At 58.8% G+C, this 57,671-nt stretch carries 54 protein-coding genes (1 of these 54 cut by a window edge); 41 read left to right on the top strand and 13 right to left on the bottom strand.

Annotated features, from left to right (window positions below; all coding sequences use genetic code 11):
- On the top strand, positions 1-656 hold the final stretch of the coding sequence (locus HMPREF3096_RS15080) for a ShlB/FhaC/HecB family hemolysin secretion/activation protein (protein ID WP_032729649.1). The gene continues 1,015 nt to the left of window position 1, outside the view; 656 of the gene's 1,671 nt are visible here — the last part of the coding sequence; the start codon falls outside the window, past its left edge; the stop codon is at positions 654-656.
- A gap of 64 nt (positions 657-720) precedes the next feature.
- On the top strand, positions 721-2,514 hold the full coding sequence (locus tag HMPREF3096_RS15075; protein WP_023297222.1) for a filamentous hemagglutinin N-terminal domain-containing protein: 1,794 nt from the start codon (positions 721-723) through the stop codon (positions 2,512-2,514).
- A gap of 46 nt (positions 2,515-2,560) precedes the next feature.
- Here the strand turns inward: HMPREF3096_RS15075 and HMPREF3096_RS15070 are convergent, their stop codons facing one another.
- Positions 2,561-3,043 carry a zinc ribbon-containing protein gene (locus HMPREF3096_RS15070; protein WP_032691348.1) on the bottom strand — a complete coding sequence of 161 codons (483 nt, stop codon included), beginning with the start codon at positions 3,041-3,043 and terminating at the stop codon, positions 2,561-2,563.
- 226 nt (positions 3,044-3,269) lie between these two features.
- Between HMPREF3096_RS15070 and leuS the strand changes: the two genes are divergently transcribed.
- From leuS to lipA, 15 genes are all read left to right on the top strand, one after another.
- Positions 3,270-5,852, top strand: coding sequence for a leucine--tRNA ligase (leuS, locus tag HMPREF3096_RS15065; protein WP_012542455.1), 2,583 nt, complete (start codon positions 3,270-3,272; stop codon positions 5,850-5,852).
- 14 nt (positions 5,853-5,866) lie between these two features.
- The gene (gene lptE, locus HMPREF3096_RS15060; RefSeq protein WP_008805640.1) at positions 5,867-6,457 is read left to right on the top strand and encodes an LPS assembly lipoprotein LptE; all 591 of its coding nucleotides are present in this window, start codon (positions 5,867-5,869) and stop codon (positions 6,455-6,457) included.
- Positions 6,457-7,488, top strand: a complete 1,032-nt coding sequence (gene holA, locus HMPREF3096_RS15055) for a DNA polymerase III subunit delta (RefSeq protein ID WP_032691138.1) — start codon at positions 6,457-6,459, stop codon at positions 7,486-7,488. The genes lptE and holA overlap by 1 nt, the downstream gene beginning before the upstream one ends.
- On the top strand, positions 7,481-8,131 hold the full coding sequence (gene nadD / locus HMPREF3096_RS15050; RefSeq protein ID WP_008805638.1) for a nicotinate-nucleotide adenylyltransferase: 651 nt from the start codon (positions 7,481-7,483) through the stop codon (positions 8,129-8,131). The genes holA and nadD overlap by 8 nt, the downstream gene beginning before the upstream one ends.
- A 72-nt stretch (positions 8,132-8,203) precedes the next feature.
- Positions 8,204-8,833, top strand: coding sequence for an adenosylcobalamin/alpha-ribazole phosphatase (locus tag HMPREF3096_RS15045; protein WP_032729645.1), 630 nt, complete (start codon positions 8,204-8,206; stop codon positions 8,831-8,833).
- Between the two features lie 222 nt (positions 8,834-9,055).
- On the top strand, positions 9,056-9,373 hold the full coding sequence (rsfS, locus tag HMPREF3096_RS15040; RefSeq protein WP_002894623.1) for a ribosome silencing factor: 318 nt from the start codon (positions 9,056-9,058) through the stop codon (positions 9,371-9,373).
- A gap of 3 nt (positions 9,374-9,376) precedes the next feature.
- Positions 9,377-9,844: a 23S rRNA (pseudouridine(1915)-N(3))-methyltransferase RlmH gene (gene rlmH, locus HMPREF3096_RS15035; protein WP_002894620.1), complete on the top strand. Its 468-nt coding sequence runs from the start codon at positions 9,377-9,379 to the stop codon at positions 9,842-9,844.
- 27 nt (positions 9,845-9,871) lie between these two features.
- Positions 9,872-11,773: a peptidoglycan DD-transpeptidase MrdA gene (mrdA, locus tag HMPREF3096_RS15030; protein ID WP_008805636.1), complete on the top strand. Its 1,902-nt coding sequence runs from the start codon at positions 9,872-9,874 to the stop codon at positions 11,771-11,773.
- A complete protein-coding gene (gene mrdB / locus HMPREF3096_RS15025; protein WP_008805635.1) occupies positions 11,773-12,885 on the top strand; it encodes a peptidoglycan glycosyltransferase MrdB in 1,113 nt (370 codons plus the stop codon). Before mrdA ends, mrdB begins: the two co-directional genes overlap by 1 nt.
- A gap of 11 nt (positions 12,886-12,896) precedes the next feature.
- Entirely contained in the window at positions 12,897-14,054 is a 1,158-nt protein-coding gene (rlpA, locus tag HMPREF3096_RS15020; protein ID WP_022065702.1) for an endolytic peptidoglycan transglycosylase RlpA, read from the top strand.
- Between the two features lie 139 nt (positions 14,055-14,193).
- The gene (gene dacA, locus HMPREF3096_RS15015; protein ID WP_008805633.1) at positions 14,194-15,393 is read left to right on the top strand and encodes a D-alanyl-D-alanine carboxypeptidase DacA; all 1,200 of its coding nucleotides are present in this window, start codon (positions 14,194-14,196) and stop codon (positions 15,391-15,393) included.
- 112 nt (positions 15,394-15,505) lie between these two features.
- On the top strand, positions 15,506-15,769 hold the full coding sequence (ybeD, locus tag HMPREF3096_RS15010; RefSeq protein WP_002894474.1) for a DUF493 family protein YbeD: 264 nt from the start codon (positions 15,506-15,508) through the stop codon (positions 15,767-15,769).
- Between the two features lie 104 nt (positions 15,770-15,873).
- Complete coding sequence (gene lipB / locus HMPREF3096_RS15005) at positions 15,874-16,518, top strand: lipoyl(octanoyl) transferase LipB (protein ID WP_012542459.1); 645 nt, start codon at positions 15,874-15,876, stop codon at positions 16,516-16,518.
- A gap of 129 nt (positions 16,519-16,647) precedes the next feature.
- Positions 16,648-17,607, top strand: coding sequence for a YbeF family transcriptional regulator (locus HMPREF3096_RS15000; protein ID WP_012968702.1), 960 nt, complete (start codon positions 16,648-16,650; stop codon positions 17,605-17,607).
- 180 nt (positions 17,608-17,787) lie between these two features.
- Positions 17,788-18,753 (top strand): lipoyl synthase, encoded by a 966-nt coding sequence (gene lipA, locus HMPREF3096_RS14995; RefSeq protein ID WP_002894467.1) that lies wholly within the window; start codon positions 17,788-17,790, stop codon positions 18,751-18,753.
- A 191-nt stretch (positions 18,754-18,944) separates the two neighbouring features.
- Here the strand turns inward: lipA and tatE are convergent, their stop codons facing one another.
- Both tatE and HMPREF3096_RS14985 read right to left on the bottom strand, forming a co-directional pair.
- Positions 18,945-19,151, bottom strand: coding sequence for a twin-arginine translocase subunit TatE (gene tatE, locus HMPREF3096_RS14990; protein WP_008805630.1), 207 nt, complete (start codon positions 19,149-19,151; stop codon positions 18,945-18,947).
- A 244-nt stretch (positions 19,152-19,395) separates the two neighbouring features.
- The gene (locus tag HMPREF3096_RS14985) at positions 19,396-20,184 is read right to left on the bottom strand and encodes a deaminated glutathione amidase (protein WP_032729643.1); all 789 of its coding nucleotides are present in this window, start codon (positions 20,182-20,184) and stop codon (positions 19,396-19,398) included.
- An 89-nt stretch (positions 20,185-20,273) separates the two neighbouring features.
- Between HMPREF3096_RS14985 and crcB the strand changes: the two genes are divergently transcribed.
- Positions 20,274-20,657, top strand: a complete 384-nt coding sequence (crcB, locus tag HMPREF3096_RS14980; RefSeq protein ID WP_008805628.1) for a fluoride efflux transporter CrcB — start codon at positions 20,274-20,276, stop codon at positions 20,655-20,657.
- A 66-nt stretch (positions 20,658-20,723) separates the two neighbouring features.
- Here crcB and cspE read toward each other — a convergent pair whose 3' ends face one another.
- Both cspE and pagP read right to left on the bottom strand, forming a co-directional pair.
- A complete protein-coding gene (gene cspE, locus HMPREF3096_RS14975; RefSeq protein ID WP_012542460.1) occupies positions 20,724-20,933 on the bottom strand; it encodes a transcription antiterminator/RNA stability regulator CspE in 210 nt (69 codons plus the stop codon).
- A 194-nt stretch (positions 20,934-21,127) separates the two neighbouring features.
- A complete protein-coding gene (pagP, locus tag HMPREF3096_RS14970) occupies positions 21,128-21,649 on the bottom strand; it encodes a lipid IV(A) palmitoyltransferase PagP (protein ID WP_306453318.1) in 522 nt (173 codons plus the stop codon).
- 335 nt (positions 21,650-21,984) lie between these two features.
- Here pagP and dcuC point away from each other — a divergent pair, with 335 nt between their 5' ends.
- The 4 genes from dcuC (at position 21,985) to uspG (ending at position 25,453) form a co-directional block, all read left to right on the top strand.
- Positions 21,985-23,358 carry an anaerobic C4-dicarboxylate transporter DcuC gene (dcuC, locus tag HMPREF3096_RS14965; RefSeq protein ID WP_008805625.1) on the top strand — a complete coding sequence of 458 codons (1,374 nt, stop codon included), beginning with the start codon at positions 21,985-21,987 and terminating at the stop codon, positions 23,356-23,358.
- Between the two features lie 92 nt (positions 23,359-23,450).
- The gene (gene rna, locus HMPREF3096_RS14960; RefSeq protein WP_008805624.1) at positions 23,451-24,248 is read left to right on the top strand and encodes a ribonuclease I; all 798 of its coding nucleotides are present in this window, start codon (positions 23,451-23,453) and stop codon (positions 24,246-24,248) included.
- Positions 24,249-24,426: 178 nt separating this feature from the next.
- Entirely contained in the window at positions 24,427-24,837 is a 411-nt protein-coding gene (gene rnk / locus HMPREF3096_RS14955; protein ID WP_008805623.1) for a nucleoside diphosphate kinase regulator, read from the top strand.
- A 187-nt stretch (positions 24,838-25,024) separates the two neighbouring features.
- Positions 25,025-25,453, top strand: a complete 429-nt coding sequence (gene uspG / locus HMPREF3096_RS14950) for a universal stress protein UspG (RefSeq protein WP_002894401.1) — start codon at positions 25,025-25,027, stop codon at positions 25,451-25,453.
- 72 nt (positions 25,454-25,525) lie between these two features.
- On the opposite strand, the gene ahpF is transcribed toward uspG, so the two are convergent.
- Both ahpF and ahpC read right to left on the bottom strand, forming a co-directional pair.
- Positions 25,526-27,091, bottom strand: a complete 1,566-nt coding sequence (ahpF, locus tag HMPREF3096_RS14945; RefSeq protein ID WP_008805622.1) for an alkyl hydroperoxide reductase subunit F — start codon at positions 27,089-27,091, stop codon at positions 25,526-25,528.
- Positions 27,092-27,279: 188 nt separating this feature from the next.
- Positions 27,280-27,843, bottom strand: coding sequence for an alkyl hydroperoxide reductase subunit C (gene ahpC, locus HMPREF3096_RS14940; protein WP_002894394.1), 564 nt, complete (start codon positions 27,841-27,843; stop codon positions 27,280-27,282).
- Between the two features lie 411 nt (positions 27,844-28,254).
- Here ahpC and dsbG point away from each other — a divergent pair, with 411 nt between their 5' ends.
- The 4 genes from dsbG to HMPREF3096_RS14920 all read left to right on the top strand — a co-directional run bounded on the left by dsbG (position 28,255) and on the right by HMPREF3096_RS14920 (position 32,063).
- The gene (dsbG, locus tag HMPREF3096_RS14935; RefSeq protein ID WP_022065704.1) at positions 28,255-29,004 is read left to right on the top strand and encodes a thiol:disulfide interchange protein DsbG; all 750 of its coding nucleotides are present in this window, start codon (positions 28,255-28,257) and stop codon (positions 29,002-29,004) included.
- Positions 29,005-29,184: 180 nt separating this feature from the next.
- A complete protein-coding gene (gene citR / locus HMPREF3096_RS14930) occupies positions 29,185-30,117 on the top strand; it encodes a DNA-binding transcriptional repressor CitR (RefSeq protein ID WP_032729639.1) in 933 nt (310 codons plus the stop codon).
- Between the two features lie 111 nt (positions 30,118-30,228).
- Positions 30,229-31,452, top strand: coding sequence for a phosphoadenosine phosphosulfate reductase (locus HMPREF3096_RS14925; protein WP_012968704.1), 1,224 nt, complete (start codon positions 30,229-30,231; stop codon positions 31,450-31,452).
- The gene (locus tag HMPREF3096_RS14920; protein ID WP_012542464.1) at positions 31,437-32,063 is read left to right on the top strand and encodes an IbrB-like domain-containing protein; all 627 of its coding nucleotides are present in this window, start codon (positions 31,437-31,439) and stop codon (positions 32,061-32,063) included. The genes HMPREF3096_RS14925 and HMPREF3096_RS14920 overlap by 16 nt, the downstream gene beginning before the upstream one ends.
- Here the strand turns inward: HMPREF3096_RS14920 and HMPREF3096_RS14915 are convergent, their stop codons facing one another.
- Complete coding sequence (locus HMPREF3096_RS14915) at positions 32,064-33,209, bottom strand: pyridoxal phosphate-dependent aminotransferase (RefSeq protein ID WP_162494477.1); 1,146 nt, start codon at positions 33,207-33,209, stop codon at positions 32,064-32,066.
- Between the two features lie 140 nt (positions 33,210-33,349).
- On the opposite strand from HMPREF3096_RS14915, the gene mtnC reads away from it, so the two are divergent.
- Both mtnC and HMPREF3096_RS14905 read left to right on the top strand, forming a co-directional pair.
- A complete protein-coding gene (gene mtnC / locus HMPREF3096_RS14910; protein ID WP_032729636.1) occupies positions 33,350-34,039 on the top strand; it encodes an acireductone synthase in 690 nt (229 codons plus the stop codon).
- Positions 34,036-34,578 (top strand): 1,2-dihydroxy-3-keto-5-methylthiopentene dioxygenase, encoded by a 543-nt coding sequence (locus tag HMPREF3096_RS14905; RefSeq protein ID WP_008805615.1) that lies wholly within the window; start codon positions 34,036-34,038, stop codon positions 34,576-34,578. Before mtnC ends, HMPREF3096_RS14905 begins: the two co-directional genes overlap by 4 nt.
- Before the next feature lie 107 nt (positions 34,579-34,685).
- On the opposite strand, the gene HMPREF3096_RS14900 is transcribed toward HMPREF3096_RS14905, so the two are convergent.
- Entirely contained in the window at positions 34,686-36,995 is a 2,310-nt protein-coding gene (locus HMPREF3096_RS14900; RefSeq protein ID WP_032729634.1) for a molybdopterin-dependent oxidoreductase, read from the bottom strand.
- 411 nt (positions 36,996-37,406) lie between these two features.
- On the opposite strand from HMPREF3096_RS14900, the gene HMPREF3096_RS14895 reads away from it, so the two are divergent.
- From HMPREF3096_RS14895 to HMPREF3096_RS14875, 5 genes are read left to right on the top strand one after another with little or no spacing between them, the layout of a single operon-like run.
- Complete coding sequence (locus HMPREF3096_RS14895) at positions 37,407-38,387, top strand: sugar ABC transporter substrate-binding protein (protein WP_012968707.1); 981 nt, start codon at positions 37,407-37,409, stop codon at positions 38,385-38,387.
- 44 nt (positions 38,388-38,431) lie between these two features.
- On the top strand, positions 38,432-39,934 hold the full coding sequence (locus HMPREF3096_RS14890; protein WP_074193296.1) for a sugar ABC transporter ATP-binding protein: 1,503 nt from the start codon (positions 38,432-38,434) through the stop codon (positions 39,932-39,934).
- Positions 39,931-40,920, top strand: a complete 990-nt coding sequence (locus HMPREF3096_RS14885; protein ID WP_012542471.1) for an ABC transporter permease — start codon at positions 39,931-39,933, stop codon at positions 40,918-40,920. Before HMPREF3096_RS14890 ends, HMPREF3096_RS14885 begins: the two co-directional genes overlap by 4 nt.
- A complete protein-coding gene (locus HMPREF3096_RS14880; RefSeq protein ID WP_022065711.1) occupies positions 40,917-41,921 on the top strand; it encodes an ABC transporter permease in 1,005 nt (334 codons plus the stop codon). Before HMPREF3096_RS14885 ends, HMPREF3096_RS14880 begins: the two co-directional genes overlap by 4 nt.
- Before the next feature lie 11 nt (positions 41,922-41,932).
- The gene (locus HMPREF3096_RS14875; RefSeq protein ID WP_008805609.1) at positions 41,933-42,874 is read left to right on the top strand and encodes a carbohydrate kinase family protein; all 942 of its coding nucleotides are present in this window, start codon (positions 41,933-41,935) and stop codon (positions 42,872-42,874) included.
- Positions 42,875-42,909: 35 nt separating this feature from the next.
- Here the strand turns inward: HMPREF3096_RS14875 and HMPREF3096_RS14870 are convergent, their stop codons facing one another.
- From HMPREF3096_RS14870 to HMPREF3096_RS14860, 3 genes are read right to left on the bottom strand one after another with little or no spacing between them, the layout of a single operon-like run.
- Positions 42,910-43,938: a 2-hydroxyacid dehydrogenase gene (locus HMPREF3096_RS14870; protein ID WP_012542472.1), complete on the bottom strand. Its 1,029-nt coding sequence runs from the start codon at positions 43,936-43,938 to the stop codon at positions 42,910-42,912.
- Complete coding sequence (locus HMPREF3096_RS14865) at positions 43,935-45,431, bottom strand: FGGY-family carbohydrate kinase (RefSeq protein ID WP_032729628.1); 1,497 nt, start codon at positions 45,429-45,431, stop codon at positions 43,935-43,937. Before HMPREF3096_RS14865 ends, HMPREF3096_RS14870 begins: the two co-directional genes overlap by 4 nt.
- A 12-nt stretch (positions 45,432-45,443) precedes the next feature.
- Positions 45,444-46,052, bottom strand: coding sequence for a methylthioribulose 1-phosphate dehydratase (locus HMPREF3096_RS14860; protein ID WP_008805607.1), 609 nt, complete (start codon positions 46,050-46,052; stop codon positions 45,444-45,446).
- A 451-nt stretch (positions 46,053-46,503) separates the two neighbouring features.
- On the opposite strand from HMPREF3096_RS14860, the gene codB reads away from it, so the two are divergent.
- The 7 genes from codB (at position 46,504) to HMPREF3096_RS14825 (ending at position 55,024) form a co-directional block, all read left to right on the top strand.
- A complete protein-coding gene (gene codB, locus HMPREF3096_RS14855) occupies positions 46,504-47,766 on the top strand; it encodes a cytosine permease (RefSeq protein WP_023339778.1) in 1,263 nt (420 codons plus the stop codon).
- A complete protein-coding gene (locus HMPREF3096_RS14850) occupies positions 47,763-48,998 on the top strand; it encodes a PucR family transcriptional regulator (RefSeq protein WP_012542475.1) in 1,236 nt (411 codons plus the stop codon). The genes codB and HMPREF3096_RS14850 overlap by 4 nt, the downstream gene beginning before the upstream one ends.
- On the top strand, positions 48,995-50,233 hold the full coding sequence (gene codA, locus HMPREF3096_RS14845; RefSeq protein ID WP_008805604.1) for a cytosine deaminase: 1,239 nt from the start codon (positions 48,995-48,997) through the stop codon (positions 50,231-50,233). Before HMPREF3096_RS14850 ends, codA begins: the two co-directional genes overlap by 4 nt.
- A 145-nt stretch (positions 50,234-50,378) precedes the next feature.
- Positions 50,379-51,329: a LacI family DNA-binding transcriptional regulator gene (locus HMPREF3096_RS14840; protein ID WP_162822767.1), complete on the top strand. Its 951-nt coding sequence runs from the start codon at positions 50,379-50,381 to the stop codon at positions 51,327-51,329.
- Between the two features lie 121 nt (positions 51,330-51,450).
- The gene (locus HMPREF3096_RS14835; protein WP_012968714.1) at positions 51,451-52,260 is read left to right on the top strand and encodes an inositol monophosphatase family protein; all 810 of its coding nucleotides are present in this window, start codon (positions 51,451-51,453) and stop codon (positions 52,258-52,260) included.
- Between the two features lie 110 nt (positions 52,261-52,370).
- On the top strand, positions 52,371-53,729 hold the full coding sequence (locus tag HMPREF3096_RS14830; protein WP_023297211.1) for an MFS transporter: 1,359 nt from the start codon (positions 52,371-52,373) through the stop codon (positions 53,727-53,729).
- Positions 53,730-53,755: 26 nt separating this feature from the next.
- Positions 53,756-55,024 carry a histidine phosphatase family protein gene (locus tag HMPREF3096_RS14825; protein ID WP_032729622.1) on the top strand — a complete coding sequence of 423 codons (1,269 nt, stop codon included), beginning with the start codon at positions 53,756-53,758 and terminating at the stop codon, positions 55,022-55,024.
- A gap of 60 nt (positions 55,025-55,084) precedes the next feature.
- Here HMPREF3096_RS14825 and mtnA read toward each other — a convergent pair whose 3' ends face one another.
- On the bottom strand, positions 55,085-56,113 hold the full coding sequence (mtnA, locus tag HMPREF3096_RS14820) for an S-methyl-5-thioribose-1-phosphate isomerase (protein WP_023322216.1): 1,029 nt from the start codon (positions 56,111-56,113) through the stop codon (positions 55,085-55,087).
- A 101-nt stretch (positions 56,114-56,214) separates the two neighbouring features.
- On the opposite strand from mtnA, the gene mtnK reads away from it, so the two are divergent.
- Positions 56,215-57,414: an S-methyl-5-thioribose kinase gene (mtnK, locus tag HMPREF3096_RS14815; protein ID WP_032729618.1), complete on the top strand. Its 1,200-nt coding sequence runs from the start codon at positions 56,215-56,217 to the stop codon at positions 57,412-57,414.
- The last annotated feature ends 257 nt before the right edge of the window (positions 57,415-57,671 follow it).

Genomic DNA, 57,671 nt, shown 5'->3' with positions numbered 1-57,671 from the left:
GGATCGCCAAGAGTACCTCGCATTATTACTTTGGCGGCAGTGAGCTACTGGTGATGCGCAAGCAGAACCCCTCATGGGAATTCACCCTCAACCACCAGCACTACTTTAACAAAAAGATTGTTGATGCCAGCATCGGCATCCAGCGCAGCCTGCCGTGGCTCAGCTCAACGCCAACGCCGGAGGAAAAGGCCGGGTTATACAGCCCGCTGTCACGGATCGTGCATGGTAATCTGCAGGCGCTAATGAAATTTGACGCCACCGGCGACAAATTTACCTGGGCTCCCCGCTTGAGCGCCCAGTTCAGCCCGGACAAACTCGCTTCCGATAATAAATTCAATATTGGCAGTCGCTGGAGCGTGCGCGGTTTTGACGGTGAAAACAGCCTGTCCGGCAATCAGGGATGGTACTGGCGCAACGATTTTATCTGGGATCTGCCCACCCACGAGCGGCAATTCTATCTGGGCGCGGATGTGGGTCGCCTTATTGGCGCCGATCTGTATCAAAAAGGCAAAGTCCTTTCCGGCGCCGTCAGCGGCCTGCGCGGACAATTATGGTCAACGCAATACGATCTGTTTATTAGCACCCCGCTCAGTAAACCGGATACGTTTCATAGCGACGCCCTGAATATGGGCTTTTCATTACAGTGGAGGTATTAATTCAATCATTATCGACCCTTTCAGCTACGTTGTTTATTAATCTTAATTTAAAGGAATAAATAAAATGTTTAAGTTTAAAGCTTCTTATGTCGCGCTGGCGGCAGTATTAACCTCGTCGGTGGTTTATGCCGACCCGACCAGCTATACGCATTCGTCCGGCGCCACGGTTATTGATATTGAAAAGCCGAACGCCGCCGGCGTCTCCCATAACCTGTACCGCGACTTCAACGTCGGTACTAATGGCACCGTCCTTAATAACAGCGGCGAGGATGTCAGCCACGGTACGTTGGGCAATATTGCCCGCAACAACAACCTGACCGCCGGCAGCGCCTCGGTGATTTTGAACGAGGTGACCTCCAAAAACGCCAGTAGCCTGAAGGGCTTTATCGAAGTTAACGGTCAGAAAGCGGACGTGGTGATCGCCAACCCGAACGGCATCACCTGCTCCGGCTGTAGCTTTGTCAATACCAACAAGGCCATCCTGACCACCGGTAAAGTCAACATGACCAGCGACGGCGCCATCGGCAGCTATACCGTAACGGGCGGCACCCTCACCATCGGCGAAAATGGCATGAACGCCGCTAACGGCTACGCGGTTCTGCTCGCCGACGCGATTAAGATTAACGGTAAAGTACAGGCCAATAATGCCCTGGTCAGCGCAGGTCGCTTCACCATGGATAACAGCTCTGGCGCGATAACCTCTGCAGGTAAACAAGCGACGCTTATCGAAATGACGATCAACCCGCAGTACAGCATCGACGTCAGCAGCCTTGGCGGCATCACCGCCAACAGCATCAGCATGGTCGGCAATAACATCGGCTTTGGCGTACGTAACCAGGGCTCCATTGTCGCCAATAGCACGCTGCAGCTCACCAGCAACGGTAACCTGCTAAATAAAGGGACGATAAAAGGCAACGGTCTGCTGAGCCAGGTTTCCACCGCCACGGGTATCACCAATAACGGCAGCATCGCTGGCGCCTATTATTTAATGCTTTCCAGCGGCGACTATATCGTCAACGTCGGCTCCCTCACCGGCGGCCAGCTGATTGCCTCCGCCAACGGCAATATCACTAACGGCGACTCAGGCACAATGACCGGCACCAGCGGACTTAGCCTGACCAGCGGCGGGAAAATCCGCAATGAGGCCAAAGCGTCCCTGCTGTCGAATAACCAGATTGCCGCCACGGCAATCGGTGATTTCCTCAATGAAGGCAAAATCAGCGCCAAAAACACCAGCCTGACGTTTGTTGGCAGCAGCTTTAAGAATACCGGCAACATTAATTCTACCGGCCAAACCACCGTTCAGTCCCTTAAGCAGGATGGCAGCACCAATACGGGCGAGATCTATAACCTCGGCAATATCACCGGCGAAAATATCAATCTGCAGACCAACGGCACGCTGGCGCAAAGCACCAGCGGTCGCATGGAGGCCACCAATGCCATTACCGCTCACAGCTACTGGCTGAATCAAAATGGTTATATGAAAGCGGCCGATATCACCACCCATCATGCTGTGGTGAATAACACCGGTACTATCACAGCGGGTAATATTGCCCTGACTTCCACTGGAAACATCGTTAATGAGGGCACCTTCTCCAGCACAGGCGACATGCTGCTGGATGCCCGAAATAATAGCACTATCAGCAATTACTCGTTGATTAAAGCGGGTGGTACGCTGACGATGAACGCGAAAAAGGTCATCAACAGCGGTCGTGGCTGCGGCTGGTTAGGGTTTAACACTTGTGACGTCGGCACCTTGAGCGCGAACAAGTTGATTCTCAACTCCTCGCACAGCTATGCCAGCAACATGGGTGGCTATCAGTATTTCAAGAGTACCGAAATCAACACCGTGAAATAAGACAAACCACGATGCGCGCAGCCTCGCGCATCGTTTTTCGCACCGCTTAGGGTTCGAAGGGCCGACGCTGGAACTGATCGTGGCCACACTTCGGACAGCGCGGCAGCACGTCCGGGGTATACACTGCCAGGTGATAGTGGCACTTCTCGCAGACCAGATTGCCCAGGCCGACCACCTCACCGCTGTGGTACACGCCGTGGTGATTCAGATCCTGAAAGACTTCGCGCCACTCGAGCTGCGTTTTGTCGGTGATATCAGCCAGTTCCTGCCACAGGCTCTCTTTGATCACCCGCATAAACACGCTGTCGCTCTCGTCTTCATGACTCTCTTCGTAGCTGCGGGCAAACTCCTCGAGATCGCGTTTTACTGCCGCAATCACCGACTCGATCTCGCTCTGCGTGAGATCGCCGGCGCGGGCGATTTTTTCCCGCGCCTGTGTCACCAGCGCGTCGATATCGCGCTCTCCATGGCGGAGCCGTTCGCTGAGCGAGGAGACCAGTTCACGGTAATATTGAGCAACCTTGTTCATCATTTCGCCTCCGGTGTGGTTAACGTCTTCTGATAATAGACCTTATTCCTCTCCCGCTGTGTCTGACAAGCCACAGAGTCGCGAAATAATCAGCGCGGCTTTTGCCGATGTTAATGTGCGAAAGGCTGTTTTGACGGGGGCGTTTGGGCTATGCTATGCCGATCTGAAATAACACATCCATTGGCTACATTTTGTAGCTGTATTGAAAACAGGACCACTGGCTGCCATGCAAGAGCAATACCGCCCGGAAGAGATAGAATCGAAAGTCCAGCTTCACTGGGACGAAAATCGTACATTTGAAGTAACTGAAGACGAGAGCAAAGAGAAGTATTACTGCCTGTCGATGCTTCCTTATCCTTCTGGTCGACTACACATGGGTCACGTGCGTAACTACACCATCGGCGACGTGATTGCCCGCTACCAGCGTATGCTGGGCAAAAACGTCCTGCAGCCGATTGGCTGGGATGCGTTTGGTCTGCCGGCGGAAGGCGCGGCAGTGAAAAACAACACCGCGCCAGCACCGTGGACCTACGACAACATCGCCTACATGAAAAACCAGCTCAAAATGCTGGGTTTTGGCTATGACTGGAGCCGCGAGCTGGCGACCTGCACCCCGGAATACTACCGCTGGGAGCAGAAGTTCTTCACCGAGCTGTACAAAAAAGGGCTGGTATACAAGAAAACCTCCGCGGTGAACTGGTGCCCGAACGACCAGACCGTACTGGCCAACGAACAGGTTATCGACGGCTGCTGCTGGCGCTGCGATACCAAAGTCGAGCGTAAAGAGATCCCGCAGTGGTTTATTAAAATCACCGCCTACGCCGATGAACTGCTGAACGATCTGGATAAACTGGATCACTGGCCAGACACCGTAAAGACCATGCAGCGCAACTGGATCGGCCGTTCCGAAGGGGTGGAAATCTCCTTTGACGTCAACAACTACGCCGATAAGCTGACCGTCTACACCACCCGTCCGGACACCTTTATGGGCTGCACCTACCTGGCTGTCGCGGCGGGTCACCCGCTGGCGCAGCAGGCTGCAGCGAACAATCCGGCGCTGGCTGCCTTTATCGACGAATGCCGTAATACCAAAGTAGCCGAAGCCGACATGGCGACGATGGAGAAAAAAGGCGTCGATACCGGGTTTAAAGCCATTCACCCGCTGACCGGCGAAGAAATTCCTGTCTGGGCGGCAAACTTCGTGCTGATGGAATATGGCACCGGCGCGGTCATGGCCGTTCCGGGTCACGACCAGCGTGACTATGAGTTCGCCAGCAAGTACGGTCTGAACATCAAGCCGGTTATCCTCGCCGCTGACGGCAGCGAGCCGGATCTCTCCGCGCAGGCGCTGACCGAGAAAGGCGTCCTGTTTAACTCCGGCGAGTTCAGCGGCCTCGATTATGAAGCCGGCTTCAACGCCATTGCCGACAAACTGGCAGCCATGGGCGTAGGCGAGCGTAAAATTAACTACCGTCTGCGTGACTGGGGTGTGTCCCGTCAACGCTACTGGGGTGCGCCGATCCCGATGGTGACCCTGGAAGATGGCACCGTGCTGCCGACCCCGGAAGATCAACTGCCGGTGATCCTGCCGGAAGATGTGGTCATGGACGGCATCACCAGCCCGATCAAAGCCGATCCTGAATGGGCGAAGACCACCGTTAACGGTCAGCCGGCGCTGCGTGAAACCGACACCTTTGACACCTTTATGGAATCCTCCTGGTACTATGCGCGCTACACCTGCCCGCAGTATCAGGAAGGGATGCTGGATTCGAAAGCGGCCAACTACTGGCTGCCGGTAGATATCTACATCGGCGGTATCGAACACGCCATCATGCACCTGCTCTACTTCCGCTTCTTCCACAAGCTGATGCGCGACGCGGGCATGGTCAACTCCGATGAGCCGGCGAAGCAGCTGCTGTGCCAGGGCATGGTGCTGGCTGACGCCTTCTACTATGTAGGCGAAAACGGCGAACGTAACTGGGTTTCCCCGGTTGACGCCATCGTTGAGCGCGACGAAAAAGGCCGCATCGTGAAAGCGAAAGACGCGGCAGGCCATGAGCTGGTGTACACCGGCATGAGCAAGATGTCCAAGTCGAAAAACAACGGCATCGACCCGCAGGTGATGGTTGAGCGTTATGGCGCGGATACCGTGCGTCTGTTCATGATGTTTGCGTCCCCGGCGGATATGACCCTCGAGTGGCAGGAATCTGGCGTTGAAGGGGCTAACCGCTTCCTGAAACGCGTCTGGAAACTGGTCTACGAGCACACCACCAAAGGGGACGTTGCGGCACTGAACGTGGCGGCGCTGAGTGAAGATCAGAAAGCGCTGCGTCGCGATATTCACAAAACGATCGCCAAAGTGACCGATGACATCGGCCGTCGTCAGACCTTCAACACCGCCATCGCGGCGATCATGGAGCTGATGAACAAGCTGGCGAAAGCGCCGCAGGAAGACGAACAGGATCGTGCCCTGATGCAGGAAGCGCTGCTGGCGGTGGTGCGTATGCTGAACCCGTTCACCCCGCACGCCAGCTTCACCCTGTGGCGCGAGCTGAACGGCGAAGGCGATATCGACAACGCGCCGTGGCCGGTGGCGGATGAAAGCGCGATGGTGGAAGACAGCACCCTCGTCGTCGTCCAGGTCAATGGCAAAGTTCGTGGTAAAATTACCGTTGCGGTAGATGCAACTGAAGAGCAGGTCCGCGAGCGTGCCGGCCAGGAGCATCTGGTCGCGAAATATCTCGACGGTAAAACCGTGCGTAAAGTGATTTACGTTCCGGGTAAACTGCTCAATCTGGTCGTTGGCTAAGCGCGGGAGGAAGCGTGCGATATCTGGTAACAATGTTGTTATCCCTGGCGGTGCTTGTCACCGCCGGCTGTGGCTGGCATCTGCGTAGCACTACGAAGGTGCCCACCACCATGAAAACCATGATTCTTCAGTCGAGCGATCCGAACGGACCGTTAAGTCGCGCGGTACGTAATCAGCTGCGTCTTAATGGCGTGGACCTGATCGACGCCAGCACGCTGCGTAAAGATGTTCCTTCTCTGCGCCTCGATGGTTCGTCGATTCAGAAAGATACCGCCTCGGTGTTCCAGGATGGTCGTACCGCGGAATATCAGATGGTCATGACCGTTCATGCCAGCGTCCTGATCCCGGGTCACGATATCTATCCGATTACCACCAAGGTCTATCGTTCGTTCTTCGATAACCCGCAGGCGGCGTTAGCGAAAGACGCCGAGCAGGATATGATTATCCAGGAAATGTACGACAAAGCGGCGGAACAGCTGATTCGTAAGCTGCCGAGCGTGCAGGTTGCAGATGTTGAAGCAACCCAGCAGGAAGAGAAACCGGTCGCCGGCAGCACGGCACCGGCTTCCTCGGGTAACCGCGTCTCCACCACTCTGGGTCAATGATGATTCGGTTGTACCCGGAACAACTCCGCGCGCAGCTCACTGAAGGGCTGCGCGCGGCCTATCTGCTGCTTGGCAACGATCCCCTGCTGTTGCAGGAAAGCCAGGACGCCATTCGCGAAGCCGCTGCCGCCCAGGGCTTTACCGAGCACCACACCTTCACCATCGATAACAGTACCGACTGGCAGGCGATTTTCGCGTTAAGCCAGGCGTTGAGTCTGTTCTCCAGCCGGCAAACGCTGCTGCTAATCCTGCCGGAAAACGGCCCTAACGCGGCGATCAACGAACAGCTGGCGACCCTGATCGGCCTGCTGCACGACGACCTGCTGCTGATAGTTCGCGGGAATAAGCTGACCAAAGCCCAGGAGAATGCCGCGTGGCTTACCGCCCTGGCGCAGCGGGCCGTCCAGGTCAGTTGCCAGACGCCGGAATACGCGCAGCTGCCGCGCTGGCTGGCCGCCCGGGCCAAACAGCATCAGCTGCAGCTCGACGACGCGGCCAGTCAGCTGCTGTGCTACTGTTACGAAGGTAATCTGCTGGCGCTGGCGCAGGCGCTGGAGCGTCTGGCGCTGCTCTGGCCGGACGGTAAGCTGACCCTGCCCCGGGTTGAGCAGGCGGTAAACGATGCCGCCCACTTTACCCCTTACCATTGGGTCGATGCGCTACTGGCAGGCAAAAGCAAGCGCGTGCTACATGTTCTGCAACAGCTCCGCCTTGAAGGCTGCGAGCCGGCGATCCTGCTGCGTACGCTACAGCGGGAGCTGCTGCTGCTGGTCACGCTCAAACGCCAGTCGACGCACACGCCGCTGCGCTCGCTTTTTGATAAACATCGGGTCTGGCAAAACCGCCGTCAGCTGCTCAGCGATGCCCTCGCCCGACTGAGCGGGGAACAGTTGCGCCAGGCGGTGACCCTCCTGACCCGCGCGGAACTGACCTTTAAACAGGATTACGGGCACGACGTCTGGCCCGAACTGGAAAGTCTTTCGTTGTTGCTCTGCCACAAAGCCCTGGCGGACGTTTTTATTGATGGTTGATATGACTCAGTTACAGGCAATCTATGGCGGCACCTTCGATCCGGTGCATTATGGTCACCTCAAGCCGGTCGAGATCCTGGCGAATCAGATTGGCCTGAGCAAGGTCATCATCATGCCTAACAACGTCCCGCCGCACCGTCCCCAGCCGGAAGCCACCAGCGCCCAGCGTGTGCATATGCTTAAGCTGGCGATTGCCGATAAACCGCTGTTCACGCTCGACGAACGCGAGTTGCAGCGTGACACCCCCTCCTGGACAGCAGACACGCTGCAGGCATGGAGGCAGGAGCAGGGGTCAGAAAAACCGCTGGCGTTTATCATCGGCCAGGATTCGTTGCTCACCTTCCCCACCTGGCACCGCTATGAAACCATCCTTGATAACGTTCATCTGATCGTCTGCCGCCGCCCGGGTTACCCGCTGACCATGGCGCACGACGCGGATCAGCAGTGGCTGGACCGTCACTTAACCCACGACGTAGAGCGCCTGCATAACCGCCCCGCCGGGGCCATCTACCTGGCGGAGACGCCGTGGTTCGATATCTCGGCGACGATTATCCGCCAGCGCCTCGAGCGCGGGGAATCCTGCGCCGAGATGCTGCCGGCCACCGTGCTGGACTACATCCGCGAGCAGGGACTCTATTGCTGACCCCGGACTGGGCCCGACGCTAAAAAAGCGCTATCGTAGCGCCACGTCTCCACCGCCTGTCTGAGCATCATCATGAAATTATGGTTAGTTCGCCACGGCGAAACCGAAGCCAACGTTGCCGGGTTATACAGCGGCCACGCCCCCACTCCGCTGACGCCACGCGGCGTCGCCCAGGCGCGAGCGCTCGGCGAACGGCTGCGGGCAGTACCTTTCGACAAAGTCATCTGTAGCGAGCTGGCGCGTACCGCGAGGACGGCCGATCTGCTGCTTGGCGATCGCCATATCCCGCGTGAGTGCCATGCCGCGCTCAATGAAATGTTTTTCGGCGACTGGGAGATGCGTCATCATCGCGATCTCCAGCGGGAGGATGCACAAAACTATGCCGCGTGGTGTGCTGACTGGCAGCACGTGGCCCCCACCAACGGCGAAAGCTTTCAGAATTTTGCCCGCCGCGTCAGCGAATTCACCACAACGCTGGCCGACTGCCGCCATCTTGACCACCTGCTGATTGTCGGCCATCAGGGCGTCCTGAGCCTGCTGACGGCCCTGCTGTTGCAGATGCCCGCGGCGGCGATGTGGCATTTCCCGATTGCCCATGGCGCCTGGAGCCTCCTCGATATGCGCGACGATTTCACCACCCTGCGCGTATTAAATAGCCAGGCCGTCTGGCAGCCGCAAGAAGAATTCCCGCCAGACCATTGACAGGCCAGAGCAGGCTGCTATTCTCCGCTGCCGGGCAGCATCCGCCACAGCATGTTTGCAGAAATTGTTTTACAAAAATGGCGATGCAATCCGCGGCGAGGGATGGGATGATACCCCGCCACGAACGCCTGCCGACAGACATTTCACCCGACTTTTTCATCAGTTCAGGTATACTGTCAGGCTCTTTATCATTATCAATCTTCATGCACCCAGGGGGAACACTTGCAGGGTAAAGCACTCCAGGATTTTGTTATCGACAAAATTGATGACCTGAAAGGTCAGGACATCGTCGCCATTGATGTACATGGCAAATCCAGCATCACCGATTGCATGATTATCTGCACCGGCACCTCTACCCGTCACGTGATGTCCATCGCTGACCACGTGGTTCAGGAATCCCGCGCCGCCGGCATGCTGCCGCTGGGCGTTGAAGGGGAAGCCGCCGCCGACTGGATCGTCGTCGACCTCGGCGACGTGATGGTTCACGTCATGCAGGAAGAGAGCCGTCGTCTGTACGAGCTGGAAAAACTCTGGAGTTAATGCGTGAAGTTGCAGCTGGTGGCCGTTGGCACCAAAATGCCGGACTGGGTACAGACCGGCTTTAGCGAGTATCTGCGCCGTTTTCCCAAAGATATGCCGTTTGAACTGGTGGAGATCCCCGCCGGTAAACGCGGCAAGAACGCCGATATCAAGCGCATCCTCGAAAAAGAGGGCGAGATGATGTTGGCCGCTGCCGGTAAGAACCGTATCGTGACCCTGGATATTCCGGGAAAACCATGGGATACGCCGCAGCTGGCGCGCGAACTGGAACGCTGGAAACAGGACGGGCGCGACGTCAGTTTGCTGGTAGGCGGCCCGGAAGGCCTCTCTCCAGCCTGTAAAGCAGCGGCGGAACAGAGTTGGTCGCTCTCCACCCTCACCTTACCTCACCCGCTGGTGCGCGTACTGGTGGCCGAGAGTCTGTATCGGGCGTGGAGCATTACCACCAACCACCCGTACCACCGTGAGTAATGATGATCAGGGTAGACTAAGCAGCGAATGAAATTACAGAATTCTTTCCGCGACTATACGGCTGAATCCTCGCTGTTCGTGCGCCGGGCGCTGGTCGCTTTTTTGGGGATTTTGCTGCTTACCGGCGTTCTGGTCGCCAACCTGTACAATGTGCAAATCGTTCGCTTCAATGATTATCAGACGCGTTCGAACGAAAACCGCATCAAGCTGGTACCGATCCCGCCGAGCCGCGGCATTATTTACGATCGCAACGGCACCCCGCTGGCGCTTAACCGCACCATTTATCAGCTGGAGATGATGCCGGAGAAAGTCGATAACGTGCAGCAGACGCTGGATGCGCTGCGTGACGTCGTCGATTTAACCGACGATGATATCGCCGGCTTCAAAAAGGAGCGCGCACGCTCCCATCGCTTTACCTCGATTCCGGTAAAGGTCAACCTCAGTGAAGTGCAGGTTGCCCGCTTTGCCGTCAACCAGTACCGCTTTCCCGGCGTGGAAGTCAAAGGCTACAAGCGTCGTTATTATCCCTATAACTCGGCGCTGACGCACGTCATTGGCTACGTCTCAAAAATTAACGATAAAGACGTCGACCGCCTCGACAAAGAAGGCAAGCTGGCTAACTACGCCTCGACCCACGACATCGGTAAGCTGGGTATTGAGCGTTATTATGAGGATGTCCTGCACGGTCAGACCGGCTACGAAGAGGTTGAAGTGAACAACCGCGGCCGCGTTATTCGACAACTGAAAGAGGTGCCGCCGCAGGCCGGACGCGATATCTACCTCACTCTCGATCTCAAGCTGCAGCAGTATATCGAAACCCTGCTGGCCGGTAGCCGTGCCGCCGTGGTGGTCACCGATCCGCGTACCGGGGCCGTTCTGGCGCTGGTATCTACGCCAAGCTATGACCCGAACCTGTTCGTCGACGGCATCTCCAGTAAAGATTACTCCGGCCTGCTCAACGATCCGAACACGCCGCTGGTCAACCGCGCGACGCAGGGGGTCTACCCGCCGGCGTCAACGGTAAAACCGTACGTCGCCGTCTCGGCGCTGAGCGCCGGGGTGATCACCCGCAATACCAGCCTGTTCGACCCAGGCTGGTGGCAGCTGCCTGGCTCCGATAAACGCTATCGTGACTGGAAAAAATGGGGCCACGGCCACCTGAACGTCACCAAAGCGCTGGAGGAGTCTGCGGATACCTATTTCTATCAGGTCGCCTATGACATGGGCATCGATCGCCTCTCTGAGTGGATGAGCAAGTTTGGCTACGGCCACTACACCGGTATCGACCTTTCTGAAGAGCGCTCGGGCAACATGCCAACCCGCGAATGGAAGCTCAAGCGCTTCAAGAAACCCTGGTACCAGGGGGACACCATTCCGGTGGGCATCGGTCAGGGGTACTGGACTGCCACCCCCATCCAGATGAACAAGGCGCTGATGATCCTGATTAACGACGGGGTGGTGAAAGTGCCGCACCTGCTGCAAAGCACCGTGGAAGACGGCAAGCCCGTTCCGTGGGTTCAGCCGCATGAGCCGCCGGTGGGCGACATCCATTCCGGCTACTGGGAAATCGCCAAAGACGGCATGTTCGGCGTGGCCAACCGCGGCAACGGCACCGCGCACAAATATTTCGCCAGCGCGCCGTATAAGATCGCGGCCAAGTCCGGTACCGCCCAGGTGTTCGGCCTGAAGGCCAACGAAACCTATAACGCGCACCGCATCTCTGAACGTCTGCGCGACCATAAACTGATGACGGCGTTTGCGCCTTATAACAACCCTCAGGTTGCCGTGGCGATGATCCTGGAAAACGGCGGCGCCGGCCCGGCGGTCGGCACCATTATGCGACAAATCCTTGATCACATTATGCTGGGCGATAACAACACCACGCTGCCAAGCGAAAACCCGGCGGTCACCGCAGGGGAGGATCAATAATGACGGATAATCCGAACAAAAAATCGCTGTGGGATAAAATCCATCTTGACCCCACCATGCTGCTGATCCTGCTGGCGCTACTGACCTACAGCGCGCTGGTTATCTGGAGCGCCAGCGGTCAGGACGTCGGCATGATGGAACGTAAAATCGGCCAGATCGCCATGGGCGTGGTGATCATGATCGTCATGGCGCAGATCCCACCGCGGGTCTATGAAGGCTGGGCGCCCTATCTTTATATTTTCTGTATTATTCTGCTGGTGGCCGTTGATGCTTTCGGCGCTATCTCCAAAGGGGCGCAGCGCTGGCTGGATCTCGGTATCGTCCGCTTTCAGCCGTCGGAGATAGCGAAAATCGCCGTGCCGCTGATGGTCGCGCGCTTTATTAACCGCGACGTCTGTCCGCCGTCGCTGAAGAACACCGCGATTGCGCTGGTGCTGATCTTCCTGCCGACCCTGCTGGTGGCAGCGCAGCCCGACCTCGGCACCTCGATTCTGATCGCCCTCTCCGGGCTGTTTGTGCTGTTCCTTTCCGGTCTAAGCTGGCGTCTTATCGGGATCGCCGTGGTGCTGGTCGCCGCCTTTATACCGATCCTGTGGTTCTTCCTGATGCATGACTATCAGCGCCAGCGCGTGATGATGCTCCTCGACCCGGAAACCGACCCGCTGGGCGCCGGCTATCACATTATTCAGTCTAAAATTGCCATTGGCTCCGGCGGTCTGCGCGGCAAAGGCTGGCTGCACGGCACGCAGTCGCAGCTGGAGTTCCTGCCGGAACGCCACACCGACTTTATCTTCGCCGTGCTGGCCGAAGAGCTGGGGCTGATTGGTGTGCTGATCCTGCTGGCGCTCTATATTCTGCTGATCATGCGCGGGCTGTGGATCGCCGCCCAGGCGCAAACCACCTTTGGCCGGGTCATGGCCGGTGGTTTAATGTTGATTTTATTCGTTTATGTCTTCGTAAATATTGGTATGGTGAGTGGTATTTTACCGGTGGTGGGCGTACCGTTGCCGCTGGTGAGCTACGGGGGCTCCGCCCTGATCGTATTGATGGCCGGGTTTGGTATCGTGATGTCGATCCATACCCACAGAAAAATGTTGTCGAAAAGCGTTTAAAGGGGTTTGCAATGCGTAAGCAATGGCTGGGGATCTGCATAGCAGCGGGGCTGCTGGCGGCATGTTCGAGTGATGACGTGCAACAAAAAACGGTCAGTACTCCACAGCCGGCCGTCTGTAATGGCCCGACGGTTGAGATCAGCGGCGCCGATCCGCAGTATGAAACGCCGAACGCCACGGCGAATCAGGATTATGAGCGCGACGGTAAAAGCTATAAAATCGTTCAGGATCCGGCCAACTTTACGCAGGCTGGTTTTGCGGCGATCTATGACGCGGAACCTAACAGTAACCTGACCGCCAGCGGCGAAACCTTCGATCCGACCCAGTTGACCGCGGCGCACCCCACGCTGCCAATCCCGAGCTATGCGCGGATCACCAACCTCGCTAACGGCCGCATGATCGTCGTGCGGATTAACGATCGCGGCCCGTATGGTAACGATCGCGTTATCTCGCTCTCCCGTGCGTCTGCTGACCGTCTGAACACCTCGAACAACACCAAGGTGCGTATCGACCCCATCATCGTTGCGCCTGACGGTTCGCTTTCCGGTCCGGGAATGGCCTGCACCACCGTCGCCAAACAGACGTACGCCCTGCCCGCCCGACCGAATCTGGACGGCGGTGACGCCACAGGTATGAACCAGCCTGCGCCTGCCGACGTTCGCCCGATCAGCAACAGCACGCTGAAGCCGGAAGACGGCGTCGGCGCGCCGGTGAACAGCGGCGGTTTCCTCGGTGCCCCGACGCCGCTGAACAGCGGCGTGCTGGAGAGTAGCGAGCCGGCAGCCACGACCGCTGCCACTGCGGCCCCTGCTGCTGCCGTCGCGACGCAAACGGCTCCCGTCACCGCGCCAGGCTCCATCCAGGGTAGCGTAGCGGCGACAGCGGCCACTGCCGCGACCGCCAGCGCCGTTGCCGCCTCCTCTACCGCCACCTCCAGCGCCAGCGGTAATTTTGTCGTCCAGGTTGGCGCAGTGAGCGACCAGGCGCGGGCGCAGCAGTATCAGCAGCGCCTGAGCCAGCAGTTCTCGGTGCCAGGCCGGGTCACGCAAAACGGCGCGGTATGGCGTATTCAGCTGGGCCCGTTTGCTGATAAGGCGCAGGCCAGCGCCGTTCAGCAGCGCCTGCAAAGCGAAGCGCAGCTGCAGTCCTTTATTACTCGCGCCAACTAAACGCCGCGGGCAGCCCGTTCACCTTGCGCATGTAAAAGTCATTAACAAACTCATGCGCAATGTCGGATGCTGGCCCGCAGAGCATTTGCTATAGTAAGGCACTTTTTTTAACTCCATCACGGATGCCGTTGTTCTGACCATGAAGACCTCTTTCACCGCTCGTTTACTCATCACGGCGCTCTCCGTTGCAGCGCTCTCCTCCGCTGCCCGCGCCGATGACCTGAATATCAAAACGATGATCCCAGGCGCCCCGCAGATTGACGCCGAATCCTGGGTGCTTATTGATTACAACTCCGGCAAAGTGTTGGCGGAAAATAACGCCGACTCCCGTCGCGACCCGGCCAGTCTGACCAAAATGATGACCAGCTATGTCATCGGTCAGGCGATGAAAGCGGGTAAATTCAAAGAGTCCGATCTGGTCACTGTCGGCAACGATGCCTGGGCCACCGGCAACCCGGTTTTCAAAGGCTCTTCTCTGATGTTCCTCAAGCCGGGGATGCAGGTTCCGGTTTCGCAGCTGATCCGGGGTATCAACCTGCAGTCGGGTAACGATGCCTGCGTGGCCATGGCCGACTATGTTGCCGGTAGCCAGGACGCCTTCGTCAGCCTGATGAACAACTATGTTAACGCCCTGGGCCTGAAAAACACCCATTTCCAGACCGTTCACGGCCTCGATGCTGACGGACAGTACAGTTCCGCGCGCGACATGGCGCTGATTGGCCAGGCGCTGATCCGCGATGTGCCGAACGAGTACTCTATCTATCGTGAGAAAGAGTTCACTTTCAACGGCATCCGCCAGCTGAACCGTAACGGCCTGCTGTGGGATAACAGCCTGAACGTCGACGGCATCAAAACGGGTCATACCGACAAAGCGGGCTACAACCTCGTCGCCTCTGCCACCGAAGGCCAGATGCGTCTTATCTCGGCGGTGATGGGCGGACGTACTTTCAAAGGTCGTGAGTCGGAAAGCAAAAAACTGCTGACCTGGGGCTTCCGCTTCTTTGAAACCGTCAACCCGATCAAAGCCGGCAAAGAGTTTGCTTCCGAACCGGCCTGGTTCGGTGACAGCGATCGCGCCTCGCTGGGGGTGGATAAAGATGTCTACCTGACCATCCCGCGTGGCCGGATGAAAGATCTGAAAGCCAGCTATGTGCTGAATAACACTGAACTGCACGCCCCGCTGCAGAAAAACCAGGTGGTCGGCACCATCAACTTCCAGTTGGATGGTAAAACTATCGATCAGCGCCCGCTGGTGGTGCTGCAGGAAATCCCGGAAGGGAATTTCTTTGGCAAAATTATTGATTACATTAAGTTAATGTTCCACCACTGGTTTGGTTAAAAATTGAACACTTGAAAGTGTGATTTCCATCCCCATATACTATTTATCCAAGTAACCTGATAACTCCCGCCCTTGGTGGGAGTTATTATTTTGTCGTAACACCGGAGCTGACATGAAAACCAAACTTAACGAACTGCTGGAATTCCCTACCCCCTTTACTTACAAAGTAATGGGACAGGCGTTGCCGGAGCTGGTTGATCAGGTGGTGGAAGTGGTACAGCGCCATGCGCCTGGTGATTACTCGCCGTCAGTAAAACCGAGCAGCAAAGGTAACTACCACTCGGTCTCCATCACCATCAACGCCACCCACATTGAGCAGGTGGAAACGCTGTACGAAGAGTTAGGCAATATCGATATCGTACGGATGGTGCTGTAACCTTTTCCCCGACCCGGCCGCCGTGCCGGGTCCTTTCATCCCCTTCCGCCCTGCTGTGATATACTCCCCGCCCTGAGTCCTCTCTTCCCGGCGGAGATGTTGTTTTGCAGCACAATAAAATTCTTATCCGGCAGCTTGGCCTGCAACCATACGAACCCATCTCGCAGGCGATGCATGAATTCACCGACGCCCGCGATGAAGACACCCTCGACGAGATCTGGCTGGTGGAACATCACCCGGTCTTCACTCAGGGCCAGGCAGGCAAAGCGGAACACGTGCTGGTGCCCGGCGATATTCCGGTGATCCAGAGCGATCGCGGCGGCCAGGTGACCTATCACGGTCCAGGACAGCAGGTAATGTATGTTCTGTTGAACCTTAAACGCCGCAAGCTGGGTGTGCGCGAGCTGGTGACGCTGCTGGAGCAAACGGTCGTTAATACCCTGGCCGAGTATGGCATCGAATCGCATCCCCGCGCCGATGCCCCAGGGGTCTACGTCGGCGATCGCAAAATCTGCTCACTGGGACTGCGGATCCGCAAAGGGTGCTCTTTCCACGGTCTGGCGCTCAATATCGCGATGGATCTCGCGCCATTTCTGCGCATCAATCCCTGCGGCTATGCCGGCATGGAGATGACGCAAATGCGCCAGTGGCAGCCAGAGGTGACTCCAGAGACGGTCGCCCCGCGGCTGGTCGCCAATCTGCTGGCGCTGCTGAACCATCCCCCGCACGAATATCTCCCCCAGCAGTAAACGGTAGATCAGCGCCCCGCAGGCAGCGGGGCGCTAAACGATTAACACATTATTTTTGCAATCAATTGTCACGTACGGGAGGCGGTGGGCCGCTATACTTGCCCTATCATTCCCAACCGGACTCATCGCGTGCCAGAGAATACGTCTCCGTCAGAATCCCCTGAACGACAGGATGAACGTTATGACCGCCAGATGTTTCGCATCCTGCGCAATATTGACCTCAACCTGTTAACCATCTTCGAAGCCGTTTACGTCCATAAAGGCATCGTCAACGCCGCTAAGATACTGAATATCACGCCATCGGCTATTAGCCAGTCGATTAACAAACTGCGGGCGCTTTTTCCTGACCCGCTGTTTATCCGCAAGGGGCAAGGTGTGATGCCCACCGCGTATGCTACCCATCTTCATCAGTACATCAGCCGGGGTATGGAGGCTTTCCTCAGTGCGCTGGATATCGCTGGTAGCCCCCACCAGCAGCGGGTGATCACTATCGCCACCACGCCAGGCATGGGGGCGCTACTGATACCCATCGTGGCCAGTGCGCTAAAACCGGCCTTTCCGCAGATCCTGTTGCACAACATCGCCATCACCGACGCCGCGCGGCAGCTCGACCAGCGCCAGGTGGATCTGTTAATTGACACTCATCTGCACAGCGGCCAGGCGATAAGCCATCATGTGCTGTACCAGGATCGGGTACGGATGTACTGCCGTGCTGAGCACCCTGCGCTGCACGGCCCACAGGATGAAGCCCATCTCGCTCAGTATGAATTTGCGCTGCTGCTTCCGGAAGGCCAGCGCTACCCCACCCTTCACCGCCGCCTGCAGGAAGAGATGGGCGAACGACGCTGCGGATTCAGCACCTTTAACCTGCTGACCCAGGCAGCCATGATCGCCGAGAGCGACATGCTGGGGCTGACCACCGAGCGCCTGTTCGCCATGGTATCCCGGCTCTGGCCACTGCAAACCCTGGATTTTCACTCCCTGCAGGACGAAAAAATTAATGTTGCGCTGCACTACAATAAGCAAAGCGGGAAGGAGCCATTGCTGAAAGAAATTATCGAGACGGTAATCCAGGCGTTTAAGGCGTAGCGCACGGAAAGGAAAAGGATAAAACAACAACTATTTTACAATTTGCGAGGCAGGCAGGCTGCTTTCTGCCCCTTTTCAATGGTATACTGCCTGCTCTTGATTCAAAAATAGTTGATAATTGCAACATTTCATTGAATTAATTCGCTTTCCTTCGTGACTCGCAACTGGAACACGCACGCTATGAGTAAACCCATTGTGATGGAACGCGGTGTTAAGTACCGCGACGCCGATAAAATGGCCCTTATCCCGGTGAAAAACGTGGCAACTGAGCGTGAAGCTCTGCTCAGAAAACCGGAATGGATGAAAATCAAACTTCCGGCAGATTCGTCCCGTATCCAGGGTATCAAAGCAGCGATGCGTAAGAACGGCCTGCACTCCGTGTGTGAAGAAGCCTCCTGCCCGAACCTTGCAGAATGCTTCAACCACGGTACCGCGACCTTTATGATCCTTGGCGCGATCTGTACCCGTCGCTGCCCGTTCTGCGATGTCGCGCACGGGCGCCCGGTTGCACCAGATGCGAACGAACCACAGAAGCTGGCGCAAACCATCGCTGATATGGGTCTGCGCTACGTCGTGGTCACTTCAGTGGACCGTGACGACCTGCGTGATGGCGGCGCACAGCATTTTGCCGACTGCATCAGCGCCATTCGCGAGAAAAACCCGTCGATTAAGATCGAAACGCTGGTTCCGGATTTCCGCGGCCGCATGGATCGCGCGCTTGATATTCTGACGGTAACCCCGCCGGATGTCTTCAACCATAACCTCGAAAACGTACCTCGTCTCTATCGTCAGGTGCGTCCGGGCGCGGATTACAACTGGTCGCTGAAGCTGCTGGAGCGTTTTAAAGAAGCGCATCCGGAGATCCCGACGAAATCTGGCCTGATGGTCGGTCTGGGCGAAACCAACGACGAGATCATTGAAGTGATGCGCGACCTGCGCCGCCATGGCGTCACCATGCTGACGTTAGGCCAGTATCTGCAGCCGAGCCGTCACCACCTGCCAGTACAGCGCTACGTCAGCCCGGAAGAGTTCGAAGAGATGAAAGCGGAAGCGATGGCGATGGGCTTCACCCACGCCGCCTGCGGTCCCTTCGTTCGCTCTTCCTATCATGCCGACCTGCAGGCTAAAGGAATGGAAGTGAAGTAATTGCCGCTTCTGCCGCTGCGCGCCTTTTCGCCGCAGCGGCCCCTCTCCGCTTCCTCTGCTTCGCGTTTTCGTAACAGTTCGTTGCATCTTTTCTGCGCGGCATCGCCAAAAACGACAAAGGCCGCAACGATATTCGTCGCGGCCTCTTCGCCGTTCCGCCAGCATCCCTCCGGGGGGACGCATCGGATCAATTACTCTTTATGAGAGATCTTCTGCGCCGGCGCTTCTTCTTCCACGGTGGCTTTCTTCGCGCTATCGTCATCCTCGTTCATGGCCTTTTTAAAGCCCTTGATAGCCGAACCCAGGTCGCCGCCCAGCGTACGTAATTTCTTGGTACCAAACACTAAGATAATCAGTGCTGCGACTACCAGCAGTTTGGTAATACTAATCTCACCCATAGCTAACCTTCTTCTCTATACAAGCTGCGAATACGCCATCATACACGCATTTATCCGTCATATTGTAATCCACCTGTGCGTGGGCTGCGTGATTCGGCCCAGAGCCTTCCCCCTGAAGGAGTTAGCGCAGGGGTGTCCGTCCTGACGTGCACAGCGAATTATTAGGATAAACAATACGGGTATTTGACGCGCGGACACAATAGCAATCTGTAACAAGGTGAATCAAGCCCTGTTTAAAAAAACATCACAATAATTGCGGTGGCGCAAATCGTCGGTTCTGCAGTACCGGCAAACGCTCGCGAACCCGCGCAAGGTGCTCGGCGGAGAGATCGGCAAAGATCAGCTGCGGTTCGCTCCCGGCCCCCGCCAGCGTCGTTCCCAGCGGGTCAACAATGCGGCTCTGACCAATATTCCGCGTCCCGCATTCGCCTGCCGCCACGATATAGCAGGTCGTATCGAGCGCGCGCGCCGCCAACAGCGTCGCCCAGTGGTGCTCTTTCTGTGGCCCTCTCACCCATGCGGTGGGCAGTACCAGCAGCTCAGCTCCGTTCAGCGCCAGCGATAGGGCCAGTTCCGGGAAGCGAAGATCGTAGCAGGTCATCAGGCCAACGCGTAACCCCGCCACTTCAATTACCGGCGGGATCTGCTGGCCAGGATCCACCCGCCGCGACTCCTGCATTGCGAAGGCGTCGTATAAATGCAGTTTGTGATAATGGGCTATTACTTCGCCATCCCGCAAGACCACCAGCGTATTGGTCGCACGGCCTTCTGCCGACGGCACATGCAGCGTCAGGACCGTGGTCAAACGGTTACGCCCGCTCTCAGCCAGCAGCAACTGCAAAAACGCCCCATCCAGCGGCTGAGCCGATTTCACTGACATATCCGGGTCGTTGTCATCTCGCGCCAGTAACGCCTCTGGCAGCACCAGCAGCGCCGCCCCTTCACGCGCAGCCTGTTGCATCATCGCCACACAGGTCTGCGCATTCGTCCGCCATACTGGCGTGACGGCAAATTGTCCTGCCGCTACCCGCATGTTTTTCTCCGGTCAGGTTATGAATAGCCAATCGCGCCCGTCGCGCGCTACACTTGAGGTTCTCTTATATCAAATAGCAGGAAACAACCGTGTTTCAACTTCTTTGCGCCGTTTTTATTGGCGGTGGCACCGGCAGCGTATTGCGCTGGTGGCTCGGCATGAAGCTCAACCCTGTGCATCATGCTATCCCGATTGGGACATTGACGGCCAACCTGGTAGGCGCCTTTGTGATTGGTGCCGGGCTGGCGTGGTTTAACCGTCTGACGGATATTGACCCGATGTGGAAGCTCCTGATCACCACCGGGTTCTGCGGCGGGTTGACCACCTTCTCCACCTTCTCGGCGGAAGTGGTCTTTCTCCTGCAGCAGGGGCGGGTGAGCTGGGCACTCCTCAACGTGATGGTGAATTTGCTGGGTTCGTTTGCCATGACGGCCGTCGCCTTCTGGCTTTTCTCGCAGGCCGCCAGCCGTTAACAATCTGAAAAACAGGCAAAAAAAAACCCGCGTTAAGCGGGTTTTTATATTCTACTGACGTGTTGGTTAGATAGCCATTACGTTTGCAGCAGAAGGGCCTTTGGCACCGTTAGTGATTTCGAACTCTACACGCTGACCTTCAGCCAGAGTTTTGAAACCGTTGGACTGGATTGCAGAGAAGTGTACGAATACATCTTTGCTGCCATCTTCCGGAGTAATGAAACCGAATCCTTTGGACTCATTAAACCACTTAACGTTACCTTTAATCTTAGACATCAAAATTACCTTTATATGAAAAATCGACACTAATGCTGTGTCGAGTATCAGTACACCAATTGTGGTACCTTTTGTCCAGTGCAACTTTGCTAAAAAGTGATAAAAGTCGCTATCTTTTTTAGTGGGTAACGCTTTAGTCCTTGTTTTTCCACAAGACACACCGCTTATCTCATTTATTGCTAAGACTTAGCGAATTAAAACTGTATACGAGCCCAGGCGAAGTAAACGTTACCGTTATTGTAGGTGCCGGGAATATAGGTCATCTGGAAAGTCGCCGGACCGTAACCTATTGACGCCAATGGTAAGATCACCGGAATGGGGATGTAGTCCCAGTTATCGCGCGCCGTCACGCCAAGGGTATAGCCGAGTCCAAGGTGGAAGTTCTGGTCGGTCAGCGGGCGCCAGGTTTTCTCCCAGCCGTAGCCGCCGATAGGCTCCCATTTATTGAAAGAATCTTTAAACGCCATCAGGTACAGACCGTGCCAGTTTCCTTTCTCATCCCAGCGCGAGACGCCAAAGCCCGCGCCCCAGGGGCGTTCGTTATACTTATCCGTCTTTTCCTTATCATAGGCAAACCGCGCGTGCCAGGTAATGGCTGGAACGTACAAGTCATAGTGCTCCGGCTCATTCCAGGTCTGCGCGACGTTATTACTTAAGGTATGGTAACCTTCGCTGAGGGTCGATGAAAACGACGCGCTGGCGTTTACGGATACCAACAACCATCCAAAAAAACCAAGAGAAAACAGTGAAAAACGACGTAACATCAACACTTTTCCATTACCACTTTCATTTAAAAGCCGCCTAAAATAGCAAAGATAGTCTCAATACAGGTTGAACGAAATAAGGCAAACTCCTGATTTTTGCCCGGTGACCATCAGAACCTTTTAACTATCCATCTGGTGATTATATCCAGGCGAGACGGGTGACGCGTAGTTCTTATCGCTTTATTGATTTGCATCAGCGAGTTTTGTCCGTTTTTTCGGCACATTCGCACATTAAAATTTGGCATGACGCTTTTTATCTACATATTCTTTGGGCTTAGGGGTAATAAATGCTGACGTTTGTTGAGATCCTGATCGGGATTGTGGTCATTGTGGGCGTCGCCCGCTATATCATTAAGGGCTACTCGGCCACCGGGGTGCTGTTCGTCGGGGGCTTAATCTTATTGATCGTCAGCGCCCTGCTGGGGCATAAAGTCTTGCCGGGCAATACCGACAGCACCGGTTATTCTGCCACCGATATTATTGAATACATTAAGATTCTACTCATGAGCCGCGGTGGCGATCTGGGTATGATGATTATGATGCTGTGCGGCTTCGCCACCTACATGACCCATATTGGCGCCAATGATATGGTGGTGAAATTAGCATCAAAGCCGCTGCGCTATATTAATTCGCCCTATCTGCTGATGATTGCCGCCTACTTTGTCGCCTGCCTGATGTCGCTGGCGGTCTCCTCTGCGACCGGCCTTGGCGTGCTGCTGATGGCGACGCTGTTCCCGGTGATGGTGAACGTCGGTATCAGTCGCGGGGCGGCGGCAGCCATCTGCGCTTCACCGGCGGCCATTATCCTCTCGCCTACCTCTGGCGATGTTGTACTGGCGGCTAAAGCCGCAGAAATGCCGCTGATCGACTTTGCCTTCAAGACCACGCTGCCCATCTCCATCGCGGCCATTATCTGCATGGCAATCGCCCATTTCTTCTGGCAGCGTTACCTGGATAAAAAAGAGAACATTTCCCACGAAATGCTGGATGTCAACGACATCACCACCACCGCCCCGGCGCTGTACGCCATTCTGCCGTTTACCCCGATCATCGGCGTGCTGATCTTTGATGGTAAATGGGGACCGGAACTGCACATTATCACCATCCTCGTCGGCTGCATGCTGCTGGCGGCGATCCTTGAGTTCCTGCGCGGGTTTAACACCAAAAACGTCTTCAGCGGGCTTGAAGTCGCCTACCGCGGGATGGCTGACGCCTTCGCCGGCGTAGTGATGCTGCTGGTCGCCGCCGGCGTCTTCGCCCAGGGGCTAAGCACCATCGGCTTTATCAATGGGCTGATCTCCATCGCCACCTCCTTCGGCTCGGCCAGTATTATTCTGATGCTGGTGCTGGTGATCCTGACCATGCTGGCGGCAATGACCACCGGCTCCGGTAATGCCCCGTTCTACGCTTTTGTTGAGATGATCCCCAAGCTGGCGCACTCTTCCGGCATCAATCCGGCTTATCTGTCGATTCCGATGCTGCAGGCCTCTAACCTCGGCCGCACGATATCGCCGGTCTCCGGGGTGGTGGTCGCCGTTGCCGGGATGGCAAAAATTTCGCCGTTCGAAGTGGTCAAACGTACCTCCGTGCCGGTGATGGTTGGCCTGCTGGTGGTGATTATCGCCACTGAGATTCTGGTGCCCGGCAGCGCAGTCCACTAATGGTCTAACCACGCGAAAAGGCGCCAGCGGGCGCCTTTTTTATGCTTTAATAACTCCCCGTTATCTTTTGCCATCCACAATCAGGAATAAACATGTTCAGGAAGGATTTCGCCGCGCTTGCCCTTGTGCTCACCGCCACTCAGGCCGGCGCTGAACCGCTCACCGCGACGCGATACGCTGATTTTGACCGCTACGTTCTTGCCCTCTCCTGGCAAACCGGATTCTGTCAGAGCATGCTTGACCGCAACCGTAGCGAACCGGAAGAGTGTCGCCTGCAGCAGGACACCGCGAACAAAGCCGACTTTCTGACCGTGCACGGCCTGTGGCCCGGGCTGCCAAAGTCGATTGCCGCGCGCGGGGTGGATGAACGACGCTGGATGCGCTACGGCTGCGCCACGCGCCCGGTGCCCAACATGCCGGAAGTGAAAGCGAACCGCAAATGCCAGGCGGCGGAAACCGGGCTGTCGCTGGAGATGGCCAATAAACTCAATAACGTGATGCCGGGCTCGGGCGGCACCTCCTGCCTGGAGCGCTACGAATACGCCAAACATGGCGTCTGCTTCGGCTTTGATCCCGATAGCTATTTTGGCACCATGGTGCGCCTGAATGGGGAAATTAAGCATAGCCCGGTAGGCGATTTCCTCGCGAAGCATTATGGTCAAACCGTCAGCCGCGCCGACTTCGATGCCGCGGTGGCCCGCGCCTGGGGTCCGCAAAGCGTGAAGGCGTTTAAATTAACCTGTAACGGTAATCCAGCCTATCTGACCGAGATGCAAATCTCCCTCAACGCCGCCACCATCAACGCCCCGCTGGCCACGTCCGCCTTTCTGCCGCAACCCCATCCGGGCAACTGTGGAACCCAGTTTATCCTGGACAAGGTCGGTCAGTAGCGCAAAGCGACGTGCTGAGCAGAAAACGCCGCCCGCCGGGGGGCGTTGCACGCTGAATGTGCGTTTCATCACTTCAAACTACCGGCAACTCTCAGTATGATGGTAGGACCTTAACCCTTGCCCTTTTCGGCGAGGGTTTTCTTTTACGGACAGGTTCCTGGATAACATGGAGTATGCAATGACCAGACCCGCAATCATCATTAACGAACTGGATGCCGAACGTATCGACAGGCTGCTGGAGCAGCCGGCTTTCGCCAACTTACCGGTTGCCGATGCCCTGAATGACGAGCTCGACCGCGCGCAAATGCTGGCGCCGGAAGCGATGCCGCATGACGTCGTCACCATGAACAGTAAGGTAAAATTCCGCGATTTAACCAGCGGCGAAGAGCGCGTGCGGACGCTGGTGTTTCCGTCTCAGGTGACTGACAGCGCCAGCCAGCTCTCCGTCCTCGCGCCGGTGGGCGCCGCGCTGCTGGGTCTGAAAGTCGGCAGCACCATTCACTGGGAGCTGCCGGGCGGTGCATCGACACACCTGGAAGTGCTGGAGCTCTTGTACCAGCCGGAAGCCGCTGGCGAATTCCACCGCTAATCCCTGCTGCCTGAGGCGTTTCGCGCTTTATTCAGAGGATGTCCATACATCCTCTTTCTGCTGTTCCTTCCTCGCTAACCTTTTTTTACGCTTTGCACCTGCCTGACTGACAGTTTTGCGACCTGAATGACACTATATCCGCATATAATATGTTGATATAGACGCAAATGAACAAGGAGGATTGCATATGTATAAGACTATCATTATGCCCGTTGATGTCTTTGAGATGGCGCTGAGCGATAAAGCCGTCCGGCATGCGGAGTTTCTGGCCCAGCAGGACGGGGTGATCCATCTGCTCCACGTATTACCCGGCTCTGCGAGCTTCACCATGAGCCGCTTTACCGCCGATCTGCGGCGGTTTGAAGAACACCTGCAGCATGAGGCGGAAACTCGTCTGCAGACGATGGTCAGCCATTTCAGCATTGACCCCTCACGTATCAAGCTGCATGTCCGTTTCGGCAGCGTGCGCGATATGGTCAACGAGCTGGCCAGCGAAATTAACGCCGATGTCGTGGTGATTGGCTCGCGCAACCCGTCCATCAGTACCCACCTGCTCGGATCCAATGCCTCAAGCGTGATCCGCCATGCCCATATCCCGGTGATGGTCGTCAGGTAAATATGACGAAATAGAAAAAAAGAGGCTACCCCAGGGTAGCCTCTTTGTTATGCAGGTCTATTGTCTGACTTGTTATGCGGTTTTCGTGCGGATCAGGTAGTCGAAGGCGCTCAGCGACGCTTTTGCCCCTTCCCCTGCCGCGATAATAATCTGCTTGTACGGCACGGTGGTGCAGTCGCCAGCGGCGAATACGCCTTTGACATTGGTTTCGCACTTCGCATCGATGATGATCTCACCCATGCGGTTGCGCTCAACGGCGCCTTCCAGCCAGGTGGTGTTAGGCAGCAGGCCAATCTGGACGAAGATCCCCGCCAGCGCGACATGATGCTCATCACCGCTCACCCGGTCACGATATTGCAGGCCGGTGACTTTGCTGCCATCGCCTTTCACTTCCGTGGTCTGCGCATTAAGAATGATGTCGACATTCTTCAGGCTGCGGACTTTATCCTGCAACACCTGGTCGGCTTTCATCTCTGGAGCAAACTCCAGCAGGGTCACATGCTCTACGACGCCCGCCAGGTCGATAGCGGCTTCTACCCCGGAGTTCCCGCCGCCAATTACCGCTACGCGTTTGCCCTTAAACAGCGGACCGTCGCAGTGCGGGCAGTAGGTCACGCCTTTGGTGCGATACTGATCTTCGCCCGGTACGTTCATATTACGCCATTTCGCCCCGGTGGCAATGATGACGCTACGCGCCTTCAGCACCGCGCCAGAGGCGGTTTCAATCTGATGCAGGCCGCCCTCTGTCGCCGCTGGCGTCAGTTTGGTCGCGCTCTGGGAGTCGATCACATCGACGTTATAGTCGCTGACGTGCGCTTTCAGCGCGCCGGCCAGTTTCTGGCCTTCGGTTTTCGGCACCGAAATATAGTTTTCGATATCCACGGTATCCAGCACCTGACCGCCGAAGCGCTCGCCCATCAGGCCGGTACGAATACCTTTACGCGCAGAATATACCGCCGCGGCCGCACCGGACGGGCCGGAGCCGACAATCAGCACATCGTAAGCATCACGTTGGTTCAGCTCTTCCGCTGCGCGTTTTTCCGCACCGGTATCCACTTTGGCGACAATTTCCGTCAGCGTCATTCGCCCCTGACCAAACTCCTGACCATTCAGATACACCGCAGGAACGCCCATGACGTTGCGATCGGTAATTTCATTCTGGAAGGTCCCACCGTCAATCGCCGTGTGCTTGATGCGCGGGTTGAGCACCGACATCAGGTTCAGGGCCTGCACCACATCCGGGCAGTTATGACAGGAGAGTGAATAATAAGTCTCGAACTCGAAATCGCCATCAATATCGCGGATCTGCTCCAGCAGCGACTGGGCCTCTTTCGACGGATGACCGCCGGTCCACAGCAGCGCCAGCACCAGCGAGGTAAACTCGTGGCCCAGCGGAGAGCCTGCAAAGCGTGGGCCCTGGTCGGAACCTGGGTTAGTAATCAGGAATGATGGCTTACGTACCGCGAGCGTGTTGTCTTCTTTAAAGGTGACTTTGTCTGACAGTTCAGCGATTTCAGCCAACAGTTCCTTGATTTCTGCCGATTTAGCGCTGTCATCCAGCGTGGCAATCAGCTCAACAGGCTTGGTCAGCTTCTCAAGGTAGGCCTTGAGCTGGGTTTTCATGTTGGTGTCGAGCATTGTTATCTCCTGGGCTTAAAACATCATCATGCAAGCGGCCTCGTCCAGGCGGCCTGAATGCGCTTGCATCATGGTGTTGGAATAAAATGGGCGCGAAAGCGCCCATTGATTGCCGGGTGGCACGCCGTTTACCCGGCCTACAATCTTGTAGGCCCGTGCAAGCGTAGCGCCGCCGGGCACAAACAGACTTAAATCTTACCGACCAGGTCCAGAGACGGAGCCAGTGTCGCTTCGCCTTCTTTCCATTTAGCCGGGCAGACTTCGCCTGGGTGAGAAGCAACGTACTGCGCCGCTTTGATTTTACGCAGCAGGTCAGACGCATCACGGCCGATACCTTCAGCGGTAACTTCGATCGCCTGGATGATACCCTGCGGGTCAACCACGAAGGTGGCACGGTCAGCCAGACCTTCATCTTCACGCATGTTGTCGAAGTTACGGGTCAGGGCGCCAGTCGGGTCGCCGATCATCGCGTATTTGATTTTCGCGATGGTTTCAGAGCTGCTGTGCCACGCTTTGTGGGTGAAGTGGGTATCGGTAGACACAGAGTAAACGTCTACGCCCAGCTTCTGCAGTTCTTCGTAATGGTCAGCCACGTCGCCCAGTTCGGTCGGGCAGACGAAAGTGAAGTCAGCCGGATAGAAGAAGAAGACGCTCCAGCGGCCTTCGGTGTCTTTCTCGGTGACTTCGATGAATTCACCATTTTTGAATGCCTGGTTTTTGAACGGTTTGATTTTGGTGTTAATTAAGGACATCTATACTTCCTCCGTGTTTTCGTTGAGGTCTAAGTTAACGAATTTTTCCTGACCCGACCAATGCGTTTACATTATCGAATCAATAAGCGTTATCTAACAACCGGAACAAGACAACTCTGTGAACCTGTCGACGCGTTCAGCGCTGATCGCTGTTTTTCGCATCATTTGCCGCGACAAAAGTAAAAAGGCCACCCTTTCAGGCGGCCCCGTTACCTGAAATACCCGAAGGTAGGTTCAGCGCCAGTCAGACTGGCTATGTGTTGCGCTCTACATTACCTTAATGTAACAGCATCCAGGATTACATCACCCACGCCAGCAAAGGGCAATCCGTCATTCTGCTGATCTTGCCTATGACTGTGATAGGTTCGACAATCGTTTTGCCCTTTCCTGCTGATTTTACAAGGAATATTCATGTTAAAGCGTCTTCTCTTGCTCAGCCTTTTTCCGTTATGCAGCCAGGCGGAGGAGCTCCCCGCTCCGGTAAAAGCGATTGAAAAACAGGGCATTACTATTATAAAACCCTTTGAGGCGCCGGGGGGAATGAAAGGCTGGCTGGGCAAATACCAGGACATGGGGGTCACCATCTACCTCACGCCGGACGGCAAACATGCCATTTCCGGCTATATGTATGACGAGAACGGCAACAACCTCAGCGAGCAGTTGTTTCAAAAAGAGCTCTACACGCCGGCAGGACAGGAGATGTGGAAGAAGATGGCCAGCGCCCACTGGCTGCAGGATGGCAATAAGGACGCCCCCATCGTGTTGTATGTCTTTGCCGATCCCTTCTGCCCCTACTGTAAACAGTTCTGGCAGCAGTCCCGCCCCTGGGTGGAAGCCGGTAAAGTGCAGATCCGCACCCTGCTGGTGGGGGTGATCAAGCCCGAAAGCCCGGCCACCGCCGCCGCGATTCTGGCCACCAAGGATCCGGCGAAGACCTGGCATGATTATGAGCAATCGAATGGAAAAATGGCCCTGACGATCCCGCAGGCTATTCCGCCGGAGAAAATGAAAGTGCTCAACGTTAATCAGCAACTGATGGACGAACTGGGGGCCAACGTCACGCCAGCCATTTACTATATGAATAAGGATAATATGCTGCAGCAGGTGGTCGGCCTGCCGGATAAAGAAAAACTGCAGATCATGATGGGCGAACAAGAATAATCCCATTGCATAATGGCGCCAGATAACAACGACCGCTGGCGCCCCTGACGACGATAAGATATATTAAGCAGAACTTAACGTTATAGTCCGGTAATTAAATTCACACCGCAAATATTAAGCCAATCAACATTCTCACTAAGAATATTTCCACCCGCGCTGATAATACACAGGACTGCATTAATGGCAAATCTTTACGATCTGAAAAAGTTCGATTTGAATTTATTGGTTATTTTTGAATGTATCTATCAACATTTGAGCATTAGCAAAGCAGCCGCCATGTTATTTATCACCCCGTCAGCGGTGAGCCAGTCGTTGCAGCGTTTGCGCCAGCAGTTAAACGATCCGTTATTTGTTCGCGTTGGGAAAGGGATGACGCCCACTACCGCCTGTGTCAATCTTCATTATCATTTGCAACAAAATCTCGAACAGCTGGAAAAAACCATCAATCTCAATAATCGCTCCGAACTGCGTAAACGTATCGTGATATATGGCCCTCCGCTGTTCTGTTCAGTGAATAGCCATTTTATGATTAATGAGCTCTGTCATCAGGCCAATTTGCAGATTGAGCACCATAACCTGACCACCACGGAATCGGCTGAGGAGCTGCTGGCGTATCGCCAGGCGGACCTGGTGTTCACCCGAATGCCTATTACCAACCGCGCCACGATCTGTCAGCCCTATCAGACGGTGCAGACGCTGGCGGTTTGCCGGGCGGACCATCCGCGGCGAGATCAACTCACGTCGATTGAAGCGCTGGCACAGGAATTTTTCACCCACTATATCACCAACGATCCTGTCATTCAGCGCGTCCAGCAAAGCAGCACGCCATGGTTAAATCCGGGTAATATTGCCTTTCGCAGCGACTCTTTTATGACCATTCTTAACATGATCAATAAAACCGACTTAATTGGCTTCATCCCCTCCTATTTATATGATTTTATTTCCCCGACCATGCCACTTCACGCTCTCGATATAGAGGCACTTTTTCCAGAGATCACGATATACATTAACTACCATCAATCATCTACACAAAATCATTTTCTATCTGAATTAATCTCCATTCTAATGAATGACAGAGATATATCACGCCCACAACTTAATAATAGTGAGTAACTGCCCACCTGTTTTCACACTCTGTTTGAATGCAGATCGACCATTAATTTCGCAGCGCTCATCGTTTATACTGAACAAACGGGAAGCTCTACTATTAAAGGATTAATGGTCATGTCGTTTATTAAATATCCCTTACCGGAATCGGTGCTGCAGGCAACTGAGCAGCGCATCCAGTGGGTGCTGGATAATTTTTCACGCGTTTGCGTCTCTTTCTCGGGTGGAAAAGACTCCACCGTCATGCTGCATTTAACCGCCCAGGCGGCGCGGTTACAGGGTAAAAAAATCAGTGTGTTGTTTATTGACTGGGAAGCGCAGTTCTCCTGCACCATCGCCCACTGCGAAAAACTGCGTGCGCTGTATGCGGATGTTGTCGAAACCTTTTACTGGGTCGCCCTGCCGCTCACCACCCAAAACGCGCTGACGCAGTATAAACCGCAATGGCAATGCTGGGAGCCCGGGGCCGACTGGGTCCGTCAGCCGCCGCCCTGGGCGATTACCCACCCGGGCTATTTTTCATTTTATCAACCGGGGATGAGCTTTGAGTCCTTTGTCAGCCACTTCGCCGAGTGGTTTTCACAGCGGCGCCCCGCCGCCGTGCTGGTGGGCATTCGCGCCGACGAGTCACTGAATCGCTTTATGGCCATCTCTTCGCAGCGTAAACAGCGCTTCGCCGATGATAAACCCTGGACCACCTCGGCGCCGGGCGGCCACGCCTGGTACATCTACCCGCTCTATGACTGGAAAACGGCCGACATCTGGACCTGGTTTGCCAAAAGCCGGCAGTCTTATAACCCTCTGTACGATCTGATGTATCAGGCCGGGGTGCCGCTGCGCTATATGCGCATCTGCGAACCGTTCGGTCCGGAGCAGCGCCAGGGACTGTGGCTCTACCATGTGCTGGAGCCCGAGCGCTGGGCCGCAATGTGTCAGCGGGTGAGCGGCGCGCACAGCGGCGGGGTCTATGCCGGGCATGATAATCAATTTTACGGCCACCGAAAAATCGACAAGCCCGACCACCTGACATGGAAAAGCTATGCGCTGTTCCTGCTCGACAGCATGCCGGAAACCACTGCCGAGCACTACCGCAACAAAATCGCCGTCTACCTGCGTTGGTATCAGAAAAAAGGCATGGAAGATATTCCGGACACCCAGCCTGCGGACATTGGCACCAAAGATATCCCGTCCTGGCGGCGGGTCTGCAAAGTGCTGCTCAATAACGACTACTGGTGCCGTCAGCTTTCGTTTAGCCCGACCAAAAGCAGCCACTATCAGCGCTACCGTAAACGCATGGAAAAACATCGCCAACAATGGGGGATATTATGCAACAACAACTGACGCAGGCGCTGGACGCTTATCTGCAAACGCTGGATGACGAGGCGCGCATCGAGGCAATCAATGCGTTTCGTCAGGTGCTCCACCAGCGCAGTCCCTTCCGCTCCCAGCCCGTTGACTGCGTGCTGTGGGTAAAACAGGAGCAGGTCATCCCCAACGACTACAATCCGAATAACGTGGCGCCACCGGAAAAACGCCTGCTGCAAACGTCGCTGGAAGCCGACGGCTTTACCCAGCCGGTCGTCGTCATCCAGCAAAGCCCGCAGGCGTATACGATTGTCGACGGTTTTCACCGTCATGAGCTGGCCTGCAGCAAAGCGGTGCTGAAAAAAACGCTGAAAGGTTATCTGCCAGTGACCTGCCTGACGAGTGAAGCCGCCTCGCGTGACGGGCTGATGGCAGCGACCATACGCCATAACCGGGCGCGCGGGCGCCACCAAATCCACGCCATGTCAGAGATTGTCCGCGAACTGACCCAGCTTGGCTGGACGCCACAGAAAATCGGCAAAGAGCTGGGGATGGATGCCGATGAGGTATTGCGCCTGAAGCAAATTAGCGGCCTCACGGAGATGTTCGCTGGCCGCCAGTTCTCCCAGGCGTGGACGATTAAGTGACTACAGCTGGCACAAACGCGTCGCCGCAGCCAACAGAGTCGCCGGCTGTTTGGCAAAGCATAAGCGGATCAGCTTGTGCGGGAACGGATCGGCGCAGAAGACGGAGAGCGGGATCGCCGCCACCCCGACTTCGGTCGTCAGCCAGCGGCAGAAGCTGACGTCGTCAAGATCGGAAATGGCGCTGTAGTCCGCCAGCAGGAAATAGGTCCCTTCACAGGGCAGAAGTTCCAGTCGGCTTGGGCGCAGCGCTTCAATAAACAGATCGCGACGTTCCCGATAAAACGCCGGCAGCTCACGATAGTGCTCAGGCGCTTCGCGCAGCATGTCGGCGATCGCCAGCTGCGCCGGGGTATTCACCGAGAAGGTCAGATACTGATGCACCTTGCGCAGTTCGGCGCTGATGGCCGCCGGGGCTACGCAGTAGCCGACCTTCCAGCCGGTCATATGAAACGTTTTGCCAAACGAGGAGACCGCCACCGCCCGCTCGCGAAGCTGGGGATGCGCCAGCACGCTGGCGTGGCCGCCCTCGGCAAAGCAGATGTGCTCATAGACCTCATCGCTGAGGACATAGATCTCGCGTTCGGCAATCGCCTGCCACAGGGCAGCAAAATCTTCGCGCTGCCAGACGGTGGCTGATGGATTGTGCGGGGTATTGAGGATCACCAGACGGGTTTTATCGCTCAGCGCCGCAGCAAACTGCTGCCAGTCGACGCGAAAATGCGGCGGCTGCAGCGCAATACGGCGTAATTCGCCGCCGGCCAGCGCCACCGCGGGAGCATAGCTGTCATAGCTGGGATCGAAACAGATCACTTCGTCGCCGCGGCGCACCAGAGCGGTGATCGCCGCGTACAGGGCCTCCGTCGCGCCGGCGGTGACCGTGATATCGCTATTGACGTCGGGCAGGTAATCATACAGCTCCGCTGTCTTCCCGGCGATCGCCTCGCGCAGCGCCGGCACGCCGGTCATCGGGGCGTACTGATTCGCCCCCTGCGCCACATGGTAGGCCAGACGCTCCTGAAGATAGCGCGGGCCGTCGAAATCGGGAAAGCCCTGTGACAGGTTGATGGCCTGATGCTGCTGGGCCAGGGCACTCATCTGGGTAAAAATCGTGGTGCCGAGCGCAGGAAGTTTACTCTCTGGAATCAAAGGGTTATTGCTCATTCTTTTTATACCGATTGTAATGCTGTTGTTGAAGCCACTATAACACGATGTTAATATTTGGCAATCAAGACGCTTAGACGTCTAAATGCTAATGTTATTCCGCGCCACGCCACTCTGGAGAAACCATGATCCGCGCCATCGTGACCGACATAGAAGGCACCACCAGCGATATCCGCTTCGTGCATAACGTGCTGTTCCCCTACGCCCGCGAACGACTGGCCGGCTTTGTGACCGCTCAGCAGTACGCTGAGCCCGTCAAAACCATTCTCGACAACCTGCGCCGCGAGACAGACGCCCCGGCCGCCAGCACCACCGACCTTATCACTACCCTCTTCGCCTTTATGGACGAAGACCGTAAATCCACGGCGCTAAAGGCGCTGCAGGGGATCATCTGGCGTGACGGCTATCTCAACGGCGACTTTACCGGCCATCTCTATCCGGACGTACTGCCGGCGCTGGAGGAATGGAAAGCGCAGGGCATTGATCTGTATGTATATTCCTCAGGCTCCGTCGCCGCGCAGAAATTGTTATTTGGCTACAGCGATGAAGGTGATATTACTCATCTGTTCACGGGCTATTTCGATACCCTGGTAGGCGCCAAACGCGAGGTGCAGTCCTACCGTAACATTGCTGAACACCTGGGCCATGCCCCTGGCACCATCCTGTTCCTGTCGGATATCCATCAGGAGCTCGACGCCGCCGAGGCTGCAGGTTTGCGAACGATCCAGCTGGTACGCGGCGACCGCGACCCGGCGAGCCACCATCCTCAGGTTCAGCGTTTTGACGACATTCATCCGGAGCAGATCCCAGCATGAGCGCATTAACTCTTTTTTCCGTGACCGATCCGCAAACACCGCTCTGGCACAGCACCGACGCCAAAGCGATTCAGGATCAACTGAACGCCAAAGGCGTCCGCTTCGAGCGCTGGCAGGCCGACCGCGACCTCGGCGCAAATCCCAGCCCGGAAACGGTGATTGCCGCCTATCAGCATGCGATTGATAAACTGGTCGCCGAAAAGGGCTACCAGAGCTGGGACGTCATCAGCCTGCGCGCCGATAACCCGCAAAAAGAGGCGCTGCGGGAAAAATTCCTCAACGAGCACACCCATGGCGAAGACGAGGTGCGGTTTTTTGTCGAGGGCGCTGGCCTGTTCTGCCTGCATATTGGCGACGAGGTGTTCCAGGTACTGTGCGAAAAGAACGATCTGATTTCGGTTCCCGCCCACACCCCGCACTGGTTTGATATGGGTTCAGAACCGAACTTCACCGCCATTCGCATTTTTGATAACCCGGAAGGCTGGATCGCCCAGTTTACCGGTGACGATATCGCCAGCGCCTACCCGCGGCTGGCGTAACGTCAAACTGTCGTCAGTCTTAAACCGCCAGGCGCGGGCTTTGCCGGAGGCGGCGCATACCGCGCCTCCTCCGGACTACCCGCCCCGCCGCCGGCGAGCGCCAACGCCTAAACCTCAATAAACCTCGGCGGATCAAAGGCGGTGATCGGCGGCAGTTCCTCACGCCACGGGGCGATCTCCACCCAACAGCTCTGGGCGCTACAGCCCTGCCCCAGGCGCGAACTGCCGCGATCCTCGGTTAACACGTTGGGATTACCGTGCTTATCGAGCGTTCCTTTTTCATTGGGATCCAGCGGGTCATACCAGGCGCCGGTGGACATCTGTACCACGCCGGGCAAAATCTGCTCGCTCAGGTGCACGCCCGCCAGAATCGCCCCGCGGTCGTTATAGACCTTCACCACGCTGCCTTCGCGGATGTCTCTTGCCTGCGCATCGCTCGGATGCATCCACAGCGGCTCGCGTCCCTGAATTTTCGTCGCCCGGCTGACGCTGCCGTGGTCGTACTGACTGTGCAGGCGGGCGCGCGGCTGACTGGAGAGCAAATGAAGCGGCCACCGCGCCGCCTCCTGTCGCTGCCGGGCGGCCTCTTCCTCATCCCACCACGGATGGCCAGGGCATTCACGATAGCCAAACCCGGCGATGGTGGCGGAAAAGAGTTCAATCTTGCCGGAGGGCGTGGAGAGCGGATAGCGCTGCGGATCGGCGCGAAAATCGGCGAGAAAGATCTGCGGCCGCTCCGGCGCGCTGTACTCCAGCACCCCTTGCTGCCAGAAGTCCTCGAACGAGGGCAGCGCAATACCCTCCTCCTGCGCCCGCGGTCTTGACTCCTCATAGAGATGACGCAGCCACTGCCCGGCGTCCCGCCCCTCGCTGAACTGTTCTCCGAAGCCCAGCCGATCGGCCAGATCGTGGAAAATGGCGTAATCGTCACGCGCTTCGCCCACCGGCGGGATCTGCGCGCTCATGGCGATCATAAACCCGTCGTGACCGCCGCTGCCGATATCCTCTCGCTCCAGCGAGGTGGTGGCTGGCAGGACGATATCGGAGAATTTAGCCTGCGCGGTCCAGTACTGCTCATGCACCACCACCGTCTCCGGACGGCGCCAGGCCTCGCACAGTCGGTTGATATCCTGATGATGATGAAACGCATTGCCTCCCGCCCAGTAAACCAGACGGATGTCGGGATAGCGCAGCTGCTGACCGTCGAACTCATAGGCTTCTCCCGGGTGCAGCAGCATATCGGACAGCCGCGCCACCGGGATAACGCTATCCACCGCATTCTCCCCGGCGGGTAAGCGTGGGCCGGAAAACGCTTTTCGCACCGCGCCCGCCAGGTTAGTGCAGGCGTAGCCAAACCCGAGGCCGCCGCCCGGCGTGCCGATCTGTCCCAGCAGCGCGGTCAGGGCCACCGTTGCCCAGTAGGCTTGCTCCCCCTGACGGGCGCGCTGGATAGACCAGGAGATATTCACCATCGTCCGGTGGCGGGCCATCTCCCGCGCCAGGTCGGCGATGCGCTGGGCGTCCAGGCCGGTAATCGCCGCCGCCCACGCCGGGGTTTTCGCTACGCCGTCGTGCTCGCCCAACAGATAAGCGCGATAGGGGGCAAACCCGACGGTATGGCTGGCAACAAACGCCTGGTCGTAGAGAGACTCAGCGATCAGTACATAGCTCAGCGCCAGCAGCAGTGCGGTATCGGTGCCCGGCCGAATGGCCAGCCACTCGGCGTCGGGCACCGCGCTGAGGTCATTGCGTACCGGGCTGATATTCATAAACCGGGTACCGTTGGCCTGCATCTTATCCAGCCAGTACGGCAGCATATGGTCGTTGGCGCCGCCGCCGTTGACCTGGGCATTGCGCAGCGGCAGTCCGCCAATCGCGACAAACAGCTGACACTCCCGCGCCAGCTCGGAAAAATGGGTATGCTGACGGTGCAGCGGGCTCAGCGGTCCGAGAATATGCGGCAGAATGCGCTCGCCCGCGGCGCTGCTATAGGTATTGGTGCTGGCGGTATACCCGCCAAATCCCTTGAGAAACCGGTGCAGCTGGCTCTGCGCATGGTGAAAGCGTCCAGCGCTGGCCCAGCCGTAGGAGCCGCCGTAGATCGCCTCATTGCCGCAGCGCGCCTTGACCGAGCGCAGCTCGCGAGCCAGCAGGTCCAGCGCCACCTCCCAACTGACTTCGACAAAGGGCTCCTTGCCTCGCCCTTCTCGTGACGCTGGGCCCTGCTGAAGATAGCCGGCGCGCACCGCCGGACGGCGAATGCGCGTTTGGCTGGTCACCGCGTCGGGGAGCGACTGACCAATGCGTGACGGATTTTTATCCCAGGGCACCGGATTAACCGCCACGATATCGCCCTCGCGGCTCTCCACCTGCCACGTTCCCCAGTGCATCACCGTATAATTATGCTGTTTCTTCATAGCACTCGCGTTCTTCTCAGCCAAAAAAGTCGTTAAAATAAATCGAGGAAATGACGGAAATATCCCCGTCCCAGCCAGACATTACTCTGCTAAAAAAAGTATTAGCCCGCGCAATCACCTGCATTTCCCTGCAAGGGCCTTATTTCTCCACGCCATCACAATAAACAGAAAGCCGTCTTTATCCGTTAAATAAACACGGAATAAGTCAAAAATAAAACCACAAAATAAAAAGGTATATTTTGCATCATGAAATATTTTCAGGTTCCCGATGGCAAAATAACATTTTTCTCTGGCGTTTCTGCGATATAACATTCCCGGCATAACTTAGACTTATTTTGTATTTGAGGTGGCGAGGTGCTTCTTGTCATGCTACCGGTCCGCAACCACCTTCATCACAGGATCATAATAACAATGTCGCAGAAAAGAAAATTATTGCCTGCCGCGCTGGGACTGCTTTCCCTTGCCTCGCTGAGCGTCGCTGCCGCAGACGCCCTCTCCTTACAGGGAAAAACCATTGGCGTTGCCGTTGTCGGCACTCAGCATTTCTGGGATCGCGAGGCCTTTAAAGGAGCGACAGAGGAAGTGGAGAAACTGGGGGGCAAAGTCATTGGCGTTGATGGCGGTCGCGATAATCAGGTGCATGCCAATAATCACGATATTTTACTGTCACGCAAGGTGGACGCGGTAATTAGTATTCTCGGCGACAGCGCCGTCGAACCAAAATTTAAAGCATTGCGTGATGCTGGTATCCCGGTATTTACCGTGGATCATGTTTCTCAATATTCGGTCAACAATACCACCTCCGATAACTACACCTTAGGCTCGACCATCGGCCGCTACATGGCGGATGAATTAGGCGGCAAAGGCAACGTCGCCGTATTTAACGCGTTCTCCAGCGCGCTGCGTATTTGCGGAATTCGCTACGATCAGTGGAAATATGTCCTTAAGGATTATCCGGATATTCATATTATCCAGCCTGAGCTCGCGGAACAGTTCGCCAACTCACCGGAAGACGCGCGGAAGAAAACCCTCGAATTACTCAGCCAGTATCCGAAAGGCAAACTGGACGCCATCCATGTCGCCTGCTGGGATCAACCGGCCATCGGTATCGTCCAGGCACTGGAAGAGACCGGCCGTGATAAGGACGTGAAAGTGACGGCCATCGACGCCGGTCCGGAGACGCTGGAGATCATGGCAGAGCCCGGCAGTCCGTTTGTGGCTAACGTCGCGCAGCAGCCGCATCTGATTGGCCAGACCTCCGCCGACAACGTGGCCCGCTACTTTGCCGGTCAGAAACTGCCGGTGCAAACCTTTATCCCGGTGATACCGGTGAAAGGTCCGCAGGAGGCGAAAGCGGTGTATAAACAGTTGGGATACGGCGAACTGCAGTGATAAATCAACACCCTGGCGGGGAGCGCCCCGCCGCGGGTCTGGTCATGGACCAGATCGGCAAACGTTTTGCCAGCGTTACGGCGCTTAATGCGGTCACCCTGCGCCTCAATCCGGGGGAAATTCATGGCCTGATTGGCGAGAACGGCGCCGGTAAATCGACGCTGATTAAAATCCTCGCCGGCGTCTATCAGGCTGACAGCGGCAGCGCGACCCTCGACGGTCACCCGCTGCCCCTCGGCAATCCGGCAGCCATTGAAGCCGCCGGCATTCGCGTCATTCACCAGGAGCTTAACCTGATCCCGCACTTTACCGTCGCGGAATCGGTGTTTCTCGGCCAGGAGTATCGCACCCGCTGGGGGGCGCTGGATCGCCGACGGATGAAGGCCGCCACGGCGCAATTTTTCCAGCAAAACTGGCAGCTGGCGATCGACCCCGAACGGCTGGTGCGCGACCTGAGCCTGGCCGAGCGCAAGCTGGTGCAGATTGCCCGCGCGCTGATCGACGGCGCGGCGCGGCTGGTGGTGTTCGACGAGCCCACCGCCCCCCTGGAGGCGCAGGAGGCCAGTCTGGTCTCCTCCGCCATCCTTCGCCTGCGCGACCAGGGCATTGCCATTCTGTATATTTCCCACTACCTCAATGAGATAGCCACCCTCTGCGACCGCGGCACCGTGCTGCGTAACGGGGAAGTGGTCGGTTACCCGGACCGCGACCTGCTGCAGAATACCGAGGCGCTGATCGCCATGATGGTCGGCCGGGAAATCGACCAGCTGTATACCCCGCGCCAGCACCCGGCGGCAGACAACGGGGCGACCCCGCTGCTCTCGGTGCGCCAGCTGAGCGACGGGCGGCAGCTGCAGGATCTCTCTTTTGATATTCAGCCGGGCGAAATCGTCGGCGTCGCCGGCCTGCTGGGCGCCGGACGCGATGTGCTGGTCGACTTACTCTACGGCTTACGCCCGGCAGAACGCGGTACGATCCACCTCGACGGCCAGCCGCGGCGCATTCGTACGCCGAAGCAGGCGATCCGCGCTGGCATGGCGCTGGTGCCACGCGACCGCCGCCATCAGGGGCTGATCCTGCCCTTCACCACCGCCGACAATATTAATCTCGCCTCACTGCCGGAGACCGCTACCTTTGGCTGGGAGCGGCGGGGTATCGCCGAGCAGAAAGCGCGCGACTGGATAGAACAGCTGGCGATCCGCCCGGGACGCCCGGCGCTGCCGGTACGCTACATGAGCGGCGGCAACCAGCAAAAAGCGATCCTCGCCCGCTGGCTCGGCACCGATGCCCGGCTGTTTATTCTCGATGAACCCACCCTTGGGGTCGATATCGGCGCCCGTCGCGATATTTATCAACGGACGCGCCAACTGGCCGATAAAGGACGGGCGGTGCTGGTCTCCTCCAGCGACGCCCCCGAACTGCTCGGACTATGCGACCGGATCCTGGTCCTCTGGCGCGGCACGCTGGCGGCCAATCTGCCCACCCGCGGGCTAACGCTGGACGCCCTGCTGGTGGCGATCAACGGCGGACAGGAGCCTTCACTATGAGTACCGCTATCCAGCGTCGCGGCCGTCCGGGCCTGGCGACGCTGATTGAAAAATTTCCCCTGATCCTGTTTCTGGCGCTGCTGGTATGGCTGAGCGTACAGTCTCCCTACTTTCTCAGCTGGCAAAATATCAGCCTGATGCTGGTCCAGAGCGTTCCGCTGGCGATCCTCTGTTTCGGCCTGGTCTGCGTTATCGCCGTGGGCGGGGATGACGTGGTCTCCGGCGGCATCGACCTCTCCCTGCCGGCGACGGCGGTGCTCGGCGTCGCGCTGCTCAGTCTCGGGCTGGCCGAATGGCACACGCCGTATCTCCTGCTGCTGGCGCTGCTGGCGGCGGTTTGCCTGCTCTGCGGGGCGATCAACGGTTTCCTGGTGCTGGCGGCTGGCCTGCCGCCGCTGCTGGCCACCCTCTCGACCTCCGTGGCGTTTACCGGCCTGACAGATCTGTTGACCGGCCAGCGACGCATCGCGGTCAGCGATCCGCTGATGGTCACCTTTCGCGATAACAGCGTACTGGGCCTGCCCTGGCCGCTGATTTATTTGCTGGGGGTGTTTATCCTGTTCCAGTTCCTGCTCCACCACTCCCGCTTCGGCCAGCATGTGCAGGCGGTGGGCGGCAACCGCGATATGGCGCAGATGAGCGGCCTGAACGTGCGCCGCTTGACCCTGCTGGTCTGGCTGTTAGCGGGCATTGCCGCCGGGCTGGCTATTCTGCCGCTGCTCAGCCAGGGCTCCGGCAGCTCCAGCGGGACGGCCACGCCGCTGCTGCTGGAAACCGTGCTCGCGACCTTTATCGGCGCCGCTTTCTCGCGCCGTCGGGTGGTCACCATCTGGGGGGCGCTGCTGGGGGCAATTCTGGTCAACGCCCTCTCTAACGGGCTCGGCCTGCTGGGGGTCAATATCTTCTGGATGGGCGCCATTAAAGGCGGCCTGATCCTGGTGGTGCTGGCGGCATCGGCGGTCAGACACAAAGGAGGCGAGGCATGAGCCAAATTACCCTGAAAACGCCGGCCCCGGCAGAACCGACGGCCAGCAGCCCGCTGGCCTGGCTGTCGCGAGCCGGATTTGGCGTCATCACCCTGCTGGCCATCGCCCTGTTTGGCTGGGCGAATCCGGTATTTTTAACCGTGGATAACTGGGCCAACCTGCTGCAGGGCAGCGCGATCCTGCTGATTGTGGCGATGGCGATGACCCTGATTGTCAGCGCCGGGGCGATTGATCTGTCGGTGGGCGTTGCGCTCGATTTCGGCGCCGCCTTCGCCCTCGTCGCCCTGAAAACCTGGCATCTGCCGTGGCAGGCCGCGGTAGGCTGCGCCCTGCTTGGCGGCGTGCTGATTGGCCTGCTCAATGCCTTTCTGATCCTCATCTGCCGGATCCGGCCCTTCCTCGCCACGCTCGGCACCTGGTTTATCGCCAGCAGCGCCGAGCGCATCTATACCGACGGCGGCGGCGCGATAGCCTATCGGCGGATGGCCCCGGAATATCACGATCTGGCGGTGGGCAACCTTGGTGGGATCCCCACGCCGGTGGTGATTGTGCTGGCGCTGTGGCTGGTGGCCTGGCTGGTCACCGAGCGCACGCTGTGGGGCAAATATGTCCGCGCCATCGGCCAGAACAGCGAAGCGGCGCGTATCGCCGGGATCCGCGATCGCCTGACCATGCTCGGCGTGCTGGTGGCCGCCTCGGCGCTCTGCGCCATCGGCGGGGTGATCCTCTCCGCCAACCTGCGGCAGTTTACTCCCCTGGCCGGGCAGTCTTACCTGATGGACGCCATTGCGGCGGTATTTATCGGCACCGCCTTTAATCGTCTGGGCCGGGTCAGCATCCTCGGTACCCTCGGCGGCGTGCTGTTCCTTGCCATTATTGATAATGGCCTGAACCTGATGGGGCTCAATTATCTGGTGAAGGACGCGCTGGTCGGCGTGATTCTGGTGGTGGCCCTCGCCCTTTCCTTCTGGCAGGCGCGCCTGCGCCAAACGCATCGCTAAACGGGAGAACGATGGCAACCTTTGACGCCGTGTTTGTCGGCCTGACTATTCTGGATATCGCCGGGCGCCCGGTGGTGGCGATCCCGCCGCGCGGCGGCGTCGCCTTTATTGAGCAAATTCGCCTCAACCCCGCCGGCACCGCCGCCGGGGCTAATATTAACGCCGCGAAGCTGGGGATCCGCACCGCAGCGGTGGCCTGCCTGGGTGAAGATGAAAAGGCCGACTTTATCCTCGCCAGCTATGCCCGGCTGGGCATCGACTGCTCGCTTATCCAGCGCACCGCGCTGAAAGAGACCTCGGCGACGATCCTGCCGATTCGCCCCAACGGCGAGCGTCCGGCCCTGCACTGCCGGGGCGCGTCCGACGCCCTGTTCGTCAGTGAAACGGAATTTGACGCCGTCCTCGACTGTCGTTTCCTGCATCACGGCGGGACCGGACTGCTGGCGGCAATGGACCAGGGACAGAGCGCGCGGCTGTTGCAGGCGGCTAAAGCGCGCGGAGTCACCACCAGCTTTGACCTTATCGCCCCGAATGAAGACACCCTCGAACTACTGCGGCCCCTGTTGCCGTCGGTGGATTATTTCATGCCTTCGCTGGAGGAAGCCGCCTTTCTCTCCGGCGAGACGCAGCCGGAGGCCATCGGCCGCTTCTTCCTGGCACTCGGCGTGGGCACCTGCATTCTGAAAGACGGCGAGAACGGCTCCTGGCTTATCCGTCGAGATGGCGCGCTGGAGCATATTGCGCCGTGGCCGGTCGAGGCAGTGGATACCACCGGCTGCGGCGACAGCTACTGCGGCGGGTTTATTGCCGCGCTGGCGCGCGGACTCAGCGTGAAAGCAGCGTGTGACGTCGCCTCGGCGGTGGCCGCGCTGGTGGCGACCGGGATGGGATCGGATGCCGGGGTAGTGGACTGGGAACAGACCCAGGCTTTTATGGCGGCCCATCGCCCCTGACGATGGACCCGCGCCGCCGCAGCGGCGCAAGCGGCTTAACGCCACTGGTACAGCAGCGGCTCCCCGGCGACATAGCGCTGAAGATCGGCGGCAATCATCGCCGTGTGTTTGGCGATACTCTCCCGGGTGGCTCCGGCGATATGCGGCGTGATAATCACGTTATCGAACTCGGTGACAAAAGGATGATCGCGCCACAGCGGTTCGCGGTGATAGACATCCAGCGCCGCGCCGCCCAGCGGGCCGTGACGCAGGGCATCAATCAGCGCCGCCTCGTCGACCACCGCCGCGCGAGAGGTATTGATCAGCAGCGCGCCGGGCTTCATGCTGTTTAACAGCGCCGCATTCACCAGCCCGTCACTGTGCGGCCCGCTGCTCAGATGCAGGCTGACGATATCCGCCTCGCGGAACAGCGCCTCCAGGGTCGTTTTCTGTAGTCCTGGCTCATTGATATCCTCTGCGGCGACGAACGGATCCACCACCAACACCGCCATGCCGAACGCCCGGGCGATACGCGCCACCCGGCGGCCAATGTTGCCATACCCCACCAGCCCCAGCGTTTTATTGCGCAGTTCACTGCCTTTAAACACTTCATAGGGGCTTTCCGGGCTCACGTCCCAGACCACATCCCGCCGCAGACCCTGCTGGGTGGCGGCGGCGGCATTGTCAGCCTGCGTGAATTCCCCCCGCTTCAGCGCCGCATGGGATTGCGGAATATGGCGCGCCAGGCTGAGCATCAGGCCAAGCGTCAGCTCCGCGGCGGCATCGGCATTGCGCCCCGGGGTGTAGAGCACCCGGATGCCGCGCGCCTGCGCAGCCTGGGTATCAATATTCACCGGATTCGCGCGGGTGCAGGCGATCACCTGCAGGCGCGGACAGGCGGCCATTACCGCGTCTGTCACCTCATCGTAGCTGGTCACCAGCACCTCGGCGTCATGGGCCAGCTCAATCAGCTGACCGGCGCTAAGTTTCGGTTTTCCCAGCGCCCATCCCTCCACCAGCAGCTCGCCCAGCTGGTGGAAGGCGCTAAGGTCACCAGCATGCTCGGCGGTAAAAACGATTTTCATGGTTGTCGGTCCTGAGAAAAAGATTGAAGGGCGGCCTGTCTGGCCTGCCATACCGGCAGCATCTGCTCACGCAGCAGGCGGTAAACGGGATACAGCGCCGCGTAGCGGGCATGCGCCTGAGGGCGCGGCTGATAGCGGGTCTGCGCCAGCGGAGGCGTCTCGGCCAGCGCCGCGACGCTGCGGGCCGCCAGAATCGCCGCGCCGCGCGCGCTCAGTTCGTTAAAGGCGCTGGAGACCACCGTACGCCCGGTACAGTCGGCGATAATCTGCAGCCAGGTCGCCGAGGCTGCGCCGCCGCCGGTCAGATACAGCTCGCCGCCCTGCGGATAACCCTGTAGCGCATCGACAATGGCGAAGGCCAGGCCTTCAAACACCGCGCGCTGCAGTTCGGCGCGGGTGGTGTGCGGGCTAATGCCGAAAAAGCCGGCCCGCGCGTCCGGGCTGTAAAACGGCGCACGTTCGCCATTGAGGTACGGCTGCCAGAAGACGCCGCCGCTGCCTGGCTCCACCTCCGCGATCGCCTGCTCCAGCCGATCCAGATCGGCGTCCAGCGAAATATGCTGCTGCAGCCAGTCAATGTTTGGCGTACCGGCCTGCATCGGAAACAGCGAGATCACCTGCCCGGCTTCGGTATGGGTGACAAAGCGCGTCGCCTCGTTCACCGTCTGCGGGCCGCGGCAGACGATCCCGGTGCAGCAGGTAGTGCCGAGGATCGTGTAGATATCCCCTTCGTTGACCGCGCCGCAGCCCAGCGCGGCGCTACAGACATCCAGCGCCCCGGCGGCCACCGGCGTCGCGGCGGGCAGCCCGGTCAGCGCCGCCACCGCATCGCTCAGCGTGCCGGCCGGAGCATCCGGGGCCAGCAGCGGGGGAAACAGCGGCAGCAGTTCGTTCAGCCCCATCTCGTTCATCACCACCGAGGACCAGTTGCCGGTCTGCTGATTGAGTAACGAGCTGCTGGCGTCCGTCAGCTCCAGCGCCGCCACGCCGGTCAGGCGAAAGCGGATCCAGTCCTTGGCGAAAAACAGATAGCGCGCGGCCGCCAGCCGCGCCGGCTGATAGTGTTTCAGCCAGTACAGCTGCAGGCTGGTATTGCAGGGCTGCAGGTGGGTGCCGGTATCGGCGAAATAGCGGCGGTCGAAGCCGGGTCGGCGCAGCAGGTCGCTCATCAGCTCGTGGCTGCGGGTATCGCTCCACAGGATCCCCGGGCCCACCGGTTCGCCCTGCTCATCGCTGAGCCAGACCCCCTCCCCTTGCCCGGCGAGGCCGATGGCCCGCAGCCGCCCCGCCTGTAGCGCCGGGTGGCGGGCAATCTGGCGCAGAATAGCCAGCACCGAATGCCACAGCTGGGTCATATCCTGTTCCGCGTAGCCATTGGCCGACAGGCGGGGTGAGGTGTTTTCCGCGGCGCTGGCGCAGGCGGTGAAATGCTGATCAAACAGCACCGCTTTCACCCGCGAGGTGCCGATATCGATCCCAAGATAAAAATCCATACCTGCTCCGGCTCAGGGCTCGTAGCGGCGGCGCATCAGCTCGCACTCGAACAGGAACTCCAGCCCCTCCAGTTGACGGCGGGCCTCCTGAATATCTTTCCCCCAGCAGGTCAGGCCGTGGCCGCGCAGCAGAAAGCCGTAGCGCAGCGGGCGCGTTTGCGCATAATCGGCAATCCGCGCCGCCAGGGCGTCAATATCCTGGTCATTATCAAAGATGGCGACCGGAACGGTATCGAGATGGCTGTGCTGCCCGCTAAGGGTTTTCTGCATTTCATACCCCTGCAGCGCCAGCGTGTCGCTTTTTTCGATGCGCGACAGCACGGTGGCGTTGACGGTATGCACATGCAGCACCACGTTGGCTTCCGGGAACAGGCGATACACCAGGGTGTGCAGGCCGGTCTCGGCCGACGGCTTCCGTCCGGAAGGCGCCTGGTTGGTGGCGATCTCAACCTGCAGAAAATCCTCGGTCGTCAGGCTGCCTTTGTCGCGGCCCGACTCGCTTAGCCAGCACCAGGTGTCATCCTGACGCACCGACATATTGCCGCCGGTCGCCGGCGCCCAGCCTTTCGCCCCGATCCAATGACAGGTGGTGACCAGTTGCGCGAGTCTTTCTTGCCACATAGCAGTTCCTTAGGTTAGCGATGATTTATTTAGCCGTCTAAATGGCTATTTATCCGATACTAACACCGCTAACCGGAGGGGACAATATTTCAGGAAACACACACAAGACAAATGGTTATATCATAAATGCATATTAAATAACCCTTATTCACAGTGATTTAACCAACCGTTTTCAGTACACCGCTATTCTCCACTACTCGCTGGCCAAAAACTGGCGGATCGCCCTGGCTGAAATTCTCCTCCTGCGCCAGGGATGCGCTCGCCGCCCTCTTCTGCCCTGGACTGGTGCAAAACATGGCAGGATGCCCACTAAAATGGCATCTCCTCCTCTTTACCTCCTCATTACTGTGCACTGTGCACATCCTGTGATATTCCCCGTGCCCGGTTTTTCCTGGCACATCTCTTGCTACTTCCGGCTATCACCGCCCATCTACCAGCCAGAGGTTCCAGGATGTCAAACAGCAATGATTTTCCCCTCGTCGAAGCGCCCGCCGCCGGACGCAAAGGCGTATTTTCCATCGCCATGGTGTTGTTCAGCTTTACCTTTTTCACCGGCACGATGTTTGCCGGCGGCAAACTCGGCGTCTCCTTTTCCATCGTCAATCTGCTGTGGATAGCCGTCATCGGCAACGCCTTGCTGGCCCTCTATGCCGCGTCGCTGGGCTGGATCGCCGCGCGCAGCGGCCTGAATACGGTGCTGATGGGCCGGTTCTGCTTCGGGGAGATCGGCAGCAAGCTGGCCGATTTTATTCTTGGTTTTGCCGAGCTGGGCTGGTACGCCTGGGGGACCGCCACGGTCGCTATCTCGCTGGTGAAGATCCTCGCCCTGCCCGAGGCGCTGACCCAGCCGCTGATGGTGCTGTTTGGCATTTTGTTCTGCGTCACCGCGCTGGTGGGCTACAAGGGACTGGACGCGCTGTCGCGCCTGTCGGTGCCATTGATGTTTGTGCTGCTGATGGTCTCCATGTATCTGGCGCTGCACCACGCCGGCGGCTGGCAGGCGATGACCCATATTGCCCCGAGCGACACCATGACCTGGTCGGCGGCCATCACCATGGTCTTCGGGACCTTCGCCAGCGGCGCCACCCAGGCGACGAACTGGACCCGGCTGGCTAACTCCAGCCGGACCGCCATTCTCGCCAGCATGGGCAGCTTCCTCATCGGCAACGGGCTGATGATCGTCGCCGGCGCCTGGTGCGCCATCGTTTATCAACAGGCCGATATTGTGGAAGTTCTGATCCTGCAGGGGCTGTCGGTCGCCGCGGTGATCATGCTGTGTCTCAACCTGCTGACCATTCAGGGGCCCACCATCTATAACGTCTCCGCCGCCGCCTGCCATCTGCTGCGCAGCGAACGTCGCCGGACGCTAACCATCGCCGCCGCCGGGGTGGGCATTGTGCTCGCTATTGGCGGTATGTATGAAATGCTGATCCCCTTCCTTGTGCTGCTGGGCAGTATTATTCCGCCCATTGGCGGGGTGATCCTCGCCGACTACTGGTTCGCCCGCGGCGGGCGCTATCCCCTGCTGCAGAACGCCCGCCTGCCGCGTTTTAACTGGCTGGGACTCGGCGCCTACGCCGCCGGCGCGGTGGTGGCCTATCTGTCACCGTGGATCGCGCCGCTGGTGGGGATCACCGTCTCCGCGCTGGTCTATATCGTCCTGAGCCTGCTAAGCAAACGCCAGCCTGCCGCCGTCGCGGAGCAGGAGCCATGAGCCTGACGGTCAGCGAACTGCTGGCCCTTGAGGGACTCTCCGCCCTGCGTCTGCGGGCGGGAAAGCAAGGGCTGCAGCGGGCCGTACGCTGGTATTACGTGGCGGAAAATGAACATATCGCCGAGTGGATCATGGGCGGCGAGCTGGTCTTTATTACCGGCATCAACCATCCCCGTGATGAAGCCAACCTGATCCAGTTGCTGATGGAGGGAAAACAGCGCGGCATCGCCGGGATGGTGATCCTCACCGGCGAGGCCTATATCCACGCCATTCCCGCCACGCTGATCGCCCTTGCCGACGAGCTGGGCATTCCGCTGATTGAGCAGCCCTACCTGCTGAAGATGGTAATTGTCACCGAGCGCATCGGCACCGCGCTGGTCCGCAGTGAAAACGCCCTGCAGTCACAGCGCGACATTCTGATGCAGCTGGTCACCGGCGACTATCCGGATCTGCAGATGCTCCATCAGCGCGCCCTCCATCAGCAGCTCGATTTTACCCGTCCGCTGCGGCTGGCGGCGCTGCGTCTGGAGGGGCTGTCCCGCCTGTTTCGCCAGTTCCCGCCCGAGCAGGCCGAAGCCTGGCTGCTGCAGGCCCACCGCAGCGTGCGTCAGCAGCTGCAGCAGCAGCTCAACCAGCAGGGCAACCCCTTCCCGCTGCTGGAGCGCAGCAATATGTTTCTTTTCCTGCTGCCGGATGAGGAGGGGGAAGGCTTTCAGCAGAAAAAATGGCTGCAGCAGTGGCTGCAGGCGCTGGCGGACGGAGAGGAGGGTTTGTCGCTGCTCTGCGGCCTCTCCGCACCGGTCAGGCAGCTGCAGGGTTACCCGCGGGCGCTGTCGCAGGCGCGCCAGGCGCTGGATCTGTGCGATACCCTGCGGCCGACCCAGCGTATCAGCGACTATCAGCAGTTGGGGTTTATCAAATTGCTGTCCGCGGTCAGCGACCCGGCGCTGCTCAACGATTTTATGCACGACACCCTGGGCTGCCTGATCGAACCGGGCCGCAAAGCGCCATGGCTGCTGCTGGAGACCCTCGAGACGCTGCTGCAGGAGAACGGCAACGTGGTGCGGGCCGCCGACCGGCTGGGCCTGCATCGCAACACATTGCATCAGCGCATCCAGCGTATTGAAAAACTGACCGGCTACCCGGTCAGCCACCCCCAGTTTCATCTCAACGCCTCGGTCGCGCTGGTGATCTGGCGTTTATCGCAAAACCATTTACAGGACCCACCATGAAAATTATTAACGCTCGCCTGCGCCGCCAGGAGGCGCTGTTTACCCTTGACCTGCAGGACGGGATGATTCACCGCATCTCCGCCCAGGCCGCGATGCAGAGTGCCGACGCCGGGGATATCGACGCCCAGGGCCGGCTGGCGATCCCGCCCTTCGTCGAGCCGCATATCCATCTTGACGCCACCCTCACCGCGGGCGAGCCGGAGTGGAACCGCAGCGGCACCCTGTTTGAAGGCATCACCCGCTGGAGCCAGCGCAAAGCGAGTATTACCCCGGAGGACACCCGCCAGCGGGCGCTGAAAACCATCGGCATGCTGCGCGACTTCGGCGTCCAGCACGTCCGGACCCATGTGGATGTCACCGATCCGTCGCTGGCGGCCCTGAAGGCGCTGCTGGCGGTGAAACAAGAGGCCGCCGATCTTATCGATCTGCAGATTGTCGCCTTCCCGCAGGAGGGAATCGAATCGTACCCCGACGGCCGCGGACTCATGACCCGCGCCATCGAGATGGGCGCCGACGTGGTGGGCGGCATTCCGCACTATGAGAACACCCGCGACAAAGGGGTCAGCTCGGTGATGTTTTTGATGGACCTCGCCCAGCGTTACGGCCGCCTGGTGGATGTCCACTGCGATGAAATCGACGATCCGCAATCGCGTTTCCTTGAAGTACTGGCGGAGGAGGCGCGGGTGCGCGGCATGGGGGCGCAGGTCACCGCCAGCCACACCTGCGCGATGGGCTCTTATGATAACGCCTACTGCTCAAAGCTGTTTCGCCTGCTGAAAGCCTCGGGCATCAACTTCATCTCCTGCCCGACCGAAAGCATTCATCTGCAGGGCCGGTTTGACAGCTGGCCGAAACGGCGCGGCGTCACCCGGGTGGCGGAGCTGGATCGCGCCGGCATCAACGTCTGCTTTGCCCAGGACTCGATTCAGGATCCGTGGTACCCGCTGGGGAACGGCAATATCCTGCGCATTCTGGATGCCGGGCTGCACATCTGCCATATGCTCGGCTATGACGATCTGCAGCGCTGCCTCGACTTCGTCACCGACAACAGCGCCCGGGCGCTGTGTCTGGGCGATAACTACGGCCTCGCCGAAGGCCGCCCGGCGAACCTGCTGATCCTCGATGCGGAAAACGACTACGAGGCCGTCCGTCGTCAGGCACGGGTGCTGACCTCCATTCGCCACGGCAAGGTGATTTTGCAGCGTGAGGTGGAGCACATCCGCTACCCGGCATAAGGCGCAAGGCGCTGCGCGTCGGCGCCTTTCTGTGATACCTTTTCAGGCAGTGTGCGTGACCGACGCCCGCCCGGGCGTCGGCTTCCTGGAAAACAGACGGCGCGAAACGACGATGAGCGATAAAAAATGGATTAAGGCCGAGGACGTGGCCAGACTGGCCGGCGTCTCGCGCTCGGCGGTCTCCCGCACCTTCACCCCCGGCGCCTCGGTGTCGGAGAAGACCCGGCAGAAGGTGCTGAGCGCCGCGGAAGCCCTGGGCTATCAGGTGAATATCATCGCCCGGACGATGATCACTGGCAGCAGTAATTTTATCGGCATCGTCACCGCCGGTTTCGACAACCCGTTTCGCAGCAAACTGCTGGCGCCGCTGGTCCATCAGCTGGCGCTCAATGGCTTTATGCCGCTGCTGATGAACGCTGACGATCCGCAGCAGCTCGCCCCCTCGCTTAAACAACTGCTGAGCTATCACGTCGCCGGGGTGATCATCACCTCCGGCGCGCCGCCGCTGTCGCTGGCGGAAGAGTATCTGGCGCGCAAGATCCCCGTCACCCTGATCAACCGCCATGCGGACCTCGCCGGCTGCGACCGGGTGTGCAGCGATAACGCCCAGGGAGCAAAGCTGGTGGCGGATCTATTCAGTCGTCGAGGCTGGCAGCAGGTTGGCTTTATTGGCGAAAATCGCGAGAACTTCAGCACCCGCCAGCGCTATGACGCTTTCATCGCCCGGACGTCGGGTATGGCGGTGAGCAGCCGCTTCTGCGACGGCGGCGGCTATCAGGCCGGCTACCAGGCCGCCAGAGAATTGGTTGCTGAAAACCCCGGAGTGCAGGCGCTGTTCTGCGCCACCGATATGCTCGCGCTGGGCGCCCTGGATGGCCTGCGGGACGCCCCCGCCCCGCTGCCGGCCATCGTCGGCTTTGACGATATCCCGCAGGCGGACTGGCAGCCCTATCAGCTCACCACCGTCCAGCAGAATACCGCCCTGCTGGCGCACCACGCGGTGGAGCTGTTGATGACGCGGATCGCCCGCTTCAGCCTGCCCTCACGCCATCGCGAAGTGCCGGTGAAACTAATTATTCGTCATAGTGCGAAATGAAAAAATCATTTTATGCTGGAGCGATCACAGAATCTTCTGCGAAACCCGGCCACACTCATTCGGCCCTTCGGGGCTGTTTTTTTCACGCAAAATGCACACGTGTGCAAAATAGGGAGTCACTATGCAATCTCAGGAATCAGAAGCGCTACAGGCCCGCTACCGTCTGGCCTGCGAGCTGGCGAAAGCGGGGGCTGAGCTGGCGTTTGAATACTATCAACAGCGCGAGGCGCTGACCGTCGACTATAAAGGCGATGACCTGCAGGATGTGGTCAGCGTGGCCGACAAACGGGTGGAGGCCTTTGTCAAACAGCGCATTCAGAGCGCGTTTCCGCAAGATGGCTTTCTCGGCGAAGAGAGCGGCGCTCGCCTGCCCGACGCGCGAGTGCTGTGGGTGGTCGACCCCATCGATGGCACCAGCTGTTTCCTCAACGGCCTGCACACCTGGTGCCTGTCGCTGGCGATCGTCGCCGACGGCGAACCGGTCATCGGCGTGGTCTACGACCCCAACCATCGCGAGCTGTTTCACGCCCTGCGGGGCCATGGCGCCTGGCTCAACGACGCCCCGATCCGTCCACACCCCGCGACGACGGTCAAAGAGGGCGTGATGGGCGTCGGCACCTCGCATCGCGTCACCCCGGCGGACTTTCTGCCGTTTCTGCAGGCGCTGCTCAGCGACGGCGGCATGTTTATCCGCAACGGTTCCGGGGCGTTGATGAGCGCCTGGGCGGCGGCGGGCCGGTTGATTGGCTACTACGAGCCGCACATGAACCCGTGGGACGCTCTGCCGGGGCTGGTGCTGATGCGCGAAGCGGGCGGCGCCAGCAACGATTTTCTGGCGCAGGAGGGGATCCAGCGCGGCAACCCGCTACTGCTGGCCAGCCAGACGCTCTACCCGCAGCTGAAAAAGATGATCCCACAACCCTTACATTAACCCTTACGGGTCAGGCTATTTCTGATTATGTACTCTACACAGTAACGATAACTTCATTCACGGACGAACCACATCAATCAGTCAGGCCTCCGACCTGCGGAGAACCACCTATGTCTGGAATTATCGCTTTTTTCCGGGCGTCGCCGCCGAAAGCGGGCGCCGCGTTTGATGAACAGCGTTTTCGCCGGGTGCGCTGGCAAACCTTTATCGCCATGACCCTGGCCTACGTCACCTTTTACGTCTGCCGGTTATCCTTCACCGTCGCCAAAAGCGCGCTGGTGGATCTGGGGATCACCCCGACGGAGCTGGGCATGATCGGCTCAACCCTGTTCTTCAGCTACGCCATCGGCAAGCTGGTCAACGGCTTTATCGCCGATCACGCCAACGTGGTGCGCTATATGAGCCTCGGTTTATTGCTCAGCGCCGGGATGAACCTGATGATGGGGATGACCACCAACGCCCTGCTGCTGGCCATCTTCTGGGGGATCAACGGCTGGGCCCAGTCGATGGGCGTCGGCCCCTGCGCGGTCTCGCTGGCGCGCTGGTACGGCGTTAAGGAGCGCGGCACCTTCTATGGCATCTGGTCGACGGCGCATAATATCGGCGAGGCGGTGACCTATATGGTGATCGCCGCAGTGATCGCCGGATTTGGCTGGCAGATGGGCTACCTGTCCACCGCCGCGCTCGGCGCCGCCGGGGTGGTGCTGCTGGTGCTGTTCATGCACGATTCGCCGCAGAGCAGTGGCTTCCCGTCCATCAACGTCATCCGCGATGAACCGCAGGAGGAGGCCGAAGCCCGCGGCTCAGTGTTTAAAAACCAGCTGCTGGCGCTGCGCAACCCGGCGCTGTGGACCCTCGCCCTCGCCTCCGCCTTTATGTACATCGACCGCTACGCCGTCAACTCGTGGGGGATCTTCTTTCTCGAGCAGGATAAAGCTTATTCCACGCTGGAGGCGTCCGGGATTATCGGCGTCAACGCCATCGCCGGGATCGCCGGGACCATCATCGCCGGCATGCTCTCCGACCGCTTTTTCCCACGCAACCGCAGCGTGATGGCCGGGTTTATCAGCCTGCTGAACACCGCCGGCTTCGCCCTGATGCTCTGGTCGCCGCACAATTATTACACTGACATTCTGGCGATGGTTATCTTCGGGGCCACCATTGGCGCCCTGACCTGCTTCCTTGGCGGGCTGATCGCCGTCGATATCTCCTCGCGCAAAGCCGCCGGGGCCGCGCTCGGCACCATCGGCATCGCCAGCTACGCCGGCGCCGGCCTGGGCGAGTTTCTCACCGGGATCATTATTGATAAAACGGCTATCCTTGAGAACGGCAAAACGCTGTATGATTTCAGCACGTTGGCGCTGTTCTGGGTGGGTACCGGTCTGGGTTCCGCGCTACTCTGTTTTACCACTGCCGCCATCGTCGCCCGGCGCCATGCCGTCGAACGGCAGACCTCGTTCTCCTCATAACCGATTAACGAATTAAGGAAGAAGATATGATGCCTGCAAGACATCAGGGGCTGTTACGCCTGTTTATCGCCTGCGCGCTGCCGCTGCTGGCGCTGCAATCTGCTGCCGCCGCGGACTGGCAGCTGGAGAAAGTGGTCGAGCTCAGCCGCCACGGTATCCGCCCGCCGACGGCCGGCAACCGGGAAGCCATCGAGGCCGCCACCGGCCGACCGTGGACCGAGTGGACCACCCATGACGGCGAGCTCACCGGCCATGGCTATGCCGCCGTGGTTAACAAAGGACGTGAGGAAGGCCAGCACTATCGCCAGCTCGGCCTGCTGCAGGCGGGATGCCCGACGGCGGAGTCGATTTACGTGCGCGCCAGCCCGCTGCAGCGGACGCGGGCGACCGCCCAGGCGCTGGTGGATGGCGCCTTCCCCGGCTGCGGCGTCGCTATCCATTATGTCAGCGGGGATGCCGATCCCCTGTTTCAGACCGACAAGTTCGCCGCCACGCAAACCGACCCCGCCCGCCAGCTGGCGGCGGTGAAAGAGAAGGCCGGGGATCTGGCGCAGCGTCGGCAGGCGCTGGCGCCGGCCATCCAGCTATTGCAACAGGCGGTTTGTCAGGCCGATAAACCCTGCCCGATCTTCGACACCCCCTGGCAGGTGGAGCAGAGCAAAAGCGGGAAAACCACTATTAGCGGACTGAGCGTGATGGCCAATATGGTGGAGACGCTGCGTCTCGGCTGGAGTGAAAACCTGCCTCTCAGCCAGCTGGCGTGGGGCAAGATCACCCAGGCCAGGCAGATCACCGCCCTGCTGCCGCTGTTAACGGAAAACTACGATCTGAGTAACGACGTGCTGTATACCGCGCAAAAACGCGGGTCGGTGCTGCTCAACGCCATGCTCGACGGCGTCAAACCGGAGGCGAATCCGAACGTACGCTGGCTGCTGCTGGTGGCGCATGACACCAATATCGCCATGGTGCGCACGCTGATGAACTTTAGCTGGCAGCTGCCGGGCTACAGCCGGGGAAATATCCCGCCGGGCAGTAGCCTGGTGCTGGAGCGCTGGCGCAACGCGAAGAGCGGGGAACGCTATCTGCGGGTCTATTTCCAGGCGCAAGGCCTCGACGACCTGCGTCGTCTGCAGACGCCGGACGCGCAGCACCCGATGCTGCGTCAGGAGTGGCGTCAGCCGGGCTGCCGTCAGACCGACGTCGGTACGCTGTGTCCCTTCCAGGCGGCTATTACCGCCCTCGGTCAGCGTATCGACCGGCCGTCCGCCCCGGCGGTAGCCATGGTCCTGCCGTAGCAATGCAGCGCTTGCCCGGGCCCGGGAAAGCCATTTTTTCCAGGCCCGGCACGGTGTCGGCTATCCATTGTCCGGCGCAAACGCCCCGGCGGCGACCTGCGCCGGGGTGACCACCCCGCTGTCCAGCACCCAGCCGCTCACCAGCCCAGCAGGCGTGACGTCGAACGCCGGATTGTAAACGGCAGCCCCCGTCGGCGCCCACTGTACCGCGCCGAAGCTGCCCGCCACCCCGGTCACTTCCGCCGCCGCGCGCTGCTCAATGGGGATCGCCGCGCCGTTCGGGCAATGGCGGTCGAGGGTGGTCTGCGGGGCAGCGACGTAAAACGGGATCTGGTGATAATGGGCCAAAACCGCCAGGGAATAGGTGCCGATTTTATTCGCCACGTCGCCGTTGGCAGCGATACGGTCGGCGCCGACCCACACCGCATCCACCTGCCCCTGCGCCATCAGGCTGGCGGCCATTGAATCGGTGATCAACTGATACGGCACGCCCAGTTCGCCCAGCTCCCAGGCGGTTAAACGTCCGCCCTGCAGCAGTGGCCGGGTTTCATCGACCCACACGCTGGCCACCTTTCCCTGCCGGTGCGCCAGCGCGATAACCCCCAGGGCGGTCCCTACCCCGGCGGTCGCCAGGCCACCGGTGTTGCAGTGGGTCAGCAGTCGACTGCCGGGCTTCACCAGCGCACTGCCCGCCTCAGCGATGCGGTCGCACAGCTGTTTATCTTCTTCGACCAGACGCAAAGCTTCCGCTTCCAGCGCCTGCGGGTAATCTTCCCGGGCCAGCGCCTGCTTCATGCGATCCAGATTATTCATCAGGTTGACCGCCGTCGGCCGCGCCGCGCGCAGCGTCTCCAGCGCCTGCTGGAGTGCATCCCGGTTCAGGCCGCGCTGGGCCAGCAGAGCCAGCAGCAGGCTGGCGGACAGGCCAATCAGCGGCGCGCCGCGCACCCGCAGGGCATGAATATGGTCCACCAGCAGCGCAACGTTATCCGCCGCCAGCCAGCGTTTCTCCTGCGGCAAGGCCTGCTGGTCGAGAATAAAAAGCTGATTTTCACTCACCCGCAGGCTGGTGGTCTGTAATGTCTGCATGTCGTTAAATCCCTGTTGCGTTGTTGTATCACATTGTGTCAGGATGGAATCCAGAAGTATAGACGTCTGAACGGCTTAATCAGAATTCGAGGATCGAGGCAATGTCGCAATACCATACCTTCACCGCCCACGATGCCGTGGCTTACGCGCAGCAGTTCGCCGGCATCGACAACCCATCTGAGCTGGTCAGCGCGCAGGAAGTGGGCGATGGCAACCTCAATCTGGTGTTTAAAGTGTTCGATCGCCAGGGCGTCAGCCGGGCGATCGTCAAACAGGCCCTGCCCTACGTGCGCTGTGTCGGCGAATCCTGGCCCCTGACCCTCGACCGCGCCCGTCTGGAAGCGCAGACCCTGGTCGCCCACTATCAGCACAGTCCGCAGCACACGGTAAAAATCCATCACTTTGATCCCGAGCTGGCGGTGATGGTGATGGAAGATCTTTCCGACCACCGCATCTGGCGCGGGGAGCTTATCGCTAACGTCTACTACCCGCAGGCGGCCCGCCAGCTTGGCGACTATCTGGCGCAGGTGCTGTTCCACACCAGCGATTTCTATCTCCATCCCCACGAGAAAAAAGCGCAGGTGGCGCAGTTTAGTAACCCGGCGATGTGCGAGATCACCGAGGATCTGTTCTTTAACGACCCGTATCAGATCCACGAGCGTAATAACTACCCGGCGGAGCTGGAGGCCGATGTTGCCGTCCTGCGCGACGACGCCCAGCTAAAGCTGGCGGTGGCGGCGCTGAAGCATCGTTTCTTTGCCCATGCGGAAGCGCTGCTGCACGGCGATATCCACAGCGGGTCGATCTTCGTTGCCGAAGGCAGCCTGAAGGCCATCGACGCCGAGTTCGGCTATTTCGGCCCCATTGGCTTCGATATCGGCACCGCCATCGGCAACTTGCTGCTTAACTACTGCGGCCTGCCGGGCCAGCTCGGCATTCGCGACGCCGCCGCCGCACGCGAGCAGCGACTGAACGATATCCACCAGCTGTGGACCACCTTCGCCGAACGCTTCCAGGCGCTGGCGGCGGAGAAAACCCGCGACGCGGCCCTGGCTTACCCCGGCTACGCTTCCGCCTTTCTGAAGAAAGTCTGGGCCGACGCGGTTGGCTTCTGCGGCAGCGAACTGATCCGCCGCAGCGTCGGGCTGTCGCACGTCGCGGATATCGACACTATCCGGGACGACGCCATGCGCCATGAATGCCTGCGCCACGCCATTACCCTCGGCAAAGCGCTGATTGTGCTGGCCGAGCGTATCGACAGCGTCGACGAGCTGCTGGCGCGGGTACGCCAGTACAGCTGAGTGCGCCTGTTTTCCCTCACCCCGGCCCTCTCCCATAGGGAGAGGGAGCACACCCTAAAAAAGGCCATTGTCATTGCCTTTTTGCGTTTACCTTGCCCTCACCCCAACCCTCTCCCACAGGGAGAGGGAGCAAACCCTAAAAAAGTGCAATCATCAGGGATTGCCCGGCGGCGCTGCGCTTGCGCGGGCCTACAGATAACCGCATGACGGTTTGATCTTGCAGTCTTTTGTAGGCCGGGTAAGGCGAAAGCCGCCAC

The organism is Klebsiella sp. HMSC25G12, assembly GCF_001807705.1.
GTDB lineage: Bacteria > Pseudomonadota > Gammaproteobacteria > Enterobacterales > Enterobacteriaceae > Klebsiella > Klebsiella variicola.
The sequence above is the reverse complement of the archived record's forward strand: the minus strand, read 5'-3'. Positions and strand labels throughout refer to the sequence as shown.

Bases quoted from the DNA above. Each gene is read 5' to 3' on its own strand.
- HMPREF3096_RS15075 (WP_023297222.1), top strand. From the start codon at position 721: ATGTTTAAGTTTAAAGCTTCTTATGTCGCGCTGGCGGCAGTATTAACC.
- HMPREF3096_RS15070 (WP_032691348.1), bottom strand. From the start codon at position 3,043: ATGAACAAGGTTGCTCAATATTACCGTGAACTGGTCTCCTCGCTCAGC.
- leuS (WP_012542455.1), top strand. From the start codon at position 3,270: ATGCAAGAGCAATACCGCCCGGAAGAGATAGAATCGAAAGTCCAGCTT.
- holA (WP_032691138.1), top strand. From the start codon at position 6,457: ATGATTCGGTTGTACCCGGAACAACTCCGCGCGCAGCTCACTGAAGGG.
- nadD (WP_008805638.1), top strand. From the start codon at position 7,481: ATGGTTGATATGACTCAGTTACAGGCAATCTATGGCGGCACCTTCGAT.
- HMPREF3096_RS15045 (WP_032729645.1), top strand. From the start codon at position 8,204: ATGAAATTATGGTTAGTTCGCCACGGCGAAACCGAAGCCAACGTTGCC.
- mrdA (WP_008805636.1), top strand. From the start codon at position 9,872: ATGAAATTACAGAATTCTTTCCGCGACTATACGGCTGAATCCTCGCTG.
- mrdB (WP_008805635.1), top strand. From the start codon at position 11,773: ATGACGGATAATCCGAACAAAAAATCGCTGTGGGATAAAATCCATCTT.
- rlpA (WP_022065702.1), top strand. From the start codon at position 12,897: ATGCGTAAGCAATGGCTGGGGATCTGCATAGCAGCGGGGCTGCTGGCG.
- dacA (WP_008805633.1), top strand. From the start codon at position 14,194: ATGAAGACCTCTTTCACCGCTCGTTTACTCATCACGGCGCTCTCCGTT.
- ybeD (WP_002894474.1), top strand. From the start codon at position 15,506: ATGAAAACCAAACTTAACGAACTGCTGGAATTCCCTACCCCCTTTACT.
- lipA (WP_002894467.1), top strand. From the start codon at position 17,788: ATGAGTAAACCCATTGTGATGGAACGCGGTGTTAAGTACCGCGACGCC.
- tatE (WP_008805630.1), bottom strand. From the start codon at position 19,151: ATGGGTGAGATTAGTATTACCAAACTGCTGGTAGTCGCAGCACTGATT.
- HMPREF3096_RS14985 (WP_032729643.1), bottom strand. From the start codon at position 20,184: ATGCGGGTAGCGGCAGGACAATTTGCCGTCACGCCAGTATGGCGGACG.
- cspE (WP_012542460.1), bottom strand. From the start codon at position 20,933: ATGTCTAAGATTAAAGGTAACGTTAAGTGGTTTAATGAGTCCAAAGGA.
- dcuC (WP_008805625.1), top strand. From the start codon at position 21,985: ATGCTGACGTTTGTTGAGATCCTGATCGGGATTGTGGTCATTGTGGGC.
- rna (WP_008805624.1), top strand. From the start codon at position 23,451: ATGTTCAGGAAGGATTTCGCCGCGCTTGCCCTTGTGCTCACCGCCACT.
- rnk (WP_008805623.1), top strand. From the start codon at position 24,427: ATGACCAGACCCGCAATCATCATTAACGAACTGGATGCCGAACGTATC.
- uspG (WP_002894401.1), top strand. From the start codon at position 25,025: ATGTATAAGACTATCATTATGCCCGTTGATGTCTTTGAGATGGCGCTG.
- ahpF (WP_008805622.1), bottom strand. From the start codon at position 27,091: ATGCTCGACACCAACATGAAAACCCAGCTCAAGGCCTACCTTGAGAAG.
- ahpC (WP_002894394.1), bottom strand. From the start codon at position 27,843: ATGTCCTTAATTAACACCAAAATCAAACCGTTCAAAAACCAGGCATTC.
- dsbG (WP_022065704.1), top strand. From the start codon at position 28,255: ATGTTAAAGCGTCTTCTCTTGCTCAGCCTTTTTCCGTTATGCAGCCAG.
- citR (WP_032729639.1), top strand. From the start codon at position 29,185: ATGGCAAATCTTTACGATCTGAAAAAGTTCGATTTGAATTTATTGGTT.
- HMPREF3096_RS14925 (WP_012968704.1), top strand. From the start codon at position 30,229: ATGTCGTTTATTAAATATCCCTTACCGGAATCGGTGCTGCAGGCAACT.
- HMPREF3096_RS14920 (WP_012542464.1), top strand. From the start codon at position 31,437: ATGCAACAACAACTGACGCAGGCGCTGGACGCTTATCTGCAAACGCTG.
- mtnC (WP_032729636.1), top strand. From the start codon at position 33,350: ATGATCCGCGCCATCGTGACCGACATAGAAGGCACCACCAGCGATATC.
- HMPREF3096_RS14905 (WP_008805615.1), top strand. From the start codon at position 34,036: ATGAGCGCATTAACTCTTTTTTCCGTGACCGATCCGCAAACACCGCTC.
- HMPREF3096_RS14900 (WP_032729634.1), bottom strand. From the start codon at position 36,995: ATGAAGAAACAGCATAATTATACGGTGATGCACTGGGGAACGTGGCAG.
- HMPREF3096_RS14895 (WP_012968707.1), top strand. From the start codon at position 37,407: ATGTCGCAGAAAAGAAAATTATTGCCTGCCGCGCTGGGACTGCTTTCC.
- HMPREF3096_RS14890 (WP_074193296.1), top strand. From the start codon at position 38,432: ATGGACCAGATCGGCAAACGTTTTGCCAGCGTTACGGCGCTTAATGCG.
- HMPREF3096_RS14885 (WP_012542471.1), top strand. From the start codon at position 39,931: ATGAGTACCGCTATCCAGCGTCGCGGCCGTCCGGGCCTGGCGACGCTG.
- HMPREF3096_RS14880 (WP_022065711.1), top strand. From the start codon at position 40,917: ATGAGCCAAATTACCCTGAAAACGCCGGCCCCGGCAGAACCGACGGCC.
- HMPREF3096_RS14875 (WP_008805609.1), top strand. From the start codon at position 41,933: ATGGCAACCTTTGACGCCGTGTTTGTCGGCCTGACTATTCTGGATATC.
- HMPREF3096_RS14870 (WP_012542472.1), bottom strand. From the start codon at position 43,938: ATGAAAATCGTTTTTACCGCCGAGCATGCTGGTGACCTTAGCGCCTTC.
- HMPREF3096_RS14865 (WP_032729628.1), bottom strand. From the start codon at position 45,431: ATGGATTTTTATCTTGGGATCGATATCGGCACCTCGCGGGTGAAAGCG.
- HMPREF3096_RS14860 (WP_008805607.1), bottom strand. From the start codon at position 46,052: ATGTGGCAAGAAAGACTCGCGCAACTGGTCACCACCTGTCATTGGATC.
- codB (WP_023339778.1), top strand. From the start codon at position 46,504: ATGTCAAACAGCAATGATTTTCCCCTCGTCGAAGCGCCCGCCGCCGGA.
- HMPREF3096_RS14850 (WP_012542475.1), top strand. From the start codon at position 47,763: ATGAGCCTGACGGTCAGCGAACTGCTGGCCCTTGAGGGACTCTCCGCC.
- codA (WP_008805604.1), top strand. From the start codon at position 48,995: ATGAAAATTATTAACGCTCGCCTGCGCCGCCAGGAGGCGCTGTTTACC.
- HMPREF3096_RS14835 (WP_012968714.1), top strand. From the start codon at position 51,451: ATGCAATCTCAGGAATCAGAAGCGCTACAGGCCCGCTACCGTCTGGCC.
- HMPREF3096_RS14830 (WP_023297211.1), top strand. From the start codon at position 52,371: ATGTCTGGAATTATCGCTTTTTTCCGGGCGTCGCCGCCGAAAGCGGGC.
- HMPREF3096_RS14825 (WP_032729622.1), top strand. From the start codon at position 53,756: ATGATGCCTGCAAGACATCAGGGGCTGTTACGCCTGTTTATCGCCTGC.
- mtnA (WP_023322216.1), bottom strand. From the start codon at position 56,113: ATGCAGACATTACAGACCACCAGCCTGCGGGTGAGTGAAAATCAGCTT.
- mtnK (WP_032729618.1), top strand. From the start codon at position 56,215: ATGTCGCAATACCATACCTTCACCGCCCACGATGCCGTGGCTTACGCG.